The 56,779-nt window shown below is 71.5% G+C and carries 52 protein-coding genes (2 of these 52 cut by a window edge); 10 read left to right on the forward strand and 42 right to left on the reverse strand.

Annotated elements, in window-relative coordinates:
• From nuoN to HF995_RS03495, 16 genes are all read right to left on the reverse strand, one after another.
• Window positions 1-753 carry the 5' portion of an NADH-quinone oxidoreductase subunit NuoN gene (gene nuoN, locus HF995_RS03420; RefSeq protein ID WP_168446372.1) on the reverse strand. It extends 1,035 nt beyond the left edge of the window, so only the first 753 of its 1,788 coding nucleotides appear in the window; it begins with the start codon at window positions 751-753; its stop codon lies off the left edge, out of view.
• On the reverse strand, window positions 750-2,288 hold the full coding sequence (locus HF995_RS03425) for an NADH-quinone oxidoreductase subunit M (RefSeq protein ID WP_168446373.1): 1,539 nt from the start codon (window positions 2,286-2,288) through the stop codon (window positions 750-752). Before HF995_RS03425 ends, nuoN begins: the two co-directional genes overlap by 4 nt.
• A 17-nt stretch (window positions 2,289-2,305) precedes the next feature.
• On the reverse strand, window positions 2,306-4,282 hold the full coding sequence (gene nuoL / locus HF995_RS03430) for an NADH-quinone oxidoreductase subunit L (protein ID WP_168446374.1): 1,977 nt from the start codon (window positions 4,280-4,282) through the stop codon (window positions 2,306-2,308).
• A 7-nt stretch (window positions 4,283-4,289) separates the two neighbouring features.
• Window positions 4,290-4,589: an NADH-quinone oxidoreductase subunit NuoK gene (nuoK, locus tag HF995_RS03435; RefSeq protein WP_168446375.1), complete on the reverse strand. Its 300-nt coding sequence runs from the start codon at window positions 4,587-4,589 to the stop codon at window positions 4,290-4,292.
• Window positions 4,589-5,413: an NADH-quinone oxidoreductase subunit J gene (locus HF995_RS03440; RefSeq protein WP_168446376.1), complete on the reverse strand. Its 825-nt coding sequence runs from the start codon at window positions 5,411-5,413 to the stop codon at window positions 4,589-4,591. Before HF995_RS03440 ends, nuoK begins: the two co-directional genes overlap by 1 nt.
• Complete coding sequence (gene nuoI, locus HF995_RS03445) at window positions 5,410-6,060, reverse strand: NADH-quinone oxidoreductase subunit NuoI (RefSeq protein WP_350308714.1); 651 nt, start codon at window positions 6,058-6,060, stop codon at window positions 5,410-5,412. The genes HF995_RS03440 and nuoI overlap by 4 nt, the downstream gene beginning before the upstream one ends.
• A complete protein-coding gene (nuoH, locus tag HF995_RS03450; protein ID WP_168446377.1) occupies window positions 6,053-7,438 on the reverse strand; it encodes an NADH-quinone oxidoreductase subunit NuoH in 1,386 nt (461 codons plus the stop codon). Before nuoH ends, nuoI begins: the two co-directional genes overlap by 8 nt.
• Complete coding sequence (locus tag HF995_RS03455) at window positions 7,435-10,050, reverse strand: NADH-quinone oxidoreductase subunit G (RefSeq protein WP_168446378.1); 2,616 nt, start codon at window positions 10,048-10,050, stop codon at window positions 7,435-7,437. The genes nuoH and HF995_RS03455 overlap by 4 nt, the downstream gene beginning before the upstream one ends.
• Window positions 10,047-11,384 carry an NADH-quinone oxidoreductase subunit NuoF gene (nuoF, locus tag HF995_RS03460; protein ID WP_168446379.1) on the reverse strand — a complete coding sequence of 446 codons (1,338 nt, stop codon included), beginning with the start codon at window positions 11,382-11,384 and terminating at the stop codon, window positions 10,047-10,049. Before nuoF ends, HF995_RS03455 begins: the two co-directional genes overlap by 4 nt.
• Window positions 11,381-12,217, reverse strand: coding sequence for an NADH-quinone oxidoreductase subunit NuoE (gene nuoE / locus HF995_RS03465; protein WP_168446380.1), 837 nt, complete (start codon window positions 12,215-12,217; stop codon window positions 11,381-11,383). Before nuoE ends, nuoF begins: the two co-directional genes overlap by 4 nt.
• The gene (locus tag HF995_RS03470; protein WP_168446381.1) at window positions 12,214-13,578 is read right to left on the reverse strand and encodes an NADH-quinone oxidoreductase subunit D; all 1,365 of its coding nucleotides are present in this window, start codon (window positions 13,576-13,578) and stop codon (window positions 12,214-12,216) included. The genes nuoE and HF995_RS03470 overlap by 4 nt, the downstream gene beginning before the upstream one ends.
• The gene (locus HF995_RS03475; protein ID WP_168446382.1) at window positions 13,575-14,363 is read right to left on the reverse strand and encodes an NADH-quinone oxidoreductase subunit C; all 789 of its coding nucleotides are present in this window, start codon (window positions 14,361-14,363) and stop codon (window positions 13,575-13,577) included. The genes HF995_RS03470 and HF995_RS03475 overlap by 4 nt, the downstream gene beginning before the upstream one ends.
• Window positions 14,360-14,911 carry a NuoB/complex I 20 kDa subunit family protein gene (locus tag HF995_RS03480; RefSeq protein WP_168446383.1) on the reverse strand — a complete coding sequence of 184 codons (552 nt, stop codon included), beginning with the start codon at window positions 14,909-14,911 and terminating at the stop codon, window positions 14,360-14,362. The genes HF995_RS03475 and HF995_RS03480 overlap by 4 nt, the downstream gene beginning before the upstream one ends.
• 67 nt (window positions 14,912-14,978) lie before the next feature.
• Window positions 14,979-15,341: an NADH-quinone oxidoreductase subunit A gene (locus tag HF995_RS03485; RefSeq protein WP_168446384.1), complete on the reverse strand. Its 363-nt coding sequence runs from the start codon at window positions 15,339-15,341 to the stop codon at window positions 14,979-14,981.
• Window positions 15,342-15,384: 43 nt separating this feature from the next.
• On the reverse strand, window positions 15,385-16,680 hold the full coding sequence (locus HF995_RS03490) for a geranylgeranyl reductase family protein (protein ID WP_168446385.1): 1,296 nt from the start codon (window positions 16,678-16,680) through the stop codon (window positions 15,385-15,387).
• A gap of 191 nt (window positions 16,681-16,871) precedes the next feature.
• The gene (locus tag HF995_RS03495; protein WP_168446386.1) at window positions 16,872-17,564 is read right to left on the reverse strand and encodes a demethylmenaquinone methyltransferase; all 693 of its coding nucleotides are present in this window, start codon (window positions 17,562-17,564) and stop codon (window positions 16,872-16,874) included.
• A gap of 82 nt (window positions 17,565-17,646) precedes the next feature.
• On the opposite strand from HF995_RS03495, the gene HF995_RS03500 reads away from it, so the two are divergent.
• Complete coding sequence (locus HF995_RS03500) at window positions 17,647-18,945, forward strand: isochorismate synthase (RefSeq protein WP_168446387.1); 1,299 nt, start codon at window positions 17,647-17,649, stop codon at window positions 18,943-18,945.
• Between the two features lie 197 nt (window positions 18,946-19,142).
• Here HF995_RS03500 and HF995_RS03505 read toward each other — a convergent pair whose 3' ends face one another.
• The 5 genes from HF995_RS03505 to HF995_RS03525 all read right to left on the reverse strand — a co-directional run bounded on the left by HF995_RS03505 (window position 19,143) and on the right by HF995_RS03525 (window position 24,719).
• Window positions 19,143-20,804: a S1C family serine protease gene (locus HF995_RS03505; RefSeq protein WP_210727066.1), complete on the reverse strand. Its 1,662-nt coding sequence runs from the start codon at window positions 20,802-20,804 to the stop codon at window positions 19,143-19,145.
• An 80-nt stretch (window positions 20,805-20,884) separates the two neighbouring features.
• A complete protein-coding gene (gene menD / locus HF995_RS03510) occupies window positions 20,885-22,729 on the reverse strand; it encodes a 2-succinyl-5-enolpyruvyl-6-hydroxy-3-cyclohexene-1-carboxylic-acid synthase (protein WP_168446388.1) in 1,845 nt (614 codons plus the stop codon).
• Entirely contained in the window at window positions 22,726-23,694 is a 969-nt protein-coding gene (locus HF995_RS03515) for an o-succinylbenzoate synthase (protein ID WP_168446389.1), read from the reverse strand. The genes menD and HF995_RS03515 overlap by 4 nt, the downstream gene beginning before the upstream one ends.
• Before the next feature lie 60 nt (window positions 23,695-23,754).
• Window positions 23,755-24,354 carry a TetR/AcrR family transcriptional regulator gene (locus HF995_RS03520; RefSeq protein ID WP_168446390.1) on the reverse strand — a complete coding sequence of 200 codons (600 nt, stop codon included), beginning with the start codon at window positions 24,352-24,354 and terminating at the stop codon, window positions 23,755-23,757.
• 47 nt (window positions 24,355-24,401) lie between these two features.
• Entirely contained in the window at window positions 24,402-24,719 is a 318-nt protein-coding gene (locus HF995_RS03525) for a DMT family transporter (protein ID WP_168446391.1), read from the reverse strand.
• A gap of 121 nt (window positions 24,720-24,840) precedes the next feature.
• On the opposite strand from HF995_RS03525, the gene HF995_RS03530 reads away from it, so the two are divergent.
• Both HF995_RS03530 and HF995_RS03535 read left to right on the forward strand, forming a co-directional pair.
• Window positions 24,841-25,815: a 1,4-dihydroxy-2-naphthoyl-CoA synthase gene (locus tag HF995_RS03530; RefSeq protein WP_168446392.1), complete on the forward strand. Its 975-nt coding sequence runs from the start codon at window positions 24,841-24,843 to the stop codon at window positions 25,813-25,815.
• Window positions 25,816-25,890: 75 nt separating this feature from the next.
• Window positions 25,891-26,739, forward strand: coding sequence for an aldo/keto reductase (locus HF995_RS03535; protein ID WP_168446393.1), 849 nt, complete (start codon window positions 25,891-25,893; stop codon window positions 26,737-26,739).
• A 74-nt stretch (window positions 26,740-26,813) separates the two neighbouring features.
• Here HF995_RS03535 and HF995_RS03540 read toward each other — a convergent pair whose 3' ends face one another.
• Window positions 26,814-27,053, reverse strand: coding sequence for a hypothetical protein (locus tag HF995_RS03540; RefSeq protein ID WP_168446394.1), 240 nt, complete (start codon window positions 27,051-27,053; stop codon window positions 26,814-26,816).
• Between the two features lie 128 nt (window positions 27,054-27,181).
• Window positions 27,182-28,264 carry a DUF3048 domain-containing protein gene (locus HF995_RS03545; RefSeq protein WP_350308715.1) on the reverse strand — a complete coding sequence of 361 codons (1,083 nt, stop codon included), beginning with the start codon at window positions 28,262-28,264 and terminating at the stop codon, window positions 27,182-27,184.
• A gap of 91 nt (window positions 28,265-28,355) precedes the next feature.
• Between HF995_RS03545 and HF995_RS03550 the strand changes: the two genes are divergently transcribed.
• Window positions 28,356-29,630 (forward strand): AMP-binding protein, encoded by a 1,275-nt coding sequence (locus tag HF995_RS03550; protein WP_350308716.1) that lies wholly within the window; start codon window positions 28,356-28,358, stop codon window positions 29,628-29,630.
• 35 nt (window positions 29,631-29,665) lie between these two features.
• The gene (locus HF995_RS03555) at window positions 29,666-30,535 is read left to right on the forward strand and encodes a 1,4-dihydroxy-2-naphthoate polyprenyltransferase (RefSeq protein WP_168446395.1); all 870 of its coding nucleotides are present in this window, start codon (window positions 29,666-29,668) and stop codon (window positions 30,533-30,535) included.
• A 17-nt stretch (window positions 30,536-30,552) separates the two neighbouring features.
• Here HF995_RS03555 and HF995_RS03560 read toward each other — a convergent pair whose 3' ends face one another.
• Complete coding sequence (locus HF995_RS03560) at window positions 30,553-30,810, reverse strand: DUF4229 domain-containing protein (protein WP_168446396.1); 258 nt, start codon at window positions 30,808-30,810, stop codon at window positions 30,553-30,555.
• A 32-nt stretch (window positions 30,811-30,842) separates the two neighbouring features.
• On the opposite strand from HF995_RS03560, the gene HF995_RS03565 reads away from it, so the two are divergent.
• Window positions 30,843-31,298, forward strand: a complete 456-nt coding sequence (locus HF995_RS03565; protein WP_168446397.1) for a PLDc N-terminal domain-containing protein — start codon at window positions 30,843-30,845, stop codon at window positions 31,296-31,298.
• A gap of 98 nt (window positions 31,299-31,396) precedes the next feature.
• On the opposite strand, the gene ccsB is transcribed toward HF995_RS03565, so the two are convergent.
• The 5 genes from ccsB to HF995_RS03590 are packed head-to-tail and all read right to left on the reverse strand — an operon-like array spanning window position 31,397 to window position 36,257.
• Window positions 31,397-32,434: a c-type cytochrome biogenesis protein CcsB gene (gene ccsB, locus HF995_RS03570; RefSeq protein ID WP_168446398.1), complete on the reverse strand. Its 1,038-nt coding sequence runs from the start codon at window positions 32,432-32,434 to the stop codon at window positions 31,397-31,399.
• Window positions 32,431-34,134, reverse strand: coding sequence for a cytochrome c biogenesis protein ResB (gene resB / locus HF995_RS03575; RefSeq protein WP_168446399.1), 1,704 nt, complete (start codon window positions 34,132-34,134; stop codon window positions 32,431-32,433). The genes ccsB and resB overlap by 4 nt, the downstream gene beginning before the upstream one ends.
• The gene (locus tag HF995_RS03580; RefSeq protein WP_168446977.1) at window positions 34,131-34,967 is read right to left on the reverse strand and encodes a cytochrome c biogenesis CcdA family protein; all 837 of its coding nucleotides are present in this window, start codon (window positions 34,965-34,967) and stop codon (window positions 34,131-34,133) included. Before HF995_RS03580 ends, resB begins: the two co-directional genes overlap by 4 nt.
• Window positions 34,967-35,569 (reverse strand): TlpA family protein disulfide reductase, encoded by a 603-nt coding sequence (locus tag HF995_RS03585; RefSeq protein WP_350308718.1) that lies wholly within the window; start codon window positions 35,567-35,569, stop codon window positions 34,967-34,969. Before HF995_RS03585 ends, HF995_RS03580 begins: the two co-directional genes overlap by 1 nt.
• Window positions 35,570-35,576: 7 nt before the next feature.
• Window positions 35,577-36,257, reverse strand: coding sequence for a histidine phosphatase family protein (locus tag HF995_RS03590; RefSeq protein WP_168446400.1), 681 nt, complete (start codon window positions 36,255-36,257; stop codon window positions 35,577-35,579).
• Window positions 36,258-36,420: 163 nt separating this feature from the next.
• On the opposite strand from HF995_RS03590, the gene HF995_RS03595 reads away from it, so the two are divergent.
• The gene (locus HF995_RS03595) at window positions 36,421-36,966 is read left to right on the forward strand and encodes a YceI family protein (RefSeq protein WP_168446401.1); all 546 of its coding nucleotides are present in this window, start codon (window positions 36,421-36,423) and stop codon (window positions 36,964-36,966) included.
• A 62-nt stretch (window positions 36,967-37,028) separates the two neighbouring features.
• Here HF995_RS03595 and HF995_RS03600 read toward each other — a convergent pair whose 3' ends face one another.
• Together HF995_RS03600 and HF995_RS03605 are read right to left on the reverse strand one after the other, a co-directional pair.
• Window positions 37,029-37,655, reverse strand: a complete 627-nt coding sequence (locus tag HF995_RS03600) for a redox-sensing transcriptional repressor Rex (RefSeq protein ID WP_168446402.1) — start codon at window positions 37,653-37,655, stop codon at window positions 37,029-37,031.
• Window positions 37,652-37,939 carry a glutaredoxin family protein gene (locus HF995_RS03605; RefSeq protein WP_168446403.1) on the reverse strand — a complete coding sequence of 96 codons (288 nt, stop codon included), beginning with the start codon at window positions 37,937-37,939 and terminating at the stop codon, window positions 37,652-37,654. The genes HF995_RS03600 and HF995_RS03605 overlap by 4 nt, the downstream gene beginning before the upstream one ends.
• Window positions 37,940-37,977: 38 nt before the next feature.
• Between HF995_RS03605 and HF995_RS03610 the strand changes: the two genes are divergently transcribed.
• Complete coding sequence (locus tag HF995_RS03610) at window positions 37,978-38,874, forward strand: HAD family hydrolase (RefSeq protein ID WP_168446404.1); 897 nt, start codon at window positions 37,978-37,980, stop codon at window positions 38,872-38,874.
• Window positions 38,875-38,908: 34 nt separating this feature from the next.
• Here HF995_RS03610 and HF995_RS03615 read toward each other — a convergent pair whose 3' ends face one another.
• The 4 genes from HF995_RS03615 to HF995_RS03630 form a co-directional block, all read right to left on the reverse strand.
• Window positions 38,909-39,394: an SRPBCC family protein gene (locus HF995_RS03615; protein WP_168446405.1), complete on the reverse strand. Its 486-nt coding sequence runs from the start codon at window positions 39,392-39,394 to the stop codon at window positions 38,909-38,911.
• A 66-nt stretch (window positions 39,395-39,460) separates the two neighbouring features.
• Window positions 39,461-39,559, reverse strand: a complete 99-nt coding sequence (locus HF995_RS03620; RefSeq protein ID WP_003792170.1) for a 30S ribosomal protein bS22 — start codon at window positions 39,557-39,559, stop codon at window positions 39,461-39,463.
• A gap of 110 nt (window positions 39,560-39,669) precedes the next feature.
• A complete protein-coding gene (locus HF995_RS03625; RefSeq protein ID WP_168446406.1) occupies window positions 39,670-39,876 on the reverse strand; it encodes a helix-turn-helix domain-containing protein in 207 nt (68 codons plus the stop codon).
• A 140-nt stretch (window positions 39,877-40,016) separates the two neighbouring features.
• Complete coding sequence (locus HF995_RS03630; RefSeq protein WP_168446407.1) at window positions 40,017-41,201, reverse strand: acetoin utilization protein AcuC; 1,185 nt, start codon at window positions 41,199-41,201, stop codon at window positions 40,017-40,019.
• 115 nt (window positions 41,202-41,316) lie between these two features.
• Here HF995_RS03630 and HF995_RS03635 point away from each other — a divergent pair, with 115 nt between their 5' ends.
• Window positions 41,317-42,693 carry a TrkH family potassium uptake protein gene (locus HF995_RS03635; protein WP_168446408.1) on the forward strand — a complete coding sequence of 459 codons (1,377 nt, stop codon included), beginning with the start codon at window positions 41,317-41,319 and terminating at the stop codon, window positions 42,691-42,693.
• Entirely contained in the window at window positions 42,686-43,363 is a 678-nt protein-coding gene (locus HF995_RS03640; RefSeq protein WP_168446409.1) for a potassium channel family protein, read from the forward strand. Before HF995_RS03635 ends, HF995_RS03640 begins: the two co-directional genes overlap by 8 nt.
• 155 nt (window positions 43,364-43,518) lie before the next feature.
• Here the strand turns inward: HF995_RS03640 and HF995_RS03645 are convergent, their stop codons facing one another.
• From HF995_RS03645 to araA, 7 genes are all read right to left on the reverse strand, one after another.
• Window positions 43,519-46,929, reverse strand: coding sequence for an immunoglobulin-like domain-containing protein (locus HF995_RS03645; RefSeq protein WP_168446410.1), 3,411 nt, complete (start codon window positions 46,927-46,929; stop codon window positions 43,519-43,521).
• A 114-nt stretch (window positions 46,930-47,043) separates the two neighbouring features.
• Window positions 47,044-50,706: an OmpL47-type beta-barrel domain-containing protein gene (locus HF995_RS03650; protein WP_168446411.1), complete on the reverse strand. Its 3,663-nt coding sequence runs from the start codon at window positions 50,704-50,706 to the stop codon at window positions 47,044-47,046.
• 313 nt (window positions 50,707-51,019) lie between these two features.
• Window positions 51,020-52,078: an ABC transporter permease subunit gene (locus tag HF995_RS03655; RefSeq protein ID WP_168446412.1), complete on the reverse strand. Its 1,059-nt coding sequence runs from the start codon at window positions 52,076-52,078 to the stop codon at window positions 51,020-51,022.
• The gene (locus HF995_RS03660) at window positions 52,078-53,217 is read right to left on the reverse strand and encodes an ABC transporter permease (RefSeq protein WP_168446413.1); all 1,140 of its coding nucleotides are present in this window, start codon (window positions 53,215-53,217) and stop codon (window positions 52,078-52,080) included. Before HF995_RS03660 ends, HF995_RS03655 begins: the two co-directional genes overlap by 1 nt.
• Window positions 53,217-54,761 (reverse strand): sugar ABC transporter ATP-binding protein, encoded by a 1,545-nt coding sequence (locus HF995_RS03665; RefSeq protein ID WP_168446414.1) that lies wholly within the window; start codon window positions 54,759-54,761, stop codon window positions 53,217-53,219. The genes HF995_RS03660 and HF995_RS03665 overlap by 1 nt, the downstream gene beginning before the upstream one ends.
• A gap of 114 nt (window positions 54,762-54,875) precedes the next feature.
• Window positions 54,876-55,871, reverse strand: a complete 996-nt coding sequence (locus HF995_RS03670) for an ABC transporter substrate-binding protein (RefSeq protein WP_168446415.1) — start codon at window positions 55,869-55,871, stop codon at window positions 54,876-54,878.
• 200 nt (window positions 55,872-56,071) lie between these two features.
• Window positions 56,072-56,779 carry the 3' end of an L-arabinose isomerase gene (araA, locus tag HF995_RS03675; protein WP_168446416.1) on the reverse strand. 798 nt of this gene lie beyond the right edge of the window, so 708 of the gene's 1,506 nt are visible here — the last part of the coding sequence; its start codon lies beyond the right edge, outside the window — the gene reads right to left on this strand; its stop codon occupies window positions 56,072-56,074.

Consider the following 56,779-nt stretch of genomic DNA (forward strand, 5'->3'; position numbering starts at 1 on the left):
GACGAGCAGGCCCGTGAGCCTCGTGCCGTCGTCAGCGCCGGTCATCGACGCCTGCATCGTGTTGAGGCCCGCGCCGAGGATGTCGGTCAGGCGGAGCTTGCCCGCCCAGCCGTACACGAGGGCCGCACCCATGAGGAAGATCGCCGACGCGAACGAGCCGAGCAGGAAGTACTTGAGCGACGCCTCCTGGCTGAGCAGGCGGCGGTGCCGCGCCATGCCGACGAGGACGTACAGCGGCAGCGAGAGCACCTCGAGCCCGATGAACATCGTGATGAGGTCGCCTGCCGCGGGCAGGACCATCATGCCGCCGACGGCGAACAGGAACAGCGGGTAGATCTCGGTCTGCTCGAGGCCCTTGCGACGCGCGAGCTCCTCGTAGTCGCTCCCCGGGACCGCCGCGGCCGTCGGGGCGAAGGCCCCGCCGCCCGGCGTGCGGTCGGCGACGACGAGCAGCGCGAGCGCCGCGATCACCAGGATGATGACCTGCAGGATCAGCGAGAAGTACGTCAGGACGACAGAGCCGCCGAGCACGAGGAGCACCGGCGTATCGCTCGAGAGCCGCGACCACTGGGCACCCATCATGGCGGCAGCGGCGAGGAGCACCACGAGGCTCAGCGTGAGCTGGACGGGCCTGCGCAGGCGGGCCGGGAGGAGCGCCTCGAGGAGGACCCCGAGCACACCCCCGCCGAGCACCAGGATGTACGGGGCCAGAAGGAACCAGTCGACCGTCGGTTCGACGAAGACGGGGCTCATGAGGCGCTCCCCTCGGAGGCGTGCTGGGTGGACACGGTCACGTCAGCGGGCTGCTCGACGAGGTCGAGCGCCGGACGCGGGTAGAAGCCGAGCACGAGCATCAGGACGATGAGCGGGGCCACGACCCAGCGCTCGCGCCCGACGGCGTCGGGAAGCTCGGTCAGGCCGTCACGCGGCGGCCCGGTGAAGATGCGCTGATAGGTCAGCAGGATGTAGAGCGCCGCGAGGATGACGGCGGTCGCGGCGACGATCACCGCGGCGGGCGCCGCGCTGTACGAGCCGATGAGCACCATGATCTCGGAGACGAACGGCGACAGGCCCGGGAGCGAGAGCGCCGAGAGGCCGGCCACGAGGAACACGCCCGCGATCACGGGCACCACGCGCTGCAGGCCGCCGTAGTCGGAGATCCGCTGCGAGCGGCTCGGGTGCCGCGCGACGATCATGCCCGCGACGAGGAACAGCAGCCCCGTCGACAGACCGTGGTTGACCATGTAGAACGACGCGCCCGCGACCGAGGTCTGCGTCGTCGCGAAGATGCCGAGCACGATGAAACCGAAGTGCGACACCGACGTGTACGCGATCAGGCGCATAAGGTCGGTCTGGCCGAGCGCGAGGAGCGCGCCGTAGATGATCGACACGACCGCGAGGACGATGACGACCGGTGCGGCCCACGCGGACGCGGCCGGGAAGAGCGGGAGGCACAGGGTCAGCATCCCGAACGTGCCGACCTTGTCGAGCACGCCGACGAGGAGCGCCGACGTGCCGGCGGGAGCCTGCTGCGCGGCGTCCGGCAGCCACGTGTGGACGGGGAACATCGGGGCCTTGATCGCGAACGCGAGGAAGAACCCGACGAACATGAGGCGCTCCGCCGTCTGTGACAGCTCGAGGCCCGTGAGGTTCTCCACGAGGAAGCCCTCAGCACCACCGGGGCCGTGGATGTAGAGCGCGATGACCGCGACCAGCATCACGAGACCGCCCGCGAGCGAGAACAGCAGGAACTTCACCGCGGCGCCGCGGCGCTGAGCGCCGCCGAACGCACCGATCATGAAGTAGATCGGGATGAGCATCGCCTCGAACACGACGTAGAACAGGAAGACGTCGCGCGCCGCGAAGATGAGCGTCATGAACGCCGCCGTCACGAGCGTGAGCGCGAGGTAGTGCCGCAGCTTCTCGACGTCGTCGCCCTGCTCCCGCCATGCAGCGAGGATCACGAGCGGCACGAGCACGACGCCGAGGGCGACGAGCAGCAGCCCGACCCCGTCCACGCCGACCGCGTAGCTCGTGCCGATCTGCGGGATCCACGAGTGCTGCTCGTAGAGCTGGTGCGAGCCCGCCGCCGACGTGTCGAACGCGAGGAACGCGCCGACGAGGAGACCCACGTTCACCAGCGAGAAGCCGAGCGCGGTGGTCCGCACGTGCTGGCGCGCCCCGCGGGGCAGTGCCCACACGACGACGGCACCCACGACGGACACGAGCACGAGGGCCGTGAGCCAGGGGAAGGAGGCGGTGACGTTCTCGGTCACGAGGTTGTCCATTTCTCTCGTCGTCCCTCTCAGCCCTGCACGGCCAGGACGACGACGGCGATCACGAGGACCCCGGCGAGCATCTCGGCAGCGTAGGAGCGGACATATCCGTTCTGCAGGGCGCGCAGCGCCCGACCCAGCCCCGAGGAGCCGCGGCCCAGCCCTGTGAAGGTCGAGTCGACGAGCGTGCGGTCACCGTAGACGAGCGACCTTGTCAGGTACTGGCCGGGGCGCATCACGAGCGACTCGTTGACCGTGTCCTGGTAGAGGTCCTTGCGGGCCGCCCGCGTGAGCAGGGATCCGCGCGGAGCCTCGACCGGGACGGTCGCCGCCGCGTACTGGCGCCACGCGAGGAACGCACCGGCGAGCACGAGGACGAGGGTCGCGACCATGATCACGGGGACCGGGAGCACCGGCGCGTGGTGCTCGACGTGCCCGGTGACCGGCTCGAGCCAGCCGACGAAGGCGTTGCCGATCGTGAGCAGGCCACCCAGGGCCACGGAACCGACCGCGAGCAGGATCATCGGCGCGGTCATGAGCGCAGGCGACTCGTGCGGGTGCTGGTCCGGGCCCGTGCCCTCCTTCTCGCTCGTCCACCGCTTCTTGCCGTGGAACGTCATGAAGAACAGGCGCGACATGTAGAACGCCGTGATGCCCGCGCCGAGCAGGGCGACCGTGCCGAAGACCCACGGCTGCCAGCCGTCACCGACGAACGCCGACTCGATGATCTTGTCCTTCGACCAGAAGCCCGAGAAGGGCGGGACGCCGAGGATCGCGAGCCAGCCGAGACCGAACGTGATCCACGTGATCTTCATGTACGCGGACAGCCCGCCGAAGCGACGCATGTCGACCTGGTCGTTCATGCCGTGCATGACCGAGCCGGCACCGAGGAACATGCCGGCCTTGAAGAACCCGTGCGTCAGCAGGTGGAAGATCGCGAACGCGTAGCCGATCGGGCCGAGGCCCGCGGCGAGCATCATGTAGCCGATCTGCGACATGGTCGACGCGGCGAGCGTCTTCTTGATGTCGTCCTTCGCGCAACCGACGATCGCCCCGAACAGGAGCGTCACGGCACCGACGATCGCGACGACGAGCAGAGCCGTCGGCGCGAGGTTGAACACGGGCGCGGAGCGCACGATCAGGTAGACGCCGGCCGTGACCATGGTTGCGGCGTGGATGAGCGCGGAGACCGGCGTCGGGCCGGCCATCGCGTCGCCGAGCCAGGCCTGCAGCGGGAACTGCGCCGACTTGCCGCACGCGGCGAGGAGGAGCATCAGCCCGATCGCGGTGAGCTGTCCCTCGGACGCGCTCGGCGCGCCGTCGAACACCGTCACGAAGTCGACGCCACCGAACGTCGCGAACATGAGCATGAGCGCCACGATCATGCCGACGTCCGCCACGCGGTTCATGATGAACGCCTTCTTGGCGGCCGTCGCGTAGCTCGGGACGTGGTTCCAGAACCCGATGAGCAGGTACGACGCGAGACCCACGCCCTCCCAGCCGACGAACAGCAGGAGGTACGAGTCCGCGAGGACGAGCAGGAGCATCGCCGCGACGAACAGGTTCAGGTAGGCGAAGAACCGCCGCCGGTTCTCGTCGTGCTCCATGTACGCCACCGAGTACAGGTGGATCAGGGAGCCGACGAACGTCACGAGCAGGACGAACGTGAGCGACAGCGGGTCGATCCGCAGGCCTGCCGCGAGCGACAGGTCGGACGTCGAGATCCAGTCGAAGAGCTCGAGGTCGCGGACACGGTCCGCGGCCGGGTACCCGAGGAGGCTCACGAGGAGCGAGGCCCCCAGCACGAACGTCGCGACCGAGGCGAGCAGCCCGAGCCAGTGACCCCAGCGGTCGGAGCGACGGCCGAGCACGAGCAAGATGCCGGCGCTCAGCAGCGGGATCGCCACGAGCAACCAGGCGCTGGTCTGCACCGCGCCGCTGGCCGCCTGGGCGGAACCCTCGACGAACGCGGTGGACTGCGCCGGGAACGGGAGCAAGGTCAGCATCGTCGCCTCAGCCCTTCAGCAGGTTCACGTCGTCGACCGAGGACGACTTACGGGTGCGGAAGATCGCCACGATGATCGCGAGGCCGACGACGACCTCTGCGGCCGCGACGACCATCACGAAGAAGGCGACGACCTGGCCGGTGAGGTCCCCGTGCATGCGCGCGAACGTCACGAACGTCAGGTTGGCGGCGTTCAGCATGAGCTCGACGCCCATGAACGCGATGATCGCGCTGCGCCGCGTGAGCACGGTGATCGCGCCGATCGCGAAGAGCACCGCCGCGAGGTACAGGTAGTTGGTGAGCTCCATCAGGCGTCCCCGTCCCGCTCTGCGCCAGGCGTGGCGCTCTCGTTCTCGCCCTCGGCGCCCGCCGCGATCGCCGCGGGCAGGTCGCCCGACCCGATGAGCGTCGTGACCTGGGTCGAGAGCCCCTGCTCCTGGCCGCGGATGCGCAGGACGCGCGAGACCGACGCCTCGATCGGGTTCCCGTACGGGTCGAGCGCAGGGACGTCCATCGCGTTGTGCCGTGCGTACACGCCGGGAGCCGGCAGGTTGACCAGGTGCTGGCCCGCCGCGACGCGCGCGTCGGCGCGCTCGGCCTGACCGACCTTGCGGGTCAGGCGACGGCGGTGCGTGAGCACGAGCGCGGCGAGCGCGGCCGTGACGAGCAGCGCCGCGACGACCTCGATCGCGAACACGAAGTCGCTCATGAGGACGCGGGCGATCCCGACCGGGTTCGTCTCGCTGTTGGCCCCTTGGAGGCCCGCTGCGGGAGCGAACGTCGCGCGGGAGATCACGGAGATCAGCAGCGCGCCGAGCCCGATGCCGAGGAGGCCGCCGATCCAGCGCTGGCCGCGGATCGTCTCGACGGCCGACGTCGACGCGTCGACACCGACGAGCATGAGCACGAAGACGAAGAGCATCATGACCGCGCCCGTGTAGACGACGATCTGCACGATGCCCAGGAACTCCGCCTCGTTCGCGAGGTAGAGCACCGCGAGCCCGATCATCACGAAGATCATCGACAGGGCCGCGTACACCGCCTTGCGGGCGAACACGAGGCCGAGGGCCGCGATCACCATGAGGGGGCCGAGCACCCAGAAGAGCACTGCCTCCCCGGTCGACGTGGTCATCGTGCCCCTCCGTCCGTGGCGACGTCGGCCGGCTTCGCGGTCTCGAGCGTCGGCTCGTCGGGACGGTGCTCGCGGACCCACGCGACCTGCGCCGCGGTGGGCGCCGTGACCTCGCCCCGGTAGTAGTTCGTGTCCTCGGTGCCCTCGACCATCGGGTGCGGACCGTTCAGCATGCCCTCGCGCAGCGGGGCGAGCAGGTCCTCCTTCTCGAAGATCATCCCGGCGCGGGTCGGGCCTGCGAGCTCGTACTCGTTCGTCATCGTGAGCGCACGCGTCGGGCACGCCTCGATGCACAGACCGCAGAAGATGCAGCGCAGATAGTTGATCTGGTAGACGCGGCCGTATCGCTCGCCGGGCGACACGTGCGCGCCGTCGGGCAGGTCGGCGTTGTCGGCGCCCTCGACGTAGATAGCGTCCGCGGGGCACGCCCACGCGCACAGCTCGCAGCCGATGCACTTCTCGAGGCCGTCCGCATACCGGTTGAGCTGGTGGCGGCCGTGGAAGCGCGGCTTCGTAGGGACCTTCTCGAACGGGTACTGCTCGGTCACGGTGGGCCGGAACAGGTTCGAGAACGTCACGCCGAAGCCCGCGACCGGGGCGAGCAGCTCGCCCAGCGGACCCTTGGGCTTGGGGCTGAGGTCACTCACCGGGGTCTCCCTCCGTCGTCGTGCTGGTATCGGCAGCGGGCGCCGCCTCGATCACCGTCGTCGCAGCCGCCGTGGCGGCCGCAGCGCGGCGAGCGGCACGCGGTGACGGCGGCAGCTTCTGGCCCGGTAGCGGCGGGACCGGGTAGCCGGCGGCGAACGCGTCGAACGGCTCCGTCTCCTCGGCTGCTGCAGGCGCGGGCTTCTTCTCGGGGATGACGAACCCGAGCAGGAGCGCGACGACCGCGATGCCGAGGAAGAAGTAGATGAACGTGCGGTTGGAGATCGTCGAGAACTGCGAGAAGCCCTGGTAGATCGCGACGAGGGTCGTCCAGCCGAGCGCGACCGGGATGAGCACCTTCCAGCCGAGCTTCATGAACTGGTCGTAGCGGAAGCGCAGCAGCGTGCCGCGCACCCACACGAAGACGAACATGAAGATCCAGACCTTGATGATGAACCACAGGACGGGCCACCAGCCGGTGTTGAACATGCCGTCGTTGATCTCGGTGAGCGGCCACGGCGCCTGCCAACCGCCGAAGAACAGCGTCGTGGCGACCGCGGACACGTTGAGCATGTTGATGTACTCCGCGAGGAAGAACCACGCGAACTTCATCGACGAGTACTCGGTCATGTAGCCCGACACGAGCTCGCCCTCGGCCTCGGGGAGGTCGAACGGGAGTCGGTTCGTCTCACCGATCATCGAGATGATGTAGAGGACGAACGACGGCAGCAGCGGCAGCGCGTACCAGATGCGCTCCTGGTTGGTGACGATCTGCGACGTCGACATCGAGCCGGCGAGCAGGAACACCGACGCGAGCGAGAGACCCATCGCGAGCTCGTAGGAGATCACCTGGGCCGTCGAGCGGACACCACCGAGCAGCGGGTACGTCGAGCCCGACGACCAGCCACCGAGGACGATCCCGTACACGCCGATCGCAGCGACCGCGAGGATGTACAGCACGGCGACCGGGAAGTCGGTGAGCTGGGCGGGGGTCCAGAAGTCCGTGAACGGGATGCGCACCTCAGGCCCGAACGGGATGACCGCGTAGACCATGAGCGAGCAGAACACCGAGATCATCGGCGCGATGAGGTAGACGATCTTGTCCGCGGCGCGGACCGTGATGTCCTCCTTCATGAGGAGCTTCATCGCGTCGGCGAGCGCCTGGAACAGACCGAACGGGCCGTGCACGTTCGGTCCCGGGCGCACCTGCATGCGGCCGACGAGGCGCCGCTCGAACCACAGCGCCATGAGGACGCTGAGCAGCAGGAAGACGATGATCAGCACCGCCTTGACGAGGTACACCCAGGGGTTGTCGTTGCTGAAGTCCGCGGCGATCCCCGGGACAGCGGGGGTGGCCGTCGGCAGCAGGAGCGCGCTCATCGTGCCTCCACGTCGTCGTGCTGAGGTTCGTCCACGCCGGTCGCCGCGGGGACCGCGGCGATCGCGACGAGGCTGCCTGAGTCGGCGCCGAGCGCGTCGCGCACGGCGCTCGTGCCGGACCGGGTGGGCAACCAGACCACGTGGTCCGGCATGTCCGTCCGCACGACCGGCAGCTCGATCGCGCCGCGGTCGGTCGAGACGCGCACGAGCGCGCCCTCGGCGATGCCTGCGGCCTCCGCGGTCGCCGCGGACAGGCGTGCGACGGCGCGGCGCGCGGTGCCGGCGAGGTAGGGCTCGCCGTCCTGGCCGCGCCCCGAGTCGAGCTGCAGGCGCCACGTCGAGAGGACCGCGGTGCCGGGCGCAACCGCGGGCGGCTCGGCCGTCTCGACGGCCGGAGCCTCGACGCGGGTGCCGTCCCAGAGGCCGAGCGTGTCGATCTCCTTGCGGACCTGCTCGCCCGTCGCGAGCCCGAGGTCGACGCCCATCTCGCGGGCGAGCGAGTCGAGCACGCGGTGGTCGGGCATGAAGTGGGAGTCGAGCGCCTGGCGGAAGACGCGGACGCGGCCCTCCCAGTTCCAGAAGGCGCCCGCCTTCTCCTGCGGCGGAGCCACCGGCAGGACGACGTCCGCGAGATCGGTGACCTCGCTGCGACGGACCTCGAGGGACACGACGACGTCTGCTGCGGCGAGCGCGTCGCGCGCCGCCTGCGGGTCGGGCAGGTCAGCGAGCTCGACGCCACCGACGATCGCACCCCGCAGGGTGCCGTCGGCGAGCGCCGTGAGGATCTGCTCGGCGTTGCGGCCCGCCGTCTCCGGGAGCTGTGCGACGCCCCAGTGGGCGGCCATGTCGACGCGTGCCGCGGCGTCGGCCACCGGGCGGCCGCCCGGCAGGAGGCTCGGCAGGGTGCCGAGCTCGACACCCGCACGCTCGCCGATACGGCGCGGGACCCACGCGAGACGCGCTCCCGTCGCCGTGCTCAGCCGCAGTGCCGCGGACAACGCACCGGGGACACCTGCGAGGCGCTCGCCCACGAGGACGATCGCGCCCTCGGTGCGCACGGCCTGCGACGCGGCCACGATCGCTGCGTCCGCGTCCGACGGGACGCCGTCGGCGAGCGCTGCGAGGATCTCGCCCTCGGTGCCCGGCGCAGCCTTGACGAGGCTGCCGTCGAGACGCTCGATGCCGCGCGTCGCGAACGGCGCGACAGCGTGCACGGTCGTGCGACCCGCCTGCGTGCCCTTGCGCAGCCGCAGGAAGACGATGCCGCCCTCCTCCTCGGGCTCGAGCCCGACGAGCAGGACCGCGGGCGCCTTCTCGAGGTCGCCGAGCGTCACGTCGATGCCACGGCCGGCGACGGCGTGAGCGAGGAAGCCCTCCTCCTCGTCGGAGGCGGGACGGGCACGGTGGTCGACGTCGTTCGTGCCGAGGGCGACGCGCGCGAGCTTGCCGTACGCATACGCGTCCTCGATCGTCAGACGGCCACCGGGCAGCACGCCGACGCCGCCGGCGTCGCGTGCGGCGGCCAGCGCCTTGCCCGCGACCTCGAACGCCTCGACCCACGACGCGGGGCGCAGCTCGCCGCGCGAGCCGTCCGCGGCGCGGTCGCGCACGAGCGGGGTGGTCAGGCGGTCCGGAGCGGTCTGCCAGCGGAACGCGAAACGGTCCTTGTCGCTGATCCACTCCTCGTTGACGACCGGGTCGTCCGCCGCGAGGCGACGCATGACGGCGCCGCGGCGGTGGTCGATGCGGATGGCGGAGCCGTTCGCGTCGTGCTCGGCGACGGACTCGGTCGAGACCAGGTCGAACGGGCGCGAACGGAAGCGGTAGGCCGCGCTCGTGAGCGCGCCGACCGGGCAGATCTGCACCGTGTTGCCCGACCAGTACGACGCGAACGGGCGACCGGACTCGTCCTCGTGGGCAGCGCCGACCGTCGGGCCGCCGTCGGCCGTCTCGGTCGGCTCGAAGCCGAGGATGCGCTCGTCGAACGTGCCGATCTGCTGGCGCGCACCGCGCTTCTGCAGGTCGATGAACGCGTCACCCGCGATCTCGCGGGTGAAGCGCGTGCAGCGCTGGCACAGGATGCAGCGCTCCCGGTCGAGGAGGATCTGCGTCGAGATCTTGATCGGCTTGGGGAACGTGCGCTTGATGTCGATGAACCGGCTCGTCGGACGGCCGTTGCTCATCGCCTGGTTCTGCAGCGGGCACTCGCCGCCCTTGTCGCACGTCGGGCAGTCGAGCGGGTGGTTGATGAGCAGGAGCTCCATCACGCCGTGCTGCGCCTTGTCCGCGACGGGCGAGGAGTGCTGCGTCCCGACGACCATGCCGGGGGCGACCTCCATCGCGCACGACGGCTGCGGCTTCGGCATCGGGCGGACGTTGCCCTCACGGTCCGGCATCGCCACGTCGACGAGGCACTGGCGGCACGCGCCGACCGGCTTGAGCAGCGGGTGGTCGCAGAAGCGCGGGATCGCGATCCCGATCTCCTCCGCCGCGCGGATGATGAGCGTGCCCTTCGGCACGGACGTCTCGACGCCGTCGATCGTCAGGGTGACGAGGTTCGGGTCGACCGGCACGGCGTCGGCGCCTGCGGTCTTGTCCGTCGTGGTGGTCATGCGTGCACCGCCCCTGCTGCGGCGCCGGAACGGCGCGGGGTGTAGTCGAACAGCGCGGAGCGCTGCGGCGGGAACAGCTCGCTCGCGGGCGACGTCATGCCTGCCTCGAACTCCTCACGGAAGTACTGGATCGCGGAGGTGACGCACGACGTCGCGCCGTCACCGAGCGCGCAGAACGCGCGGCCGAGGATGTTGTCGCACAGGTCGAGCAGCGTCTCGATGTCGCCCTGCTGGCCCTTGCCGTCGACGAGCCGCTGCAGGATCTGCTTGAGCCAGTACGTGCCCTCGCGGCACGGCGTGCACTTGCCGCAGGACTCGTGCGCGTAGAAGTCGGTCCAGCGGGACACGGCCCGCACGACCGACGTCGTCTCGTCGAAGATCTGCAGGGCGCGCGTGCCGAGCATCGAGCCGGCCGCACCGACCGACTCGTAGTCGAGCGGGACGTCGAGGTGCTCGGCCGTGAAGATCGGTGTGGACGAGCCGCCCGGGGTCCAGAACTTCAGCTCGTGGCCCTTGCGGATGCCGCCCGCCATCTCGAGGAGCTCGCGCAGCGTGATGCCGAGCGGCGCCTCGTACTGGCCGGGCCGCTCGACGTGGCCCGAGAGCGAGAAGATGCCATGGCCGGTCGAACGCTCCGTGCCCATCGCCCGGAACCAGTCGGAGCCGCCCCGGACGATCGCGGGGACGGACGCCACGGACTCGACGTTGTTGACGACCGTCGGGCGGGCGTACAGGCCCGCCACGGCGGGGAACGGCGGCTTGAGGCGCGGTTGGCCGCGGCGGCCCTCGAGCGAGTCGAGGAGCGCGGTCTCCTCGCCGCAGATGTAGGCGCCCGCGCCCGCGTGCACGGTGACGTCGAGGTCGTAGCCGGTGCCGTGGATGTTCTTGCCGAGGTGGCCCGCGGCGTACGCGTCCGCGACCGCCTTGAGGAGACGGCGGTAGACGTGCACGACCTCGCCGCGCACGTAGATGAACGCGTGGTGGCAGCCGATCGCGTAGCTCGTGATCGCGACACCCTCGACGAGGACGTGCGGGTTCGCGAGCATCAGCGGGATGTCCTTGCACGTGCCCGGCTCGGACTCGTCGGCGTTGACGACGAGGTAGCGGGGGCCGCCGTCAGGAGCGGGCAGGAAGCCCCACTTCATGCCGGTCGGGAACCCTGCGCCGCCTCGGCCGCGCAGGCCGGAGTCCTTGACGAGCTGCACGAGCTCGGCGGGGTCCGTGGCCAGGGCCGTGCGGAGCGCCTCGTACCCGCCGGAGCGGGTGTACGAGTCGATCTGCCAGGGCTTCTCGTCGCCCCAGCTCGCCGTGAGGACGGGGGTGAGCGTGGTCATCGCTTCTCCTCGGGCTCGGACTCGGGACCATCGGGGGTGACGTCCGCCTCCGTGGTGGGCTTGCGCTCGGCGGACGACTGCTCGCCGCCGGTCTGCGGCGCGGACTGCGCTGCTGCGGCGTCCGGCGTCGTCGTGGCGTCCTCGGCGGTGGCGGCGCGCTCAGCCGCGTCGAAGGACGGTGCGGACCAGCCCTGCTCGCGCGCGACCTCGAGGCCGGCGAGGCTCGCAGGCCCCGCGGCCGGGCCCTCGTCGGCGTGCTCGTCGAGGAAGCCCGCGAGGGTGCGGGACACGTCCTTGAACGGCTGGACGACGTCGGGGCCGCGCGACGGCCGGACGTCCTCACCGGCGAGGATCGCGTCGACGACCGCGGCGGCCGACTCGGGCGTCTGGTTGTCGAAGAACTCCCAGTTGATCATCATCACGGGCGCGTAGTCGCACGCCGCGTTGCACTCGACGCGCTCGAGCGTGATCTTGCCGTCCGTCGTCGTCTCGTCGTGCCCCACACCGAGGCGCTCGCTCAGGCGCTCGAAGATCTCGTCGCCGCCCATGATCGCGCACAGGGTGTTGGTGCAGACGCCGACCGTGAACTCGCCGTTGGGCCGGCGCTTGTACTGCGTGTAGAACGTCGCGACCGCCGACACGGACGCCGTCGTCAGGCCGAGCGTCTCGGCGCAGAACTCGATGCCGTGCCGCGACACGTAGCCGTCCTGGGACTGCACGAGGTGCAGCAGCGGCAGGAGCGCCGAGCGCGCCTGCGGGTAGCGGGCGACGATCTGCGCCGCGTCCTCGTCGAGGCGCGTGCGCACGTCGGGTGCGTATCCGGTCTGGGTCATCGGTCCACTCCTCCGAGCACCGGGTCGATCGAGGCGACGGCGACGACGACGTCGGCGAGCTGGCCGCCCTCGCACATCATCGAGACGGCCTGCAGGTTGTTGAAGGACGGGTCGCGGAAGTGTGCGCGGTAGGGGCGCGTCCCGCCGTCGGACACGAGGTGGACGCCGAGCTCGCCGCGCGGCGCCTCGACGGACTGCCACACCTGGCCGGCCGGGACCCGGAAGCCCTCCGTGACGATCTTGAAGTGGTGGATCAGGGACTCCATCGAGGTGCCCATGATCTCCTTGATGTGGTCGAGGGAGTTGCCCTGGCCGTCCCCGAGGACCGCGAGCTGGCCGGGCCAGGCGATCTTCTTGTCGGCGACCATGACCGGGCCGGGCCCGAGGTTCTCGAGGCGCACGAGCGCCTGCTCGACGATCTTGAGCGACTCGTAGCACTCCTGGAAGCGCAGCGCGACGCGGTCGTACGCGTCGGCGCCGGTGCTCGTCGGCACGTCGAAGTCGTACGTCTCGTAGCCGCAGTACGGCTTCGCCTTGCGCACGTCGTACGGCAGGCCGGTCGAGCGGAGCACGGGGCCGGTCATGCCGAGGCCCATGCACGCCGCGAGGTTGAGGTGCCCGACGCCCACGAGGCGGCCCTTGAAGATGGGGTTCGCCATCATGAGGTCGCTCAGCTGGCCGAGGTACTTCGCGACCGTCTTGTTCGCCGCGCGGATCTCGGGGATCACGCCCGGCGGGAGGTCGAGCGGGACACCACCGGGACGCACGAACCCGTGGTTCATGCGCAGGCCCGTGATCGCCTCGAAGATCCGCAGGATCTCCTCGCGCGCGGTGAAGGCGGTCGTCATGATCGTCGTCGCGCCCATCTCGTTGCCACCGGTGCCGAGGCAGATGAGGTGGGACGAGATGCGGTTGAGCTCCATGAGGAGCACGCGGATGACGCTCGCACGCTCGGGGATGTCGTCGGTGATGCCGAGGAGCTTCTCGACGCCGAGGCAGAACGCGACCTCCTGGAAGAACGGCGCGAGGTAGTCCATGCGCGTGCAGTAGGTCACGCCCTGGGTCCAGGTGCGGAACTCCATGTTCTTCTCGATGCCCGTGTGCAGGTAGCCGATCCCCGCGCGGGCCTCGGTGACGGTCTCACCGTCGATCTCGAGCATGAGGCGCAGCACGCCGTGCGTCGACGGGTGCTGAGGCCCCATGTTGACGACGATGCGCTCCTCGCCGAGCCGGAGCGCCTCCTCGGCGATGTCGGACCAGTCGCCGTCGCCGTACGCCTCGAAGGTGGGGATGTCGCCGTCGGTCCCGGGCGCACCTGCGTCGCGGGTCGCGTGCGGTGCCGCAGAGGGTGCGGTGCTCATGAGTAGGACCTCCTCGTGTCCGGCGACGGGATGGTGGCGCCCTTGTACTCGACCTCGATGCCGCCGAGCGGGTAGTCCTTGCGCTGCGGGTGACCGGGCCAGTCGTCGGGCATCTCGATGCGGGCGAGCGACGGGTGGCCGTCGAAGATGATCCCGAAGAAGTCCCACGTCTCGCGCTCGTGCCAGTCGTTCGTCGGGTAGACCGAGACGGTCGAGGGGATGTGCGGGTCGGCGTCGGGCGCCGCGACCTCGACGCGCAGGGAGCGCGAGTGCGTCACCGACGTCAGGTGGTAGACGGCGCGCAGCTCGCGGCCCGTCGCCTCCGGGTAGTGCACGCCCGAGACGCCGAGGCTGAGCTCGAAGCGCAGGTCCTGGTCGTCGCGGAGCGCCTGGAACACGGTCACGAGCTGTTCGCGGTTGATCTCGAGCGTGAGCTCATCGCGGTCGACGACGACGGCGGCGAGCGCCTTCGCCGCGAGACCCGGCTCCTTCTCCTCGAGGACCTCGACGAGCACGTCGACGACCTCGTCGAACCAGCCGCCGTAGGGGCGGGCGCTCGACCCCGGCATCGCGACCGGGCGGACGAGGCCGCCGAAGCCCGACGTGTCGCCGGAGCCGTGGATCCCGAACAGGCCGCGACGCTCCTCGACCACGTCGGCGCCGCGCAGGGTGCCCGGCTGGAGCGGGACCTTCACGTCGCCGCCCGGGGTCACGTCCCCGGGCGTCGTCTCGGAGCGCGTCACGTCGGCGCTCATCCCGTCGTCGGAACGCGTCACGTCGCTCATCGCAGCAGGCCCTTCATCTGGTGCGTGGGGGTCGCCTCGAGCGCGGCGGCCTCGACCGCCTTGACGATGTCGCGGCGGTGCTTCAGCAGCGGCTCGCCCTGGATCTGCTTGTGCAGCTCGAGGATCGCGTTGATCAGCATCTCCGGCCGCGGGGGGCAGCCGGGGAGGTAGATGTCGACCGGGACGACGTGGTCGACGCCCTGGACGATCGCGTAGTTGTTGAACATGCCTCCCGACGACGCGCACACGCCCATCGACAGGACCCACTTGGGCTCGGGCATCTGGTCGTAGACCTGACGCACGACCGGGGCCATCTTCTGGGAGACGCGGCCGGCGACGATCATGAGGTCGGCCTGGCGCGGCGAGGCGCGAAACACCTCCATGCCGAACCGCGACAGGTCGAAGCGCGAGGTGCCGGCAGCCATCATCTCGATCGCGCAGCAGGCGAGGCCGAACGTCACCGGCCACAGCGACGCCTTGCGCGACCAGCCGGCGAACTCCTCGACGGTCGTCAGCAGGAACCCTGAGGGCGCTGTCTCCTTGCTCATCGTTCTCTCCTCACACGTCCACGTGCGCCGTCCAGGCGGCCTGTCCTGCGTCGTCCTGCCACGTCCGTCAGTCCCACTCGAACCCGCCCCGGCGCCACTCGTAGACGAAGGGCACGGTGATCATCACGAGGAACGCGAGGACCGCCACGAGCCCGAACACCGCGAGCGTCGAGAAGTCGACGGCCCACGGGTAGAGGAAGACGACCTCGATGTCGAAGATGATGAACGTCATCGCGACCAGGTAGTACTTGATCGGGAACCGGCCGCCGCCGACCGCGTGCGGGGTCGGCTCGATGCCGCACTCGTACGCGTCGAGCTTCGCGCGGTTGTAGCGCTTGGGGCCGATGAGCGCCGACGCGGCGACACCGCCGATGGTCAGCACGAGAGCGATCCCCATGAGGAAGAGCAGGGGAACGTACGGGTTGGTCATCGCGTGCCTCCGTAGGGAGCGGACGTCGTTGTCGGGGTGGCGGTCATGCTGCCGGGACGATCTTCGTGAGGCCGGAGATGACCCGGTCGACGAGGTCTCCTCCGCGCGGCTCGTAGCAGTCGGAGAGGAGTTTGACCGTGAACTTCATGAGCAGCGGCCGCGGCAGCCCGTACCGGGTGCACAGGCGCATGACCTGCGGGTGCTCGATGAGCTTCACGAAGTACTTGCCGAGCGTGTAGTAACCGCCGAGGTCCTGACGCATGATCTCGGGATACCGGCGCAGGGCGGCCTCGCGCGACGACGCCGTCGTGCGGGCGCGGGACTGGGCGATCGTGTCGGCGGCGACGCGCGCGGCCTGCATCGCGTACGCGATGCCCTCGCCGTTGAACGGGGACACCATGCCGCCGGCGTCGCCGACGAGCATGAGGCCACGGTCGTAGATCGGCTTGCGGTTGAAGGCCATCGGGAGGGCAGCGCCGCGGACCTTGCCGCGCTGGTTCTCCTCCGTGAAGCCCCACTCCTCGGGGACGTTGCGCATCCACGTGGCGAAGAGCTGCTTGTAGTCGATCTTGGTCGCTGCGGCGCTCGAGGACACCGAGCCGAGACCGACGTTTACGGTGCCGTCGCCGAGCGCGAAGATCCAGCCGTAGCCGGGCAGCAGCGCGGACTCGTTCGGCTTGCCCTCCCACAGCTCGAGGTGCGACTCCATCCAGGCGTCGTCGTGGCGCGGCGACTCGAAGTACGTGCGGACGGCGACGCCCATGGGGCGGTCGTTGCGCTTCTCGATGCCGAGCGCGGTCGCGAGGCGGGCGGAGACACCGTCGGCAGCGACGACGACGGGCGCGCGGAACGTCTGCTCCTCGCCTGCGCGGCGCCCCTGCTCGTCGACCGGGCGGGCGGTGACGCCGACGACACGGCCCGTGCGCTCGTCGAGCACAGGACCGGTGACGTTCATGCCCTCGAGGATCTTGGCGCCCGTGCTGCGGGCGTGCTCGGCGAGGAGCTGGTCGAAGGACATGCGGGCACGTGCCATGCCGTAGGACGGGTAGGACGCGAGCTCGGGCCACGGGAGCTCGAGGCGGTGGCCGCCGCCGATGACGCGCAGGCCCTGGTTGCGGATCCATCCGTCCTGCTCACGGATGGGCACGCCCATCGTGACGAGCTCGGAGACGGCACGCGGCGTCAGGCCGTCGCCGCAGATCTTGTCGCGAGGGAAGCGTGCCTTCTCGAGGACGATGACGGAGAGCCCGGCCTGGGCGCAATAGTGGGCGGCGGTGGCCCCAGCGGGACCCGCACCGACGACGATCACGTCCGCGTCGTCGTCACGCCTGTTCACCATGCCTGCGCACCCTCGTCTTCGTGGGACCTAGAACCTTGTGAATGCTCTCACAAGGCGCCTGCTTCACTGTATCCCGGCCCCAAGGCCATGTCTGCCAAGGTAAACCTCAGCGCGTCAGCAAACGCTGGGACCAAGGACCCGCGACACACGGCTAGTACCGGGTATAACCCTCCTGCCCCAGCCTGCCCCGCTCACGGTCGGAACGCACGGTGCAGCGCGGCGATCCCCCCCGTGAGATTCCGGTAGGACACGGAGCGCCAGCCGGCCTCCTGCATGAGCTCCGCCAGGCCGCGCTGGTCGGGCCACTCACGGATCGACTCCGCGAGGTACTCGTACGAGCCGCCGTCCTTCGTCACGGCCGCCGCGATCTTCGGCAGCGCCCGCATCAGATACTCCTCGTAGACCGTCCGGAACGGCTTCCACGTCGGCGACGAGAACTCGCACACCACGATCCGGCCCCCCGGGCGCACGACCCGGAGCATCTCGCGCAGCGCACCGACCGTGTCGACGACGTTGCGCAGCCCGAACGAGATCGTCACCGCGTCAAAGCTCTCGTCTGCGAACGGCAGCCTTGTCGCATCGCCAGCCGTGAACGAGAGGTCCGGCCGACGCTTCTTGCCGACCTGCAGCATCCCGAACGAGAAGTCGCACGGGACGACGCGCACCCCCTCGTCGGCGAACGGCTCGCTCGACGTGCCGGTCCCCGCCGCGAGGTCCAGGACGCGCTCGCCCGGGAACGCCCCCACGGCCTCGGTCGTGGCACGCCGCCAGGCGCGGTCCTGCCCGAGCGACAGGATGTCGTTCGTCAGGTCGTAACGACGGGCGATCCCGTCGAACATCGAGGCGACCTCGTGTGGCTTCTTCTCCAGGCTTGCGCGCGACATGCTCCCACCCTAGGCGTTCGTGACGGCGACCACGTCGCGCCCGGCACTGCGGCGGCCTCGCGCCGCATAGGCTGGACGGACCATGATCCAGGCACCACAGCGTCTCGTCGCGCGGACCACCCCGCTCGCCCTGCCGGACGCCACCTCCGACCCCGCCGCGCTCCTCGACCTCCTGCCGCGGCACGCACCCCTGAGCTGGGTCCGGCGCGGCGACGGGCTCGTCGGCTGGGGCGAGGCCGCCCGCATCGAGGTCGACGGCGCCGCACAGCTCGACGTCGCGCACGCCGCATGGGCGGAGCTGCTGGGCCGCACGGAGATCGACGACGCCGTCCGCATGCCCGGGACGGGCCCGGTCGCGTTCGGTTCGTTCGCGTTCGACCCCGCCTCCCCGGCGGGCGGCGCGCTCGTCGTCCCTGCCATCGTCGTCGGTCGCCGCGGCGACGCCGCCTGGGTCACCACGATCACTCCCGACGACGAGGTCCCCGCAGCGCCACCGCGCCGCGCCGACCTGCTCGCGGGCGCCGCGGAACCGGTCACCGGGCCTGGCACCGTCACGCTCTCCGACGGCTCGCTCACGCGCGAGGCGTGGTGCGACGTCGTCGCCCGGGCGGTCAAGGAGATCCACGCCGGGACCGTCGACAAGGTCGTCCTCGCGCGCGACGTCCATGCCCGCACCACCGCTCCCGTCGACCCGCGCTGGCTGCTCGGACGCCTCGCGGACGAGTACTCGACGTGCTGGACGTTCTCCGTCGACGGCCTCGTCGGCGCGACGCCCGAGCTGCTCGTCCGCTCCGAGCGCGGCCTCGTCATCTCCCGCGTCCTCGCGGGCACCGTGCGGCGCACGGGGCACGACGCCGACGACCTCGCCCGCGCCGCACAGCTCTCCCACTCGTCGAAGGACCTCGAGGAGCACGAGTACGCGGTCACGTCGGTCGCACGCTCCCTCGAACCGTTCTGCGCGTCGACGAACGTGCCCGAGACCCCGTTCGTCCTGCACCTGCCCAACGTTCTCCACCTCGCGACCGACGTCACGGGCGTCCTCGCCGACGGCGTCTCGTCCCTGACGCTCGCGGGCGCCCTGCACCCGACCGCCGCCGTGTGCGGCACCCCGACCGACGACGCGCGCGATCTCATCCGTCACATCGAGCAGCTCGACCGCGCCCGCTACGCGGGACCGGTCGGCTGGGTCGGCGCCGACGGCGACGGCGAGTGGGGCATCGCGCTGCGCTCCGCAGAGATCGCGCCCACGCAGGACGACGCCGGGTCGCACGAGCTGCGCCTGTTCGCCGGCTGCGGGATCGTCGCTGCGTCCGTCCCCGCTGACGAGCTCGCGGAGACCGAGGCCAAGCTCGAGCCGATGCGTTACGCGCTCGGCGGCTGACGCGTCCCACGCCCCGCAGCACCACCTGGCCCCGGACAGCACGAAGGGCCGGGAGCACCCGGAGGTGTACCGGCCCTTCGTCGAGGCGCCGAAGCGCCTCCCAGGCGAGCGCGCGGCCAGGGGTAACCGCTGCTCGGCCTACCTCGTTCGCGTCGACAGGGAACGACACGAACGAGGAGATCTTCTCGTAGTGCGGCCTAACGCTCGTTGCCGTAGAAGTATTCCCAGAGCTGCTCGGGGGTCATCCCCTCGGGCGGCGTCTGCTGACCCTCTCGACCAGGCGTGCTCGGCTGCTGATCGTTCGACGTCTGCTCCGCCGGACGGGCCGCGAGCGTCACCGTCACGTCCATCGACGTGCCGCCGCGCACGATCGTCAGCGTCGCCTCGTCGCCCTCGACACGCTCGCGCACCGCGGCGGTGAGGAACTCGTAGCCCGTGACGGCCTCGCCGTCGATCGCGACGACGACGTCGTCCTTCTGGATGCCCGCCTTCGCCGCCGCGGAGCCGTCCGTGACCTCGACGACGAGCGCGCCACGGCGCGTCACGCCGTCGGCCGTCGCCGTCGCGTCGGAGAGGGTCACGCCCAGGAAGGCGTGCTCCGCGACGCCGTTCGCGATGAGCTGGTCACCGACGGACTTCGCCAGGTTCGACGGGATCGCGAAGCCGAGGCCGATCGATCCCGACTGCGACGCACCCGACGAGAGCGTCGCGATCGACGACGTGATGCCGATGACGCGGCCCTGCGCGTCGAACAGCGGGCCGCCCGAGTTGCCGGGGTTGACGGCAGCGTCGATCTGGAGCGCGTTCGTCACGACGGGCGACTCGGTGTTCCCTTCGCCTGCCGTCGTCACGGGCCGCGCGACGGCGGACACGATGCCCGTCGTCACGGTGTTCGCAAGGCCGAGCGGGTTGCCGACGGCCATGACGGCGTTGCCCACCACGACCCCGTCAGAGTCGGCGAACGTCGCGGCGGCCAGGTCGCTGGGCGGGTCGACGATCTTGACGACCGCGAGGTCCGTCGACGAGTCGAGGCCGACGATGGTGGCGTCGTAGAGCCTGCCGTCCGAGAGCGTGACGGTGACCTTGTCGTCGCGTGCACCGGCGACCACGTGGTTGTTCGTGAGGATGTGCCCGCTCGTGTCGTAGATGACGCCCGAGCCCTGCCCCTCGCCCGACGCCGTGGTGACGTCGATCGCCACGACCGTGGGCGCGACCGCGGCCGCGACCGACTCCCACGCGGCAGGCGTGACCGAGTCGACGGAGACGGGGCTCGTCTGGCCGAGCCGTCCGACCCCCGAGCTCTGGCTCGTCCCGGTCGCGTTGTCGTCGAGGAGCGACGTCGTCAGGGCGGCGGTGCCGCCTCCGACGAGGAGCGCGGTCACGGCGGCGGTCGACACGACCGCGGGCCACAGGCGCTTCTTGCGGGCCTGCTGCTGCGGGGCGAACGCGGAGCCGGGCGCCGTCGGGCCGCCAGGCGTGGTCGGGCCGCCGGGCGCGCCGGCGCCGGGGCGCCCACCGCCGTAGGGCTGCTGGACCTGCGGGTAGCCCTGGCCCGTGCCGGGAGCGTGGGCCGACGGCGCGTGGGGTGCGGACTGCGCGTAGGGCGCGGACGTCGTGTACGGGCCGGGCGCGGGGGCCGGCGCCTGCTGGCCCGCTGCCGCGCCGCTCGGGGACGCGAACGCCGCGGTGGCTGACGGCGGCGCGGGCACAGGGCCGGGGCCGGGGCCGGCAGGCTTCGGCGCCGCGGGGAGCGGTGCCGTGGCGGGGGCCGACGCGTCAGGGCGCTCGCCAGGGGTGCGGCCCTGCTGAGGGCCGGGCTGGGGCGCTGCGGGGACGGGCTCGGTGATGTTGTCGTTCATGGTGACCTCCTCGGGTAGACCCATCTCAACAGAGGTGCCTGGAGCGTTCCTCGAACCTTCCTGAAAGTCTGCTGTGACTATCAGCGGGTTGCGAGCGCAGCCCTCACCGCCCCAGCTACCGCCGCCGCTGCGTCCCGTCGCCCGGCCCGGTCGACGACGACCTCGAGCACGCTCGTACCCTCCGGGGGCGCCGCGAGCGCCGCGCGCACCTCCCCCGGCGTCGTCGCACGCACGTGCCGCACACCGTAGGCGGCGCACAGCGCGCCCAGGTCGACCGAGTGCGGGGTCGAGAACACGCGCTCGAACACCTCGGCCCGACGCGCCGACACCCGCGCGAGCTCACCGTGCTCGAGCCCCGCGAAGATCGAGCCGCCACCATCGTTGACGACGACGACCTGAAGCTCCGGGCGAGGCTCACCGGGCGCGCCGAGGAGCCCTCCGACGTCGTGCAGGAACGTCACGTCACCGAGGACCGCACGCACGGGACGGCGCTGGCCCACGGACGCGCGTGCGAGCGCGACGCCCGTGGCGGTCGCGACGAGACCGTCGATCCCCGCGAGGCCCCGGTTCGCGACGACCGCCGGCGGCTCGGCCCACCGGTGCACGAGATCGAGGTCCCGCACAGGGTTCGACGAGCCGACGACGAGGACGTCGTCGGGCGTGAGCACGTCCGCGAGGAGACGCACGGCCTGAGGGGCCGACACGAGCGCTGCGGTGTCCGGCCCGTCGAGCGACGCGACGTCGTCGACCGCGGCCGCGGCAGCACGACCAGCGCGCGTCCAGAGGTCCAGCCACGCGTCGTCCCGTCGCCCTGGCTCGAGCCAGGCCGCGGGGACCGCGGGCAGCACGACCGACGCGTTGCGCGCCGCGTCGGGCCACGGGCCGCCGTCGGTCGCCACGACGACCACCTCGACACCGTCGCGCGCGAGCAGCCGCTGCACCGGACGGGCGAGGGTCGCACGGCCGACCACGACGACGTGCTCCACCTCGTCGACGAGGCCGCCGTGCGCGAGCACCTGCGTCGGCACGTGCACCAGGGCGGGCCCGCCGGCCGCGCCCGAGACGGGCTCGGCGAGCAGCGGCCAGCCGCGCGCCTCCGCGAGAGCACGCGCGACCCGCCCTGCGCCGTCGCCAGCGACGACGACCGTGCGCCCCGCGGGCAGCGCGACGTCGAGCGCCGGGTCGACGTCGCACCGCGTCGCAGGACGCACGTCAGGGACGGTCGGCGCCGGGCGCGCGAGCGCCGGCGAGGCGGCGAGCGTGTCCGTGTCGGCCGGCTCGGGCAGCTCGCCCAGGTCCGCTGCCGGCGCGAGCGGGTCCCGGTAGGCGACGTTGAGGTGCGCGGGCCCCGGGCGGCCGGACCGGCCGCCGCGGGCGGCATCGACAGCGCGCGCGGCCGCGTGCACGACGTCGCGCTCCTCCCCCGGACGGCCGTCCGGCGCGGGCACGTCGACCGTCAGGCGCGCCGCGCCCTCGAGGATCGCCCGCTGGTCCGTCGTCTGGTTCGCGCCCGTACCGCGCAGCTCGTGCGGCCTGTCGGCCGTCACGAGGAGGAGCGGGACGCCCGCATGGTCAGCCTCGAGGACCGCAGGGTGGAGGTTCGCGACCGCGGTGCCGGACGTCGTCACGACCGCGACGGGCGCGGGCGCGACGCGCGGCTCGCGCGGGTCCACAGGCGCGTCGAGGGCCCGTCCCCGCGCGATCCCGAGCGCGAGGAACGCCGCGTCACGCTCGTCGATCCGCACGTGCAGCGTCAGCTCGCCGCGTGCGCTCGCGTCCGCGACCGCGTACGCGAGCGGCGCCGAGCGCGAGCCGGGGGCGAGGACGACGTCGCGCACCCCGAGGCGCACGAGAGCAGCGACGAGCGCGCGGGCCGACACGAGCGCCGGGGGCACGGCGGACGCCTCGCTCGCGGCCCCGCTCACCAGGCCGCCCGCTCGTCGGCGGGTGCGTCGAGGACGTCGGCGAGCCGGTCGAGCCGTGCCCGCCAGCGCTGTACGACGTCGTCGGGCGCCTGCGTGCGCTCGAGCGCCGCGGGGCTCACGACCGGGCGCCGCACCGCGATGCTGCCGTCCACCGGCAGGAGCGGTCGCACGACCGTGTCGTCCGTGAGGAGGTGCGCCGTCGCGAGGCCGCACGCGTACGGCAGCTCCGGGAGGGCGGCCGCGAGCGCGATCCCCTGCGCGAGGCCGACCGACGACTCGAGCGCGGAGGACACGACGACCGGCAGACCGATGTCGGCAGCGAGGTCGAGGCACGCCCGCACGCCGCCGAGCGGCTGCACCTTGAGCACGACGACGTCTGCCGCGTCCTGGCGCTTCACCTCGTAGGGGTCCTCGGCGCGCCGGATCGACTCGTCGGCAGCGACCGGGACCGAGGTGCGGCGGCGCACCGCCGCGAGGTCCGCGACGGTCGGGGACGGCTGCTCGACGTACTCGAGGCCGCCCGCCGCGCGGTCGAGCACTCCGAGGCGTGCGACCGCGGTGTCGACGTCCCAGCCGCCGTTCGCGTCGATGCGGATGCGCCCGCCCGGACCGAGCGCGTCACGCACGGCCTCGAGGCGCTCGATCTCGTCGTCGACGCTCTGGCCGGGCTCGGCGACCTTGACCTTCGCCGTCGTGCAGCCGCCGGACGCGAGGACGATCGCCCGGGCCTGCTCGCCGTCGACCGCGGGGACGGTGACGTTGACCGGGATGCGGTCGCGGACGTGCGGCGGGTTGGGCACGGTCGCGGCCTCGCGGGCCGCACGCAGCCAGGCCGCCGACTCGACGTCGTCGTAGTCCCAGAACGGGGACACCTCCGCCCACCCGGCCCGGCCGCGGATGAGGACGCCGTCGCGCGCGTCGATGCGGCGGAAGCGCGTGCGCAGGGGGATCGAGTAGACGTGCACGTGCCCAGCGTAGAGGCCCCCGCGAGGCGTCGCCCCGCCTCCTTGTGCGGAGGTAGGCGGCTAGCGCGCGAGGAGGCGCACCAGCAGCGCCGCGACGTACGGGCGCACGGGACGCCCTTCCGAGAGGGCGGCGACGGCCCCGCCGTCGACGGCCGCGAGGACGAGCGCGGGCGGCTGGTCGACGCCGAGGGTGCGGAGCATGTCGGCGATCGCGGCGTCGAAGCGGTGCCGGCCGGACGCGTAGCTGCGCGCGAGCGCGGGCGTGCGGCCTGCGCTGACGAGGTGCTCGTAGTGGTGGCGGACGACGGCGTCGTCCCCCTCGGGCAGGAGCGCGCGCGTGATGAGCTCGGCGCGACGCAGGCCCGTGGTCGCGGCCGCGACCGCGTCGGCGTCGTCGAGGACCTCGCGGATGTTCGTCGCCCAGGACTCGGCGAGGACGGAGCCGCCCACCTCGAGGATCTCCTCGAGGGACGAGAAGTAGTACGTCGTCGACGCGAGCGGCAGGCCGGCGCGCGCGGCGAGGCTCCGGTGCGTGAGCGCGGCAGGACCTTCCTCGCGGATGATCGCCGCCGCCGCAGCGACGAGCGCCTCGTGGCGCGCCTCACCCCGGGCGCGGCGGCGCGGGGCGTCCGCGGTGTCGGTCGGCGTCGTTGTCGGCACGGGGCGTCCTCAGGGCTCGGGCGGGCGTCGTGGCTGCGTCGTCGGGGCTACGACTCGGAGAGGTTCAGCCCGACGATACCGGCCACGATGAGCACGAGGGAGACGATCTTGAGGACGCTCATCGGCTCGTCGAACAGGGCGACCGCGACGATCGCGGTGAGCGAGGCGCCGACACCGGTCCAGACGGCGTACGCGACGCCGACGGGAAGGGTGCGCAGGGCGATGGCGAGGCCGCCCATGCTCAGCGCGAGCAGGACGACGAAGGTGACGCTCGGCCAGAGGCGGGAGAAGCCCTCGGAGGCCTTCAGGCTCAGCGCCCAGCCGGCCTCGAGCATGCCGGAGATGATCAGGATGACCCATGCCATGGTGATGGTCCTCGGGATCGGGTAGCGGGCCTTCCCGCCTAGTTAGTGGTACGAGCGTACCACTTCGTCGGTGCGTCCCGGCGTGTCCCACCGCCGGCACTCCGACCGATAGCCTGGCCGCATGGTCACGCCCCTCCCCGCCCAGGTCTCCGAGACGTTCGACCCCACTCGCTGGCGCACGATCGTCGGCTTCGAGGGCCTCACCGACATCACGTACCACCGCGGCGTCGAGCGGACCTTCGGCGACGACGGCGCGGTCACGGACGAGCGCGACCTGCCCGTCGTGCGCGTCGCGTTCGACCGGCCCGAGGTCCGCAACGCCTTCCGCCCGCACTCCGTCGACGAGCTCTACCGCGTCCTCGACCACGCGCGCATGTGCTCCGACGTCGCCGCCGTGATCCTCACCGGCAACGGCCCCTCCCCCAAGGACGGCGGCTGGGCCTTCTGCTCCGGCGGCGACCAGCGCATCCGCGGCCGCGACGGCTACCGCTACGTCACGGACAACGACGCCGTCACCGCCGACGCGATCGACCCCGCCCAGGCGGGGCGCCTGCACATCCTCGAGGTGCAGCGCCTCATGCGGACGATGCCCAAGCCCGTCATCGCCGTCGTCAACGGATGGGCCGCGGGCGGCGGGCACTCGCTGCACGTCGTCGCCGACCTGAGCATCGCAAGCCGCGAGCACGCGCGCTTCAAGCAGACCGACGCGAACGTCGGCTCGTTCGATGCCGGCTACGGGTCCGCGCTCTTCGCGCGGCAGGTCGGTCAGAAGCGCGCCCGCGAGGTGTTCTTCCTCGCCCGCGAGTACTCCGCGCAGGACGCGTACGAGTGGGGCGCGGTCAACGAGGTCGCCGACCATGCGGACGTCGAGAACCTCGCGCTCGAGTACGCGCGCCTCATCGCGACCAAGTCGCCCCAGGCGATCCGCATGCTCAAGTTCGCCTTCAACCTCGCCGACGACGGCCTGGCCGGGCAGCAGGTGTTCGCCGGCGAGGCCACGCGCCTCGCCTACATGACCGACGAGGCCGTCGAGGGACGCGACGCGTTCCTCGAGCGCCGGGACCCCGACTGGTCAGGGTTCCCGTACTACTTCTGATCCGAGCCTCGAAACCGGGTCGATCGTGGTTCGTATCGATTCGACCCGCGCCCGCAGCAGGCGCATCATGGGGAGATGACGACTCCCCAGATCCCCACGATCACCCTCAACGACGGCGTCGAGATCCCCCAGCTCGGGCTCGGCGTCTTCCAGGTCCCCGAGGAGGACACGCAGCGCATCGTCGAGGATGCGCTCGCCGCCGGCTACCGCCACATCGACACGGCGGCCGGCTACTACAACGAGGAGGGCGTCGGCGCCGCGCTGCGCGCGACCGACCTCCCCCGCGACGAGATCTTCGTGACCACCAAGCTCCGCAACGGCGACCAGGGCTACGACAAGACCCTCGCCGCGTTCGAGGCGAGCCGCGCCGCCCTCGACCTCGAGTACGTCGACCTGTTCCTCATCCACTGGCCCGTCCCCTCGCTCGACCTCTACGTCGAGACGTGGCGCGCCTTCGAGAAGCTCCAGGCTGACGGCCTCGTCCGCTCGATCGGCGTGTCCAACTTCCTGCCCGAGCACCTCGACCGCCTCGTCGCCGAGACGCAGATCGTTCCCTCGGTCAACCAGATCGAGGTGCACCCCACGTTCCAGCAGGCCGACCTCCAGGCCGCCACCCGCGACCACGGCATCGCCGTGCAGGCCTACTCACCGCTCGGGCGCGGCGCCGACCTCGAGGCTCCCGCCGTCGTCGACGCCGCTCAGCGTCTCGGCGTCTCCCCCGCGCAGGTCGTGCTCCGCTGGCACCTGCAGGCCGGCCGCATCGTCATCCCCAAGTCCGTGACGGCCGAGCGCATCCGCTCCAACATCGACGTCCTCGGCTTCGAGCTCGCGGCCGCCGACGTCGCCGCGATCGACGCGCTCGAGGCTGGCAACCGCCTCGGCGCCGACCCGGCAACCGCGGATTTCACGCAGTACCGCGACTGACCAGGAGCCCGGGCCGCGCGAGCGGCAGCCCAGACAGCGACCTCCCCGTCACACCCGTGACGCGGGAGGTCGCGTCATGCTCCGAGGATCGCGCCAGCGAGGGAGACGATCTCGCGCAGCCCGACCGCGAGCGCGGTCGCGAGCGCGGTGAGCATCGCGACCGCGAACGCGGTCGGCGCGGTCGACGTCTTCCAGCCGTCCGCGTCGTCGTCGACATCCGCGGGAGGGAACGACGGCGGGACGTCGCGGGTGCTGCGCTCGTCGCGCGAGCGGGAGAAGGTCGGGATGCCGGGGTGCGGGTGCGTGGTAGCCATGGCTCTACCCTCGTTCGCCGGGCCACCCCACCGCGTCGGCCCCCAGGCTCGAGAAGCGACGACGCCGTACCCCGGGCGGGGTACGGCGTCGTCATACCGCAGGCGTACGGCGCGTGCGCGCCTCCGCGTCAGCTCAGCTTGTAGGAGCCCGTGCCCTTCGGCATCAGCTCGACCCAGGTGTTGCCCGGAGCAAGGTTGATCGGCTGACCGTCCTTCTCGAGCGTCAGAGGCGTCTTCTTGTCCTTCTTGACCCACTCCACCTCGAGAGTCTTGCCGCCGGTCGCCACGAGCGCCTTGCCGCGACCCTCGAGGACGTTGTCGGGGACCATCGTGCCGCCCTGCGCGTTGAGGCCGGAGTCGATCTGCTTGACCTCGATCACGACGACGTTGACAGCCTGGAGCTGGTCGCCCTTGGCGTTCATCGCCTTGGCGCTGCCCTCCGAGCGCTTCCACGCGTCCTTCGACCACTGCCACGACGGCTTGGCCGCGGCGGACATGTTGAGGGAGATCGTCTTCGTGTCCGTCCCGGTCGCCGCAGCGCTGGCCGTGGCAGCGTCGGCCGCGTACGTGAACTGCTGCGCGGGAGCGGCCGAGTGCTCGGCGTCCGCTGCCTTGATGATCGTCTTGAGGTTCGCGTAGACGTTGTGCGGGGCACGGCGAGCGCTCGAGCGGGACAGGCCCGCAGCACCAGCGTCGTGCGAGATCGCCTGGACGTCCGACTTCGCGATGCGCTGGACCATCTTCTTCTGCGCGCCCGAGAAGACGAACAGCGGGTTGGCCGGCGTCACGACGCGCAGGTCCACAGGACGCGCCGAACGGACCGGCCCGACCTCCTTCGGGAAGCTCGAGTTGAACACCGCGATGAACCGCGACACCTCGTACTCGACGATCGTCTCCCAGACGATGTCGGCGTCCTCGAGGCCGCTCTGCGGACGCGCCGCAGCGGTGTTCTCGACCTTGACCGCGATCGCAGGACGCGCCGGGACCTCCTCGACCGCGACACCCGTGAGCGGCCAGACGATCGGCACGACAGGCTCGGGAGCGGCGTTCTTGTCGGCGTCGACGTCCGGGTCGACCGTCACGGTCGGCGTGGGGACCGGGTCCTCCGAGCCCGAGCAGGCCGTGAGGCCGAGGGCCAGGGCTGCGACGGTGACGAACGCCAGCGAGCCACGCACGCTGGCGCGCGCGGCGGAGTGAGCGGTGAGTTGCACGGTCTTGATCTCCCGGGAGGTTCGATGCCCGACCGCCACAGGCCGGGTTCTGCTGCGCCCACCAGCCTACGACCCCGTCTACCGTGAGGGGGTGAACCGACCGTTGATCCACGTCCCCTCCGCCCGTGCTCTGCGCACGTCCTCCACGACCGGGGCGGTCGCCGCCGCGCCGCACGACGACGTCGCCGAGCTCGTGCGGCTGCTCCGCGGCGCCCTCGACGGCTCCGGGCCAGCGGTCCTCGCGGAAGCTGCGGAGCCCGGGACCGAGCAGCTCCCGGACGTCCCGGACGACGTCGCCGTCGTCGTCGGCACGTCCGGCTCGACCGGCCGCCCGCGCCGCGTCATGCTCACGGCCGACGCCCTGCGCGCGTCAGCCGAGGCGACCGCCGAGCGGCTCGGCGGTCACGGCCGCTGGCTGCTCGCCCTCCCGACGACGCACGTCGCGGGCCTGCAGGTCGTGCTGCGCGCGGTCGTCGCAGGTTCGGACGTGACCACGGTCGCACCAGGTCCGTTCCGTCCCGACACGTTCGTCGAGGCGGTGCGCCGCATGGACGACGCCGCCCCGATCGGGGGGCAGGCCCTGCTGCGCCTCACGTCGCTCGTCCCCACCCAGCTGCACCGGCTGCTCGACGACAGCACGCCCGAGGGCGATGCGGCGGTCGCGGCGCTCCGCTCATTCGACGCGGTCCTCGTCGGAGGGGCGGCGCTGCACCCCGACCTCAGGGCGCGCGCCGAGGCCGCCGGCGTGCGCGTCGTCATGACGTACGGCATGTCGGAGACGTGCGGCGGCTGCGTGTACGACGGCGTGCCGTTGCGCGGGGTGCGCGTGCGCACCGACCCGACGGGTCGCGTCCTGCTGTCGGGCCGCGTGCTCGCGCGCGGCTACCTCGGCGAGGACGATGCCGACGGACCGTTCATCGACATCCACGGCGGCCGCTGGCTGCGCACGGAGGACCTGGGCGAGCTCGAGCTGTCCGAGGACACGATGCAGATCACGCTCACGGTCCTGGGCCGCGCCGACGACGTCGTCGTGACCGGCGGCAAGAAGGTCTCCACCGGCGCGGTCGAGGCCGCGCTGACCGGCTGGGGCGGCCTCGGTGAGGTCGCCGTCGTCGGGACGCCCGACGACCAGTGGGGGCAGGCGGTCGTCGCGATCGCGACCGCGCCCGGCGAGGCACCGACGCTCGACGACGTGCGCGCCCACGTCCGCGAGGTTCTCGGCACCGCGGCGGCGCCGCGCACGCTGCGCGTCGTCGACGCGCTCCCGCTGCGCGGCCCCGGCAAGCCCGACCGCGCCGAGCTCGCACGCCTCGCCGCCGAGGCGTGGGCCGCAGCCGCAGGGCCCGACGCCCCCGTGAGGAACTAGGCTCGTACGGTCGTCCCGCCGACCTGAGGAGAACGATGGCCACCCCCCGCCAGTGGATCGCCGGTGCCCGCCCGCGCACGCTGCCCGCCGCTGCCGCGCCGGTCTTCGTCGGCACGGGTGCCGCCGCCCAGCTCGACTCGTTCCACGCGGGTGCCGCCGCGCTCGCGCTCCTCGTCGCGCTCGCGATGCAGGTCGGCGTCAACTACGCGAACGACTACTCCGACGGGATCCGTGGCACGGACGCTGACCGGGTCGGGCCGATGCGGCTGACAGGGTCGCTCGCGGCGCGCCCCTCCCAGGTGCGGGCGGCAGCGTTCGCCTCGCTCGGCGTCGGCGCGCTCGCGGGGCTCGGCCTCGTGGCGCTGTCCGGACAGTGGTGGCTGCTCGCGGTGGGCGCCGCAGCGATCGTCGCCGCGTGGTTCTACACGGGCGGCAAGCGTCCGTACGGGTACATGGGACTCGGCGAGGTGTTCGTCTTCGTGTTCTTCGGCCTCGTCGCCGTGCTCGGCACGACCTACACGCAGGCCGGACGCATCTCGTGGGCCTCAGTCCTCGGCGCTGTCGCGATCGGCCTCATCGCGTGCGCGATCCTCATGGTCAACAACATCCGCGACATCCCGACCGACCACGTCGCGGGCAAGCGGACGCTGGCCGTCCGCCTCGGCGACCACCGGGCGCGCCGCGCCTACTGCGCGATGATCTGGGGCGCGATGCTCCTCGGCGTGCTGTGCGCGCTGACGACGCCGTGGGCGCTGTCGGTCGTGCTCCTCGCGTTCCCTGCGACGCTCCTCACGCTGCCCGTGCTCGCAGGCGCTCGCGGGCGGCTCCTCGTACCGGTGCTCGGCGGGACGGGCCTGTTCGAGCTCGCGTTCGGGATGCTCCTCGGGTTCTCGCTCGCCCTCTGAGAGGGGCGGCGCCTGCCTCAGCCCTCGGCCTCGGCGTCCTCGTCGGCCTCGTCGCGCGACGGCTTGCCTGCTGCCGCGCGGCGGGCCTCCGCGCGCTCGGCGAGGTAGATCGCAGCGAGGTCTCTCGGGCCGCGCAGCAGCACCGGAGAGGCGAGCAGCGCGATGACGACCGCCACCAGCAGGAGCAGCCAGCCGCGGAATCCCGCGACGGAGAGCAGGCCGACGCACGCCGCGAGGAGCAGGAGCCGGTAGAGGGAGTACAGGACGACGGGCATGCCTCCCAGCCTAGGCGTCTACCCTGGGAGGCATGCCCCGAGTACTTCTGACGCTCGCCGTGATCGCCCTCACCGTGTACGCGGCGACGGACGCGTGGAACGCGGAGGACGAGGACCGTCGCGGTCTTCCGCGCGGCCTGTGGCTCATCCTGATCCTCCTGCTCCCCGGCTTCGGCGCGATCGCGTGGTTCGCCCTGTCGAGCCAGACGCGGCGCGCGCGGGCCGGGGCGTCAGGTCCGCGACGCCAGCCCGGCGCGCGCCCGACGGCCGCCCCGGGCGCTGCGCCGCGGGCCGGCGGTCCCGTCGCGCCGGACGACGACCCCGAGTTCTTGTGGCGGCTCGAGCAGGAGCGGCGTCGTGCGGCGCGCGAACGTCGGCACGAGCACGGCCACGGACGTGGCGACCGGCACGGGCGCCCGTCCCACGAGACCGGCGGGGACGCGTCGGCGGCCGACGACGAAGACCCCGCAAGCCCGCAGGGCTCCTGAGGCACCGCCGGGGAGGCTCCTGACGCACGGCCCGACGACGACGAAGCGCCCGGCTGGACCGTGAGGTCCCGCCGGGCGCTTCGTCGTCTGGCCGCCGCTCAGATCTGCGAGTAGCTGTGCCTCCCGTTGAACAGGATGTTGACGCCGGTGAAGTTGAAGAGCACGCACGCGAAGCCGACGACGACGAACCATGCGGCGCGCCGCCCTGACCAGCCGCGCGTCGTGCGCGCGTGCAGGTAGGCCGCGTAGACCACCCAGATGACAAAGCTCCAGACCTCCTTGGGGTCCCAGCCCCAGTAGCGGCCCCACGCGTCCTCGGCCCAGACGGAGCCGCCGATGATCGTGAAGGTCCACATCACGAAGCCGACGGCGTTGATGCGGAAGCTCAGCACCTCGAGCTGCGCAGGCCGGGGCACCGAGTCGAGCCAGTGCCACGACGCGAGCACCCCGGAGCCGTTCGCGCGCGAGTCCTGCAGGAGCTGCAGGACCGAGGTGGCGAACGCGACCCCGAAGACGCCGGTCGCGAGGATCGCGATGCCCACGTGGATGACGAGCCAGTAGGACTGCAGCGCCGGCTGCACGCCCGCTGCCGCGACGTGGAAGGCGTTGAGCGCGACCATGAGCGCCGAGACCGACAGGATCGTCACGAAGATGCCGAGGAAGCGCACCTCGAGGCGCTGCTGGATCACGAGGAAGACGAGGACCGTGCAGAAGGCGCCGACGAGCGTGAACTCGTACATGTTCGCCCACGGCGCGCGGCCGGCCGCGACGCCACGGGTGACGATCCCGGCGAGGTTGAACAGGAAGCCGAGCCACAGCGTCGACATCGCGATGCCGAGCGGCTTCGAGCTGCGCCACGCGCCCCACGGTGTGCCCTTGCCGCGACCAGCGTTCGCGGACGCGCTCGTGCCGACCGTCGAGTCCGGTCGCGCGGACCACCCGGGGGTCGTGATCGACGTCGGCGTGATCGCGGTGGACGCGACGCTCGTCGCAGTGGCGAGCGCCGGCTGCGGGGCTGCTTCCTCGACGGGGGCGCCCGCGCGGCGCGCCATGTCGATCGCGAACGCCACCATGGCGATCGTGTACGCGGTCGCTGCACCCCACACGAGGATGTCGCTGATCTCACCGATGGTCATCGGTCGGCTCCTTCGGAGTCGTTCGTCGTAGCCCCGGGGGGCGGGATCGCGGCCGACGCCGCGTCAAGCATCGCGTCGACCTCGCCAGGGAGCCCGGCATCGTCGGTACGCGCGAGGCCTGCTGCGCTCACCACTGTACGTGCCTCGCCGTCGACCATCTCGGTCCAGGTGCGCAACCACACTCGCCTGCGCGGCGTGAAGAGAGACAGCATGAGACCGGCGAGGGAGGCGACGGCGAACGTCGCGATCCAGGTGAGCGCCGGGTCGTGCCGCAGGTCGAGAGCGACGAAGCGAGGGACGCCCGTCGCGGTCTGGGTCGGGTCGTCGGGCAGGCCGCCCCGGAAGGTGAGGCGACCGAGCCCCTCGGGCAGGTCGACGCTCTGGCCCGGCGAGAGCAGGATCGTGGCCGGCTCGTCGCCGTCGTCCACCTGGATCATCGCGTCGGTGTCGAGCTCGTAGACGTTCTGCGGGATCCCGGAGTCGAGGCCCAGGTCGCCACGCCACACGGTGAGCACGAGCACGGGGTTGCGCAGGTCGGGGTGGATCGAGCGAAGGCCGCCCTCGGTCATCTGCGCGGTCGGCAGGAGGTAGCCGACGAGGCCGATCTGGTCGCCCGACGTGACGTCGGGCACCTTGATGACCCCGCGCGACGTGTAGACGGCGTCCTCCGGGATGAACGGGACGGGCCCCGAGAACGCGACGTTGCCGTCGGCGTCGACGACCTCGACGTCAGGTGCGAAGCCGTTGCCCTGGAGGTAGACCTTGGCGCCGCCGATCTCGAGCGGGTGGTTGACCTTGATCGTCTCGGGGCGAGGCGCCTGCTCGTCGTCGCGGACGGTGACGTGCGCCGTGAAGTCCTTCGCGGCGAGGCTCGCGTCCTCGGTGAACTCTGCGTCGAAGTCGTCGAGCGTGATCGAGAACGGGTGCAGCGACTCCGGGTCGAACGCCGTGCCGGAGAAGAACGTGTCGTAGGCGCTGACCGAGTTGGCGAAGCCGCGGCCCTGCACGACGATCGCCTGCCCGCGGTACTCGAGCGCCTGGCCCACACCGACCGAGACGAGCAGCCCGAGCAGCGCGAGGTGGAAGAGCAGGTTGCCCGTCTCGCGCAGGTAGCCGCGCTCGGCAGAGACGGTGTGCGCGACGCTGTCGGGCGCGCCCGCAGGGGCGGGCTCGGTGCTCTGCTCGACGCGGAACCGCGGGAGCCAACGGGGGCCGCGCAGGTGCGCCGCCGCGGCGTCGGCCACGTCGGCGGGCGACGCGGCGACGACCCGCTCGGCGCGTGCCGGGAAGCGCTCGAAGCGGCGCGGCGTGCGCGGCGGCTTCGCGCGCAGGGCACGCCAGTGGGCGCGCACGCGCGGCGTGATGCACCCGACGAGGGAGACGAACAGGAGGATGTAGATCGCGGAGAACCACACCGACGCGTAGACGTCGAACATGCCCATCCGGTCGAGCCACGGGCCTGCGGTCGCGTGGTCCGCGAGGTACTGCTCGACTGCTGCGGGGTTCTGCGGGCGCTGCGGCAGCGCAGAGCCCGGGACGGCTGCGACCGCGAGCAGCATGAGCAGGAGGAGCGCGACGCGCATGCTCGTGAGCTGGCGCCACGTCCAGCGGATCCAGCCGACGACGCCGAGCGCCGGGAGGGGCGCGGAGCCGTTCTCGACGAACGCGTCCTCGATGCCCTCGGGGCGGTACCCGCTCACAGCGCCGTCTCGAATCCGCCGACGAGCCCAGCGAGCGACTGCGTGAGGGAGCCCCACAGCCCGGTGACGAGCGCGATGCCGACGAGGACGAGGAGGCCGCCTCCGACGCGCATCACGGCGAGACGGTGGCGGCGCAGGAACGCGGTGAGCCGCACAGACGACTCGAGGCCGAGCGCGACGGCGAGGAACGGCAGGCCGAGCCCGAGGCAGTAGGCGACCGCGAGGACGGCGCCGCGGCCTGCGGTGCCCTGGTCGAGGGCGAGCGCGTTGATCGCGACGAGCGTCGGCCCCATGCAGGGCGTCCAGCCGAGGCCGAAGACGAAACCGAGGAGCGGCGCTCCCCACAGCCCTGCGCGGGGGGCGAGGTGGAAGCGGCGGTCGGTCTGCAGCGGTGCGAGGAGACCGACGAACGCGAGCCCCATGAGGATCACGACGACGCCGAGGACGCGGGTGAGCGTCTCTTGGTGCTGCCGCAGGAGCCCGCCGACGGAGCCGAAGAGGATGCCGTACGCGACGAAGACGACCGTGAAGCCGGCGACGAAGAGCCCGACGCCGGCGAGGACGCGGCCGCGGCCGGAGGTGCGCTCCTCGGTCTGCGCGGGGGCGGTCTGGTCGTCGGTCTGCGCGGTGCCGGTCGGTGCGGCGGCTGCCGCCCCGCGCACGCGCCGCGCGTCGGCGGCACCAGCCATGCCGCCCAGGTACCCGAGGTAGCCGGGCACGAGCGGCAGGACGCACGGCGACGCGAAGGACAGCAGCCCCGCGAGGACGGCGATGGGGAGCGCGAGGAGGAGGGAGCCGCTGAAGACCGTCGTCCCGGCGTCCGCGAGGACGATCACGTCTCGGCCAGGACGTCGTCGATGATCGCGGCGATCGTCGTCGCGTCGAGCAGCCCGAGGACGCGTGCGGCGACGCGACCCTGCCGGTCGAGCACGACCGTCGTCGGGGTCGCGGCGACGGGGACCACGCCCTCGAGGGCCGACGTCGCGGCGCCCGACCGGTCGTCGACCGACGGGAACGGGATCTCGTAGGTGCGCTCGAAGGCCTGCGCCGCCCCAGCGTCGTCGGTGCGGTTGATGCCCAGGACGTGCACCCCCTGCTCGGCTCGCGACGTCGCGAGCTCGGCGAGGACGGGCGCCTCGACACGGCAGGGCGGGCACGCAGCGAACCACGTGTTGAGGACGACGACGTCGCCGCGCCACGCGGAGACGTCGACCGCCTCGCCCGTGTAGTCGGTCCCCGTGAGCTCGAGCGCGGGGCCGCGCTCGGCGGCGGCCCACGTGCGCACCGAGCCGTCGCCCGACTGGTAGCCCTGGTCGGCGATCTGGGTCGGCCCGTCGTCCGGTGCGGAGGAGCAGCCGGCGAGCAGCACGAGAGCCGCGACGGCGGCGGCGACCGCGCGTCGTGCGGCTCGGGCGGGGTGGGGGCGGGCGTTCACGGCCGGCTCAGGCTCCTGCGACCTTGGACGCGCCCGGCAGCAGGTCGGCGACGGGCTCGGAGTAGTCGAGGCCGACGAAGCGGTCGCCGTCGAAGCGCAGGGAGGTCACCGACGCGAGCGAGCACTCGCGCTTGCGCGGGTCGTGGAAGTACGGGCGGCCCTCGTACGAGGAGCGCGTGATCCACACGGGGAGCTGGTGGGAGACGAGGACGACCTCGTGACCTTCCGCGAGCCTGCGGGCGTCCTCGATCGCGGCGCGCATGCGGGCGACCTGCTGCTTGTAGGGCTCGCCCCACGAGGGGCGCCACGGGTTGATGAGGCGGGGCCAGTGCCGCGGGTGGCGCAGCGAGCCGTCGCCGACGCCGAACGTCTTGCCCTCGAAGTAGTTGCCCGCCTCGATGAGCCGCTCGTCGGTGCCGAGCTCGAGCCCGAACGCGGCTGCGATCGGGGTCGCGGTCTCCTGGGCGCGCTGGAGGGGCGACGCGATGACGTGCGTGATGTCGCGCCGTACCGGGGTGGTCCCTGCCGGGGTCGACTCGCTCGTCTCGCCGGCGAAGTGCTTGGCCACGCGGGCGGCCATCTCGTAGCCGCGCTCGGAGAGGTGGTACCCGGGCAGGCGCCCGTAGAGGATCCCCTCGGGGTTGTGGACTTCGCCGTGGCGCATCAGGTGGACCGTGGTCTGAGGCATGGGCCTAGTGTCGCAAACTTCCCGCTCGCGCCGGGTGTGGTGCTCGTCTCTGCACCGTGTGGTGGTGACCACTTGCGTTCCGGGCGGATGTGGTTGAAGATTAACTTGAAGCGGCAATCAATGCAGCCGCATGGACCTAGTCGCACACCCCAGGAGACACACCATGACCGCTCTGCCCACCGGCCTCGCCCCCGCCACCTACACCATCGACGGCTCGCACACCCAGGCCGGCTTCACCGTCCGCCACGCGGGCATCTCCAAGGTGCGCGGCACCGTCCCCGTCACCGAGGGCACCATCGTCATCGGCGAGGACGTCGAGACCTCCTCCGTCACCGCCGTGCTCGACGCGACCGCCCTGAGCACCGGCGACACGAACCGCGACGCCCACCTCCAGAGCGCCGACTTCTTCTCCACCGACGTCAACCCGACCTGGTCCTTCACCTCGACCTCCGTCAAGGCTGACGGCAGCGACTTCATCGTCACGGGCGACCTCACCATCGCCGGCGTCACGAAGCCCGTCGAGCTCGCGCTCGAGTACACCGGCTCCGCCGTCGACGCGTTCGGCGCCTCCCGCGCCGGGTTCGAGGCGTCCGTCACCATCTCCCGCAAGGAGTGGGGCATCACCTGGAACGCGGCCCTCGAGGCCGGTGGCGTGCTCGTGAGCGACAAGGTCGCCATCCTCATCGAGGTCTCCGCCGTCAAGGCCTGATCCTCGGCACAGGCACGAAGGCCCGGCGTCCCCCTGTCGCCGGGCCTTCGTCATGCCCGCCCTCAGACGGGCGGCAGGTAGTACGACAGGATCTGCAGCTCGGCCGCGACGTCCACGCTCCGCAGCGCGACGCCGTCAGGCACCGAGAGCGCCCGCGGCGCGAAGCTCAGCACCGACCGCACGCCGCTCGCCGCGACCGCGTCGAGCGCGTCCTGCGCGGCCCCGCCCGGCACCGTCAGCACCGCGAGCGACACGTCCCGCTCCACCACGAGCCGGGGCAGCTCCGCGAGGTCCGCGACCTCGACCCCGGCGACGGTCGTGCCGACCACCGCCGGGTCGACGTCGACGAGCGCGACCACCTCGAAGCCACGCGGCACCAGCCCGGCATAGCTCGCGACCGCCCGGCCCAGGTTGCCGACACCGACCACCACGACGCCGCGACGCCGCCCCACGCCCAGCGCGCCACGCACGTGCGCGCGCAGCTCTGCGACGTCGTACCCCACACCACGCTTGCCGTACGACCCCAGGTGCGACAGGTCCCGACGCAGCTGCGCAGGCTCGACCCCCGCCGCCGCCGCCAGCTCGACCGACGACGCCGTCACGACACCACGCCGCACGAGTTCGTCGAGGACCCGGGCGTACACGGGGAGCCGCGTCAGCGTCGGCGGCGGCACCGCCGTCGACGTCATCGCGCCACCCCTGACGGCCGAGCGAGCGCACGGCGCAGACGCCGCTCGTCGACCCGCCAGAACGCCTGCTGCACCCCGTCCACCAGGACGACCGGCACGTAGTCGGAGAACGTCGCGACGAGCTCCGCGTCACCATCGACGTCCACCTCGACCCACCGCTCCCCCGCCTCGGCGCACACGGCCGACACGACCTCCCGGGCGTCGTCGCACAGGTGGCAGGACGCACGAACGAGCAGCTGGACCCGCGGCGCTGCGCCGGCGGACGAGGTGGTCACCGGTTCCATACGGCAACAGTACGGACTGTCTCGCTAGAGTGGACGACATGTCGACCGCCCGCGAGCCCTCCGCAGACGAGTCGGTCGAGCCGGTTCCCGAGCAGTCGGCCGAGGCCGCCGCCGACGCGGCCCTCGACCTGGCCAGCCCCGTCGAGAGCACGACCGTCGACCCGACACGCATCGCCGCGTTCTTCGACGTCGACAACACGATCATCCGCGGCGCGAGCGCCTTCCACCTCGCGATCGGCCTGTACCGCCGTGACTTCTTCAAGATCCGCGACCTCGTCTTCGCAGCGCTGCAGCAGTGGCGCTTCATCGCGCTCGGCGAGAGCAAGGAGCAGATCAGCTCCGTGCGCGACCGCGCTCTCGGCATCATCAAGGGGCACACGGTCGCCGAGGTCACCGCGATCGGCGAGGAGGTGTGGGACCAGGTCCTGTCGCTGCGCATCTTCCCCGGCACGCGCAAGATCCTCGACGCGCACCTCGCGGCGGGCCACCAGGTATGGCTCATCACCGCGACGCCCATCGAGATCGGCGAGCTCATCGCCCGACACCTCGGCGCGACCGGGGCGCTCGCGACGATCGCGGAGCACAAGGACGGCGTCTACACGGGGCGTCTCGTCGGCGAGATGATGCACGGCGAGAGCAAGGAGGCCGGGGCGCGCGAGCTCGCGGACCGGCTCGGCCTCGACCTCGCCCACTGCTACGCGTACGGCGACTCGGCGAACGACATCCCGATCCTCAGCTCGGTGGGCCACCCGTGCGCGATCAACCCGGAGCCGCGGCTGCGGCGCCACGCGAAGGACGTCGGCTGGCCCGTGCGGGAGTTCCGCGGCAAGCGCCGCCTCGCGAAGAGGGGCGTCAAGACGGCCAGCGCGGCAGGCGCCGCCTGGGCGATCTCGCTCGTGCTGCGCTCCGCCCGCCGCGCGATCTCGCGCCGCTGACCAGTGGCACCAGACCCGGGGCCCGCGCTCAGGCTCACACCAGGCGTGCCAGGCGGGCGAGCGCAAGGTCGCACATCGCCGTCAAGACGATGTCCTGGACGGCGTCGGCCAGCCGCCCCGCCACCGAACCTGCCAGCGGCGCGAACGTCACGTCCTCGGCCCACACCACGAGCGTGCTCCGCGGCCCGCACGGCCGAACGGCGACGTGCGCGCGACCCGCGAGCAGCGGTCCAGTCTTCTCGAGCTCGGCCCACCGCGCCCCCCGCTGCGTCTCACGCACCGCCAGCACGCTCATCCGGTCGACCACGAACCGCGCAGACACCGCGACGACGCGGTCCCCTGCGCGCACCGTCCGGTCCGGAGCCGCGATCTTCGTGAGCGGGATCAGCCGCTCGTGCTCGCGCAGGTTGCCCACGAGCGCCCAGACGTCGTCGACCCCCGCCTCGACCACCCGGCGGCGGACGACCCGCGGCACTGCGGGGCGGTCAGCATCCTCGGCCGAGTGCCCTCCGCCAGTCACCAGGCGCAGCAAGAGCCCCCGTCCCGAGGGAACGAGGGCTCTACGCATGAGGGCGCCGCGGCGTCCTTACTTCTTGTTGCGACGCTGGTGGCGCGTCTTGCGAAGCAGCTTACGGTGCTTCTTCTTCGCCATACGCTTGCGACGCTTCTTGATAACGGAGCCCACGGGTCCTCGCAATGTCGATCGGTAGCTTGCACGGCACACCGGGAGGCACCGCGCTCGGAAAGTCCGTCCGCCAGTCTAACCCCTGCCGCACCCTGCCCGCGACACAGGTGTCAGGAGGACTTCAGGTCCCGCAGGTCCTGAGCCCCACCGAGGTACTGCTGCAGCGCCTCGACGGGCACGCGGAACGACTTGCCGACCCGGACCGCCGGGATCTCGCCCGAGTGGACGAGGCGATAGACGGTCATGCGGGACACACGCATCTCGTCGGCCACCTCGGCGACGGTGAGGAAGCGAGGCCTCGCGGCGGCGTCAGACATGCAAGCGCTCCTCGTGTCGAACCTGGTCAGGTGGGTCTGCGGACGCACAGCCTGGGCCGCGCGTGCAGCACACTCTAGGCCCTGCGCGACTCACGAGGGAAGATGCTTCACCCTCCCAGGAAGGACACCCCACCTGCCCGTCAGTACGCCTCGGGGTGCAGCCCGAGCAGCGGGAAGACCGCGGACCGCGTCGCCATGACGGCGCGGTCGACACCGTCGGCCGGGTCGTACCGGCCGGACCAGGACGGGTCCGCGTGCTGCTCGTCCCCGTCCTCGTCGATGACCGCGGGCGGCTCGGCGCCGACCTCCCGGCGCACGCGCTCACGCCACTCCTCGGGGAGCGGGGTGTGCGCAGGCACGGGCACGTGCGCGGCCTCGGCGAGGAGGCTCGCCCACACGCGCGGCACGACGTCGACGACCGCGTAGCCCCCGCCTCCCAGCGCGACCCACCGGCCGTCGCACAGCTGGTGCGCGAGGGCGTGCATGCGCCGCACGGCGGCGCGCAGCGCAGCCGTGCTGACGCGCAGCGACGAGAGGGGGTCGTGCGCGTGGGCGTCGCAGCCGTGCTGCGTCACGAGGACCTGCGGCCGGAAGTCCATGAGGACCTCGGGCACGACGCCGTCGATCGCGCGCAGCCAGCCCGCGGGTCCCGTGCGCGCCGGGAGCGCGACGTTGACCGCGCTCCCGGGCGCGCGCGGGCCGCCGGTCTCGGTCGGGTAGCCCGTGTGCGGGAAGAGCGTCGCAGGGCTCTCGTGGACCGACACGGTCAGCACCCGCGGGTCGTCCCAGAACACCTTCTGCACGCCGTCCCCGTGGTGCGCGTCGAGGTCCACGTACGCGACGCGCTCCACGCCGTCGTCGAGGAGCGCGCGGATCGCGACAGCGGCGTCGTTGTAGACGCAGAACCCCGACGCCGCGTCCGGCATCGCATGGTGCATGCCGCCCGCGACGCTCACCCCGTGCAGGGCGTCGCCGCGCCAGACGGCGCGGGCCGCCGCGCACGTGCCCGCGACGATGCGCGCGGCGGCGTCGTGCATGCCTGCGAACAGCGGGTCGTCCTGCGTGCCCAGCCCGCGGTGCAGGTCGCGCACGCCGCCCGACGCCGCGTGGACCGCCGCGACGTACTCAGGGGTGTGGACCGTCCCGAGGAGGGGGTCCGGGGCGATGCCGGCGTCCGCGACCACGACCCCGTCCGCGTCGAGCACCCCGAGGGCGCGCGCGAGCTCGATCGTCAGGTGCAGGCGCAAGGGCGCCATCGGGTGCCCCGGACCGAAGTCGTAGCCGAGCAGGTCCGCAGCCCACGCCACGTGCACCGTCACCGCCATGACCGTCACGCTAGCGCGCGGCGTGCTCGACGGCGCGGCACGTCCAAGTCACCCACCGCGCAGCCGCGGAGGTGGCACCATAGGCCAGTACGCCGCACGGAGAGGGAGGTGACCGATGGCGCCGAAGCTGTCGGCACCGCTGTGGGCCGGACGGGAGCTCGTCGACCGTATCGCCCGCCGCTCCCCTGCCCGCCTCGCGCTCATCACGTTCGCCGGCGTGATCGCCGTGTTCACGGCCCTCCTCAACCTTCCCGCCGCGACCTCGAGCGGCGTACGCGCCCCGTTCGTCGACGCGTTCTTCACCGCGACGTCCGCGGTGTGCGTGACCGGTCTCGTGACCGTCCCCACCGGCACCTACTGGTCGGTGTTCGGCCAGGCCGTCATCCTCGCCGGGATCCAGGTGGGCGGTCTCGGCGTCATGACCCTCGCGTCGATCCTTGGTGCGGCGGTCTCCCGGCGCATCGGCCTCACGCAACGGCTCCTGACCGCGTCGGAGACGAAGACGACACGGCTCGGCGAGGTCGGCTCGCTCATCCGCGTCGTCGTCATCACGTCGCTCACCCTCGAGTCGGTCATCGCGGCCCTCCTCCTGCCGCGCTTCCTCGCGCTCCACGAGACGTTCCGCGAGGCGCTCTGGCACTCCGTGTTCTACGCCGTGTCCGCGTTCAACAACGCCGGGTTCATCCCCACCGCTGAGGGGCTCGTCCCCCACGCGGGCGACTGGCTGCTGCTCCTGCCGATCATCCTGGGCGTGTTCATCGGTTCCCTCGGCTTCCCCGTGATCCTCAACATCGCGCGCGTCGGCCGTCGCGCGAGCCGGTGGAACCTGCACACGAAGCTCACGCTCACCGTGTCGGGCGCGCTCGTCGCGCTCGGCGCGGTCCTGTTCGCAGCGTTCGAGTGGCGCAACGACGAGACGATCGGCCCCCTCGGGTGGCCGGCCAAGCTGCTCACCTCCCTGTTCGCGGGCGTCATGCCACGCTCGGGCGGGTTCTCGGTCGTCGACACGGGCTCGATGAAGGAGTCGAGCTGGCTCATCACGGACGCGCTCATGTTCGTCGGCGGCGGCTCGGCGTCGACCGCAGGCGGCATCAAGGTCACGACGCTCGCCGTGCTCATGCTCGCGATCATCGCGGAGGCCCGCGGTGACCGCGACATCGAGGCGTACGGCCGGCGCATCCCGCGCGACACCCTGCGACTGTCGATCGCGGTCGCGTTCATCGGCGCGACGGCCGTCCTGATCTCGACGCTCGTGCTCCTCGAGATCACCGGCTGGTCCCTCGACGTGCTGCTGTTCGAGACGATCTCCGCCTTCGCGACGTGCGGCTTGTCGACAGGTGTCACCCATCTGCTCCCCGAAGAGGGCAAGTACGTCCTCATCGTGTTGATGTTCGTGGGCCGCACCGGCACCATGACTCTTGCTGCAGCCCTCGCCCTGCGCGACCGCCGTCGCGTCATCCGGCTGCCCGAGGAGAGGCCCATCATTGGCTGACAGGAACACACCGGCGAGCACCCAGGACGCGGGTGTCCTCGTCATCGGTCTCGGGCGCTTCGGCGCCTCTATCGCGACGACCCTCGACCGTCTGGGGCAGGACGTCCTCGCGGTCGAGCGCTCGGCCGCGCAGGTCCAGCACTGGACGGGGCGGCTGCCGCTCGTCGAGGCCGACGCGACCAACCCCGAGGCGCTCGAGCAGCTCGGCGCACGGGACTTCCCGGTCGCGGTCGTGGGCGTGGGCTCGTCGCTCGAGGCGTCCGTCCTCATCACGGGCAACCTCGTCGACATCGGCACGCCGCAGATCTGGGCGAAGGCCGTCTCCGCGGAGCACGGCCGCATCCTCCAGCGGATCGGTGCGCACCACATCGTGTTCCCGGAGGCCGACGCAGGCAACCGCGTCGCGCACCTCGTCTCGGGCAAGCTCATGGACTACATCGAGGTCGAGGACGGCTTCACGATCGTCAAGATGCGCCCGCCGAAGGAGACGCAGGGCTTCACGATCGAGCAGTCGAAGGTGCGCGCACGCTACGGCGTGACCGTGATCGGTGTGAAGCCGCCGGGGCAGGACTTCATCTACGCGACGCCCCAGACCCGCATCTCGGCGAACGACATGCTCGTCGTCTCCGGGCACGCCGAGCTGCTCGAGCGGTTCGCGGCGCGCCCCTGAGGGCGCGAGCGAGGGCCAGGTCTGGCCTTCGCCTCAGCCAGACCTGACCCTCCCGGGGCCGCCGGTTCTCCACTCCGTCGACCCCGGTGCGGCGGGGTGGCACCCATGCGGCCACCCCGCCGCACCGGCGACCTCCGAGGAGGCCGCCGGTGCTTCTAGCGGCGGACGGTGAGGGTGGTGGTCTTCGCGGCCTTGTTCGCCGACGACGAGCCACCGAACGTGACCGTCACCTTGTAGGTGCCCTTGCCCAGCCGCGGCAGCTTCACCGACGCCTTGCCGTTCGCACCCACCGACACCGAACGCGTCACCACCGTGCGGTTCTTGCCCTTGACCTTCGAGGTGACCTTCACGCCCACCGTCCCGGCCCGCGAACCCACGCTCGTCACGCTCACCGCGAGCGTCGCCTTCGACCGCGCCGACACCTTCTTCGGCGCCACCTTCACCGACACCTTCGAGCTCGCCTTGACGACCTCGAGCACCACCACGTCCGACGACCCCGCAAACCTCGCGTCACCGCCGTACGAGACCGTCAACGACCGACGACCCACCGCGACGTCCTTGACCAGACGCACCGTGGCACCACCCTGCTTCAACGTCGCCGACCCGACCACACGCGCCCCATCGAGCACACGCACCTGACCCGACGGAACCCCGCCAGCACCAGAGACCCGCACCCGCACGCTCGCAGCCTTGCCGAACGACACCCGCTCCGGAGCAACCACCGCCACCGTCGCCGACGGCGCCAGCACCACACCCGCACGAGGCACCACCACCGAACCCACCGGCTCGACGTTCCCCGCACGATCCACACCACGGAACTCCACCGTGACCTCACCCGAACCCACCACCACCGGACCCGAGTACGTAGCCCACGCGGTCGGGGTCGAGCCGGTGACGAGGCGGTACTCGATCCGGGCGACGCCCGAGCCGCCGTCGGCGCTGCGCAGCGTGACCGTGCGCGCCACCGCGTCGACGGTCGCGCTCGTCACGGGCGGGGTCGTGTCAGCCGGCGCCGGCACGACGAGCGTCCCGGACGTCGAGCTGGCCCCGACCACGTCGTAACCGAGGTACGCGGCGACGACGTCGACCGACCCGGCACGCAGGGTGTCGGGGAGCGTGACGCGCGCCTTGCCGTCGACGAGGCGGACCGTCGTCGACCAGGTGTCGCCGACCGAGAGGCGCACGGAGCCCACGACCTGCCCCTTGTCGCTCGCGACGACCGTGACGTCGGCGCGAGACGCGGTGCCTGCCGGGGCCGGGGTGAGCGTGAGCTGCGTCGTCGACGTGACCGCTGTGGCGGGGTTGCCACGGACGGCGTCGAGCTCAGCCTTCGTCACAGGCGCGACCGTGCCGTGCCGCGGGCTCGTGGGGAGCGTGTACGGCGACGGGATGACCCAGGTCGGGTCGTCGAGGCTCGCCGAGTGCATCGGGATGAAGCCGCGGCCGCCGTACTCGTCGACGAACAGGTAGTAGCCGCCGCCGTTGACATCGCCCTCGTTGGCCTTGAAGATCGTCGGCCCCTCGAGCGCGCGGGTGCTGGCCTTCTGCCCGATGCAGTCGGTCACGTGCTCCCACTCGGACAGCGGAGCGGTGAGCGTGCGCGAACGCTCCTGGATGATGTCCGTGCAGCCGCTCGCCGAGCCCTCGTCCTTCGTGAACCGGTGGTACCAGCCGTCCTCCTTGAGGACGGTCGAGTCGATGAGCGACTTGCCCGAGTCCTGCCAGACCTTCGCCTCGCTGAACGTCACGAAGTCACGCGTCGTCGCATACATCATGCGGTTGTACTGGCTGCCCGTGTGGTCCGGGTCGTCAGCGGCGAACAGCTTGGACGCCCAGAACACGACGTACGCGCCGAGCTCGTCGTCCCAGTACGCCTCGGGTGCCCACGTGTTGCCGGCGTTGTCCGGGGACACCTTGACGTGGCGCTGCTCGGACCAGGTCTGCAAGTCGGTCGACTCCCAGACCTCGATGTACTGGCTGCCGTGTCGCTGCGCGACGTCCCAGTCGCCGTTGCGGCCGATCGAGAGGTCGGTCGCGATGAGGTACCAGCGGTCGCCCTGCGGTGAGCGGATGAGGAACGGGTCGCGCAGGCCCTTCGTGCCCTGGGTGGACTCGAGGACGGGGGTGCCGGCGTTGAGCTCGTCCCACCGGAGGGCGTCGTTGCCGCGGCTCGCTGCGAGGTAGATCTTCTCGCCGGCGATCGAGTTGCCGGTGAAGTAGGAGAACACGTAGCCCTCGGTCGGCACCGCACGCGGCGCAGCCTTGACGGTGAGCCGGCGGGTGGACGTCGCGGTCGCGGCGCCGTTCACGACGTGCGCCGTGACGGTGACGACGACGTCGTCCTCGCCGTAGGCGGGGCGTGTCACCTCTCCCGTGGCGGTGACGACGTCGGGAGCGGAGCTGGTCCACGTGATGGCCGAGCCGAGCGGGCCGGTCGTCGGGAGCGTGATGTGACCGCGGACGTCGTCCGGGGAGACGAGCTCGACGTGCTCGGCGTCCCAGGCGGCCTTCTCGGCCGGGGTGACGTCGGGCAGGACCGTCGCGGCGAAGGTGCGTGCCGTGGACGCGGTTCCCTTCGTGAGGGTCGCGGTCAGCACGACGTCGGCCGGGTCGCCGCCGGCGGCGGGACGCGTGACGCGGCCTGTCGCCGAGATGACGTCAGGCTTGTCCGAGGACCACGTGACGGCGACGCCGCCGGCGAGCGCGGGGAGCGTCAGGTCCCCGCTGACGGCGGTCAGGTCGCCGAGGTCGAGGCTCGCAGCCGCGTCCGCGAGGACGTCGTCGATCACACGGTCGGCAAGGTCGGCGACGTCGCCCGCAGGGAGCGCGTGGTCGTAGACACGGAAGTCGCGCAGCACTCCCTTGAAGGAACCGTCGGCTGCGTAGGCCGAGCGGCCGAGGACGTTGCGGGTCGTGACGCCGCCGCCGATCGAGCCGGGGGTCACGGAGACACCCTCGGTACGCCTCACCTCGACGCCGTCCTCGTAGAGGATGCCGGTCGTCCCGGTCTGCGTGTAGGCGATGTGCTTCCACACGCCCTGCGTGAGGTTGCGACCCGCGGACGTCACGTTGCCGCCCTCGCCGCCCCAGGCGCCCTGGCTGAGCGCGACGCGGTACGGGAACGCGGTCGTGAAGAGGTACCCGTTGCCACTCTGCGGGCTCCCGACGGCGAGGTTGCCGAAGTTGTAGATGAAGTGGTTCCCCTGGAGCGCTGGGTCGACCCAGACGTCGGTCGCGACCGTGATCGAGTCGAGCCCGGCGAGGATGTTGTCCGGCATCCTGATGGCGTTGCCGCTGCTCGCGGAGCCGCCGGAGAACGTGAAGCCGTCGCCGTCGTTCCAGGTCGTGGGGCCGTCGACGGTCCCGTCGTTGTCGTTGCCGGACGAGTCGACGGCGACGGTGCCGGCGGTCTCGTCGAGCTTGTACCAGGCGACCATGCCCGCGGGTGCGGGGTCGGCGGCCTGCGCGGGCGCTGCCGCGAGGCCGGTGAACGTGAGGGCGGCGATCGCCGACCAGGCGATCGCCCGGCCGGTCCGGGATGCCGGCCGGGTGGTTGGTGCAGTCATGTCACTCCTTCGTGAGGGGGTGGGGTGGGCCCTGGAGGACGGGCCCACCCCCGGGGACGGCGCGCGGCGCCCGTGGGGGTGGGCGTCGCGCGCCGGGTCCTTCGGGGACCAGGCCTAGCGGCGGACGGTGAGGGTGGTGGTCTTCGCGGCCTTGTTCGCCGACGACGAGCCACCGAACGTGACCGTCACCTTGTAGGTGCCCTTGCCCAGCCGCGGCAGCTTCACCGACGCCTTGCCGTTCGCACCCACCGACACCGAACGCGTCACCACCGTGCGGTTCTTGCCCTTGACCTTCGAGGTGACCTTCACGCCCACCGTCCCGGCCCGCGAACCCACGCTCGTCACGCTCACCGCGAGCGTCGCCTTCGACCGCGCCGTCACCTTCTTCGGCGCCACCTTCACCGACACCTTCGAGCTCGCCTTGACGACCTCGAGCACCACCACGTCCGACGAACCCGCAAACCTCGCGTCACCGCCGTACGAGACCGTCAACGACCGACGACCCACCGCGACGTCCTTGACCAGACGCACCGTGGCGCCACCCTGCTTCAACGTCGCCGACCCGACCACACGCGCCCCATCGAGCACACGCACCTGACCCGACGGAACCCCGCCAGCACCAGAGACCCGCACCCGCACGCTCGCAGCCTTGCCGAACGACACCCGCTCCGGAGCAACCACCGCCACCGTCGCCGACGGCGCCAGCACCACACCCGCACGAGGCACCACCACCGAACCCACCGGCTCGACGTTCCCCGCACGATCCACACCACGGAACTCCACCGTGACCTCACCCGAACCCACCACCACCGGACCCGAGTACGTAGCCCACGCGGCGGAGCCGGTGCGCGTCTCGATGCGGGCAACGCCCGACGTCGCGTCGTCGGCCCGGACCGTGACGGTCCGGTTCTTCGCGTCGACGGTCGCGCTCGTCACGGGCGCGGTCGTGTCGACGTCGACGCCGACCACCGCGACGGACGAGACGTTGTCGGTCGTGTCGGTCGCACGGGCACGGACCTCGTGCCGTCCGTCCGTCGTGAGCGTGACCGACGCGGTACCGCCCGCGGTGCGCTGCCAGGCGCCGCCGTCGACAGAGACCTCCACTGAGGCCACGCCCGAGTCGTCGCTGCCCGTGGCGGTGACGGTCACAGGGCGCGAGGTCCACCAGCCGGCGCTGCCGGTCGGGGTGGCGGGAGCGATCGTGAGCGCGACCGTCGGGTCGACGGCGTCGCGCACGACGACCGTCACGGACGCCTCGACGGGCGAGCCCGCGACCGGCGCCGCACGCAGGATGAACGTGCCGCGCTCGGCGTACTGCGCCGGGTCGATCGTCGGCCAGGTCACGGGCACGGCCCGGGTCGAGCCGTCACGGTAGGTGACGATCGCCGTCGCCGGGAGCGTCGGGGCGACGCCTTCGCGCGTCGTGACGGTCTGCGCCGCGATCGAGTCGACGAGCAGGTCCGGCTGGTAGGCAGCGAGCAGGTTCTCGTACTCCGTCTGCGTGATCGGCAGGACGGTGCCGTGCCGAGGGCTCAGCGGCAGGTCCGCCTGCTCGGCGACGCTCGTCCACGTGCCAGACTCGAGATCGGTCGACGCGAACGGCACGTAGCCGCGACCGCCGTGATAGCTCGGCTGGTCCTGGAACAGGTACCAGGTGTCCTGGCCGCCGGTGTTCACGTCGCCGTCGTTGGCCTTGAAGATGGTCGGACCCTCACCGTTGGTGAACGCGCCGCCCCAGCCGTTCGGCTGACCGACGCCGACGGCCTCCTTGATGAGCTGCCAGCCCGGGCTGCTCGACGTCGTCGGCAGGGAGCCCTCGATGCGTGCGTGCAGGTCGGTCGACTTCTCCTGGCGGACCGTCATGGACGCCTCGTCCTTGGTGAAGCGGTAGTAGACGTCGTCGTGCTCGACGACGGTCGAGTCGATCGTGCCCTTGCCGCTGCCGCGCTTGACGTCGATCCACGTCTGCGGCTCGGTGAACGTGACGAAGTCGCGCGTGCTGACGACCATCATCCGGTTGTAGCTCGTGCTCGCCGACCGCCCCGTGGTGCTCGTGGTCTCGTAGAGGTTGGACGCCCAGTAGACGAGGTAGCTGCCCGTCGACTCGTCCCAGTGCGCCTCAGGCGCCCACGTGTTGCCCGCGTAGTCGGACGACACCTTGACGTGCCGCTGGTCCGACCAGCTCACGAGGTCGGTCGACTCCCAGATCTCGAGGTAGAGGCTCCCGGTCTCCTGCGCGGTCCCGAAGTTGCCGCCCGCAGCGATCTGCAGGTCGGTCGCCAGGAGGTAGAAACGGTCTCCCTCGGGGGACCTGATGATGAACGGGTCGCGCAGGCCCTTCTCGCCGTACTCGGAGGTGAGGACGGCGCGACCGTCGTTCAGCTCGTCCCAGTGCAGCGCGTCGTTGCCCTTGCTCGCGCCGAAGAAGATCTTCTCGCCACCGGCCTGCTCGCCCGTGAAGTACGGGAAGAAGTAGGCGGCGGGCTCCTCGGCGACGGGTGCCGGCGCGACGCGCGCGGTGAGCTGGCGCGTGCCGGTCGCGACGCCCGCAGCGGCGCTCACGGTGAGGGTGACCTCGACGGGGTCGCCTCCTGCAGCGGGCCGCGTCACCTCGCCGGTCGGCGTGATGACGGCGGGCTTGTCTGAGGTCCACACCAGGTCGACGACGCCGACCCTGGCGGGGAGGAGGACGTTGCCTCGGACATCGCTGAGGTGGGGGATGTCGAGCCCGTCGAGCACGTCGTCGACCACCTGCTGCAGGGATTGGACGTTCACGACGAAGTCTCGCGTGACCGCTGCGCCGCCGAGGCTGACGGTCGCGGTGAGCGTGACCTCGACCGTGTCGGCTGTCGGGACGACGTGACCCGACGTCGAGACGACGTCCGGGTCGCTCGACGACCACGTGATCTGCGAGCCGCCCGCGCCGCGCGTCGGCAGCGTGAGGTCGCTCCCGACGTCGGTGAGGTCGCCGAGGTCGATCGCCTGGGCGTCGGCGGCGCGCACGGCGTCCGCGTCGAGCAGACCGTCGTACACCTTGAAGTCGCGGATCTTGCCCTTGAACGAGTTGTCCGGGTAGGCCGAGCGGCCCAGGACGTTGCGCGTCGTCGTCCCGTCGGGCTCGCCGAGGTCCTTCGGGGACACGGTCAGGCCGGACGTCGAGGCGACGAGCTGGCCGTCCTCGTAGAGGCGGGCGGCGCCGGGCTCCGCGACGGAGCCGCCGTCGACGACGTACGTGAGGTGCTTCCACACGCCGGTCGCGATGCCGCCGGGCCGGGAGACGGACTGCTCGGTGTGGTAGCCGTCGGACGCGATCGTGGCGCGCAGGCGTGAGCTGGAGTCCTTGCCCGTGACGAAGAGGTAGCCGGTACCGTTCGGGTAGGTCGCCGGGTTGCCGAAGTTGAAGATGAAGTAGTTGCCGGACAACGACGCGTCGACCCAGACGTCGAAGTCGATCGTCACGTCGTCGACCCCGGCGAGCAGGTTGTCGGGCAGCGTGATCGCGTTGCCGCTGTTGTTGCCGCCTCCCGAGAAGGTGAAGCCGTCCCCGCCGTTCCACGTCGCCGCTCCGGCGACCGTCCCGTCGCGCCCGTTGCCCGACGCGTCGGCGGCCACGCCGCCCGACGTCTCGTCGAGCTTGTACCAGGCGAGGAGGTCGGGCTCGTCCCCGGCAGCCTGCGCGGGAACCGTGGCAAGACCCGTGAGGGCGACGGCGGCCGCCGTCGTCCACGCGGTCCCGAGCGCTAGCCACCGGCGGTGCGCTGTCCTTCGTTCTCTCATGTCACTCCTTCGTGAGGGGCGAGGTAGGCCGTCAGCTCCTCGTCCTTGAGCAGCTGCCGGACCCGTCTCCGGGCGCGCGGGAGCGCACGGTCAGGTCCGACCGATCGGCGAATCCCCGTCCCTCCCCGCTGGGGAGCCGCTCCGGTCGGACGGGCGAGCGGCGGTCCCGGCGCAAGGCCGGGTTGGGCTACGACGGGCACGGGAGCCAAGCTCTCGTGCCCGTCGAGCCGGTGCGCGGGGTGGAGTCCCGCGGGCGACTGTCAAGGGTGGGCGGGTGGACTGTTCGGGGACGCGAGCGCGTCCGGGGACACGCCTATCTCTGGCGTCGCGTGACGATCACGCGCTGCAGGATGACGAAGCCGAGGAGGACGACGCCGATGAACACCTTCGTCCACCAGGAGTCGAGGCCTTCACGTGCGATGAGCACCTGGATGAGGCCGTAGACGAGCACGCCGACCCCGGTGCCGAGGACGTAGCCGCCACCGCCCGCGAGGAGCGTGCCGCCGATGACGACCGCGGCGATCGCGTCGAGCTCCATGCCGATGCCCGTGAGGTTGAAGCCGGACTTCGTGTAGAACGCGAACAGGATCCCGGCGATGCCGGCGCACGTCCCGGAGATCACGTACACCCAGAGCTTGGTGCGTCCTGCCTTGAGGCCCATGAGCTGGATCGCGTTGCCGTCGTCGCCCATGCCGACGCCGTAGACCGTGCGTCCGAAGCGCGTGTAGTGCAGCACGTAGAACGCGAAAGCGAGCACGGCGAGCGCGACGATCATCGACAGGTTGATCTTCCAGATGTCGCGTCCCTCGCCGAACTTGATCGACCACGACGCGAGGGAGGCGAAGCCCTCGTCCTTGATCGCGACGGACTGGACGCTCACGACGTTGCACAGGCCGCGTGCGAGGAACATCGCGGCCAGCGACGCGATGAACGGTTGGATGTTGAAGTACTGGACCAGCACACCGATGAGCAGGCCGAACGTCGAGCCGATGAGCACGCCGATCACGAGTACGACCGGGAGGGGGACACCCATCGGCAGGAGGGTCGCGATGACGAGGCCGACGAGGGCGACGACGGCGCCGACCGACAGATCGATCCCGCCGGTGAGGATGACGAACGTCATGCCGATCGCGAGGACGAGCAGGTAGGCGTTGTCCTGCAGGAGGTTGGAGAACAGCTTCATCGAGATGAAGCTGCGCTCCCCGCCGTACCGCGCCTGCCCGATGCCGAGCATGATCACGAACGTGAGGATCGTGCCGGCGATCGGCAGGAACTCCGGGGCCAGGAACCGGCCGAGCCTGCGGCGGACCATGGGCTTCTTCTCCGAGGGGCTGGGGGTGGACGTGCGCGGGGCGGGGGCGGTCGTCGTCATCACCGGGCCTCCTCCTTGGTCGGGGCCGGTACCGCGACGGCGGCCGCCACCAGCGACCTGCGGCGTCTCGGCGCGAGGTACTCGCGGAGCTTCGGCGACTGGGCGACGCAGACGAGGATGATGACGAGCGCCTTGAACAGGGGCGTGATCTGCGACGGGATGTGGAAGATGATGACCGCGCGCTCGATCGTCGAGAGGATGAGCGCGCCGACGACCGTGCCGGAGAGGTAGAACTTGCCACCCGAGAGCGCCGTCCCTCCGAGGACGACGCACATGATGGCGTCCATCTCCTTCATGAGGCCGATGTTGTTGGCGTCGGCCGCCATGGTCGGGGCGCCGTACACGATCCCGGCGAGGCCGGCGAGGACGCCCGCGAGGATGTAGACGAACCACGTGATGTTCCGGGACTGGACCCCCGCGAGGCGGCTGGCCTCGCGGTTGATGCCGATCGACTCGAGGAGCATGCCGAGAGCCGTGCGCCGGACGAGCACCGCGACGCCGACGAGGGCGAGCAGCGCGATCACGACGGGGGTCGGGACGCCGAGGACGAAGCCTGACCCGAGGTACTTGAACGGTGGGCTCGTCACGGTCGTGATCTGCCCCTTGGTGATGAGCATCGCGACGCCGCGACCGGCGACCATGAGGATCATCGTCGCGATGAAGGGTTGGATCCCGAGGACGGAGACCATGAAGCCGTTGAACGTCCCTGCGACGAGTGCGACGAGGATGCCGAGCCCGACCGCGACGACCACCGTGCCGACGCTCCCGGCGCCAGGGTTGCCGTCGAGGTAGGAGAGCGAGACGGCGAGCGAGATGGCCATGACCGCGCCGACCGAGAGGTCGATGCCGCCGGTCGCGATGACGAGTGCCATGCCGAGGGCGAGCAGGAGCGGCGTCGCCGCGTAGCGCGAGATGTCGACGAGCTGGCCGAACAGGTGCCCGTCGCGGATCTCGACGTCGAGGAAGACCGGGTTCTTGATGCCGCACGCGATCACGAGGAGGACGAGCGCGACGACCGGCCAGAAGAGCTGGTGGTGGACGATGCGGCTGACCACGGAGACCGGCGCGGTGCGGTAGGAGCCCGAGGGGGCGGCGGGTCCGGTCGGGTCGGCGGTGAGGGTCACGGTCGGGCCGCTCATCACGCCACCTCCTTCTTGGCGATGGCCTCGAGGATCGTGTCCTGGTCGACGTCGGGGCTGTTGGTGATCGAGTCGACGAACCTGCGGTCGCGCAGCACGTCGATGCGGTGGCTAACGCGGAGCACCTCCTCGAACTCCGAGGAGATGAAGACGACGGACATGCCGTCGGCGGCGAGCTCGGCGACGAGCTTCTGGATGTCCGCCTTGGCGCCGACGTCGATGCCGCGCGTGGGTTCGTCGAGGATGAGGATGGTGGGCGCGGTGGCGAGCCACCGCGCGAGGAGCACCTTCTGCTGGTTGCCGCCCGAGAGGTTCTTGACGAGCATGTTGGGGTTGGCGGGGTGGATGTTGAGGGCCTTGACGTACTTGTCGACGAGCTCGTCGAGCTCGCGCTTGGGCACCTGCTTCCACACGCCGCGGACGGTCTGGACGGCGAGGGCGATGTTCTCGCGGACGGTGAGGTCCCCGATGATGCCCTCCTTCTTGCGGTCCTCGGACGAGAACGCGATGCCGTGCTTGAGGGCCTGGAGCGGGTCGCTCAGCTTGACGTGCTTGCCGTCGAGCTGGAGCTCGCCCTCGCCGGGCTTGTCGGCGCCGCACAGCAGGCGCACGGCCTCGGTGCGACCGGAGCCGAGCAGCCCGGCCAGCCCGACGATCTCACCGGGGAAGACGTCGAGGTCGTACGGCTCGATCGAGCCGTCACGCCCGAGGCCGACGGCGTGCAGGGCGGGCGTGCCGTGCTCCTGCTTGGCGTCGAACGCCGCCTGGGCGCCTCGTTCGATCGCGTCGAGGGCTGCTCCTTCGCGGCCGATCATCTTGCCGATGAGTTCGCGGCGCGGCAGGTCGGCGACGAGGTGCTCGCCGACGAGCCTGCCGTTGCGCAGGACTGTGAGCCGGTCGGAGATCTCGTAGATCTGGTCGAGGAAGTGGGAGACGAAGAGGATGGCGACGCCTGCGTCGCGCAGCTCGCGGATGACCGCGAAGAGCTCGTCGACCTCGGCCTTCTGCAGGCTCGAGGTGGGCTCGTCGAGGATGAGGACCTTAGCGTCGACGACGGTCGCGCGGGCGATCGCGCAGAGCTGCTGCACGGCGATCGAGTGTGCCGAGAGCAGCGACGACGTGTCGATGTCGAGGTGGAGGCGCTCGAGGTACTCGGCGGCCTGCCGGCGCATCTTGCGCCAGCTGATGAAGGGGCCGGTGCGGGGCTCGTGGCCGAGCATGACGTTCTCGGCGACGGACAGGTTCGAGCACAGGTTGACCTCTTGGTACACCGTGCTGATGCCTGCCGCCTGGGCCTGGTCGGGCCCGCTGAAGCTGTGCTCGACGCCGTCCACGAGGATCGTGCCGCTCGTCGTCTGGTAGACGCCGGTGAGGGCCTTGATGAGGGTGGACTTCCCTGCGCCGTTCTCGCCCATGAGGGCGTGCACCTCACCGGGGAAGAGGCGGAAGTCGACGCCGTCGAGGGCCTTCACGCCGGGGAACTCGATGGTGATCCCGGTCATCTGGACGATCGGAGCTGCGGTGCTCCCCGCCGTCTCGGTCATTGCTGCCTTCTTCCTGGTCACGCTGGCTCGGCGCGCCGTCGCGCCCTGGCGTCCCTGCGTCCTCGCGGTGGCCACCCCCGCCCGGCCCTCCTCGGCCGGGCGGGGGTGCGCCGGTCAGAACGTGCGGGAGTCGACGAACTCCTGGGTGATCGTCTGGTCGAAGGCCTCGTCGACGACGATGGTGCTCTTCTCGACCTGCTCGCCGGCGGCGACCTTCTTGATCAGCTCGGCGAGCTGGTCACCGAAGGCGGGGTTGCACTCGACGACGTAGTTGAACTTCTTGTCGACGAGGGCCTGCAGACCGTCCTTGACGCCGTCCACGGTGACGATCTTGATGTCGACGCCGGGCTTCTTGCCGGTCGCCTCGATCGCCTCGATGGCGCCGAGGCCCATGTCGTCGTTGTGCGCGAAGATCAGGTCCATGTCGGGGTACGCGGCGAGCGCGGCCTCGGTCGCGGCCTTGCCCTCGGCGCGGGTGAAGTTGCCCGACGCCTCGCCGATGACGTTGTCACCGACGATCGAGCGGAAGCCTTCCTGGCGGTTGGTCTGCGCGCCGGAGCCCATCGTGCCCTGGAGCTCGAAGATCTTGGCGTCGGGGTGGTTGGCCTTGACCCACTCGCCGGCGGTCACGCCTTCCTTGGTGAAGTCGGCGCCGATCCAGGTGACGAACGGGTCTGCGACGGTCGTGTCGACGGTGCGGTCGACGAGGACGACGGGGATCTCGGCGTCCTTGATGTCCTGGAGCACCTCGTCCCAGCCGGTCTCGATGACGGGCGAGAACGCGATGACGTCGACGCCCTGGTCGATGAAGTCGCGGAGAGCCTTGATCTGGTTCTCCTGCTTCTGCTGGGCGTCGACGAACGTGAGGTCGAAGCCGTTCTCCTTGGTCAGGTTGAACTTCACGGACTCGGTGTTGGCGGTGCGCCAGCCCGACTCGGCGCCGAGCTGCGAGAACCCGACCTTGATCAGGTCGCTGCCCCCGCCGGCCTGGGGCGTCCCGCCACCGGTCGTGGCCGGGTCGTCAGAGCCGCCGCCGCAGGCGGCGAGGGTGAGCATCGAGATCGTGGCCGCCGCGGCGACCATGGTCCGCGTGAACGTGTTGCGTCGCATATCTCCTCCTTGAGACACCGGTCCCCCTCAGGTTCCGGTACGAGCGCGAGGTCGGCGTCGACCTCGTCACAGTGATGATGTTAGCGCTAACAAACGCTGGTGCCCAGAAGATCTTGGGTCACCGTTGTGTCACGATTTGCCAGCCTCGCAGACCGCCCAGGAATCCCCCCGGTGCGACCTGCGCCGAACGTGTCAGCACGTCACAAGCCCTGTGCCAGACGGTAGTAGACCTGGTTCCACCGGACCTGGTCTGCAAAACCCCGACGCGTCGTCGTCTCGTCGATGACGAGCAGCTCCGTCCGGGCGATCTGAGCGAAGACCTCGAAGGCCCCCACACCTGCTGCGGTCGACAGCACCGTGTGGTGCGCGCCGCCCGCCGTGAGCCACGCCTCCGCCGACGTCGTGAAGTCGGGTCGCGGCTCCCACACGGCTCGCGCGACCGGCAGGTTCGGCAGCGGCGGGTGCTCGACCAGGTCGACCACGTTCGCCGTCAGCCGGAACCGGTCCCGCATGTCCGCGAGCGACACGACGACACCCACGCCCGGGTCGGTGTCGAACACCATCCGGACCGGGTCCTCCTTGCCACCGATCCCGAGCGGGTGGATCTCCACCCGCGGGGTCGACGTCGTCAGCGACGGGCAGATCTCCAGCATGTGCGCGCCGAGGATCCGCTCCGCGCCGGGGGTCAGGTCGTACGTGTAGTCCTCCATGAGGGAGGCGCCACCCGGCAGGCCCGCGCCCATGACCTTCGCGGCCCGCACGAGCACCGCCGTCTTCCAGTCACCCTCAGCACCGAAGCCGTACCCCTTCGACATGAGCCGCTGCACCGCGATGCCCGGGAGCTGGCGCAGCGCGCCAAGGTCCTCGAAGTTCGTCGTGAACGCCTTCGCCCCGAGCTCCGAGAGGAA

Source organism: Sanguibacter hominis ATCC BAA-789, from assembly GCF_012396185.1.
In the GTDB taxonomy this organism is placed as follows: domain Bacteria; phylum Actinomycetota; class Actinomycetes; order Actinomycetales; family Cellulomonadaceae; genus Flavimobilis; species Flavimobilis hominis.

Bases quoted from the DNA above. Each gene is read 5' to 3' on its own strand.
- nuoF (WP_168446379.1), bottom strand. From the start codon at position 11,384: ATGACCACGCTCACCCCCGTCCTCACGGCGAGCTGGGGCGACGAGAAG.
- HF995_RS03590 (WP_168446400.1), bottom strand. From the start codon at position 36,257: ATGCCTCAGACCACGGTCCACCTGATGCGCCACGGCGAAGTCCACAAC.
- HF995_RS03655 (WP_168446412.1), bottom strand. From the start codon at position 52,078: ATGACGACGACCGCCCCCGCCCCGCGCACGTCCACCCCCAGCCCCTCG.
- HF995_RS03560 (WP_168446396.1), bottom strand. From the start codon at position 30,810: ATGCCCGTCGTCCTGTACTCCCTCTACCGGCTCCTGCTCCTCGCGGCG.
- HF995_RS03670 (WP_168446415.1), bottom strand. From the start codon at position 55,871: ATGCGACGCAACACGTTCACGCGGACCATGGTCGCCGCGGCGGCCACG.
- HF995_RS03605 (WP_168446403.1), bottom strand. From the start codon at position 37,939: ATGGAACCGGTGACCACCTCGTCCGCCGGCGCAGCGCCGCGGGTCCAG.
- HF995_RS03495 (WP_168446386.1), bottom strand. From the start codon at position 17,564: ATGTCGCGCGCAAGCCTGGAGAAGAAGCCACACGAGGTCGCCTCGATG.
- nuoH (WP_168446377.1), bottom strand. From the start codon at position 7,438: ATGAGCGCGCTCCTGCTGCCGACGGCCACCCCCGCTGTCCCGGGGATC.
- HF995_RS03555 (WP_168446395.1), top strand. From the start codon at position 29,666: ATGGCCACCCCCCGCCAGTGGATCGCCGGTGCCCGCCCGCGCACGCTG.
- HF995_RS03600 (WP_168446402.1), bottom strand. From the start codon at position 37,655: ATGACGTCGACGGCGGTGCCGCCGCCGACGCTGACGCGGCTCCCCGTG.
- HF995_RS03625 (WP_168446406.1), bottom strand. From the start codon at position 39,876: ATGTCTGACGCCGCCGCGAGGCCTCGCTTCCTCACCGTCGCCGAGGTG.
- HF995_RS03500 (WP_168446387.1), top strand. From the start codon at position 17,647: ATGATCCAGGCACCACAGCGTCTCGTCGCGCGGACCACCCCGCTCGCC.
- HF995_RS03490 (WP_168446385.1), bottom strand. From the start codon at position 16,680: ATGGTGAACAGGCGTGACGACGACGCGGACGTGATCGTCGTCGGTGCG.
- HF995_RS03645 (WP_168446410.1), bottom strand. From the start codon at position 46,929: ATGACTGCACCAACCACCCGGCCGGCATCCCGGACCGGCCGGGCGATC.
- nuoK (WP_168446375.1), bottom strand. From the start codon at position 4,589: ATGGAGCTCACCAACTACCTGTACCTCGCGGCGGTGCTCTTCGCGATC.
- HF995_RS03610 (WP_168446404.1), top strand. From the start codon at position 37,978: ATGTCGACCGCCCGCGAGCCCTCCGCAGACGAGTCGGTCGAGCCGGTT.
- HF995_RS03660 (WP_168446413.1), bottom strand. From the start codon at position 53,217: ATGAGCGGCCCGACCGTGACCCTCACCGCCGACCCGACCGGACCCGCC.
- nuoE (WP_168446380.1), bottom strand. From the start codon at position 12,217: ATGACCCAGACCGGATACGCACCCGACGTGCGCACGCGCCTCGACGAG.
- HF995_RS03630 (WP_168446407.1), bottom strand. From the start codon at position 41,201: ATGGCGGTGACGGTGCACGTGGCGTGGGCTGCGGACCTGCTCGGCTAC.
- ccsB (WP_168446398.1), bottom strand. From the start codon at position 32,434: ATGACCATCGGTGAGATCAGCGACATCCTCGTGTGGGGTGCAGCGACC.
- HF995_RS03635 (WP_168446408.1), top strand. From the start codon at position 41,317: ATGGCGCCGAAGCTGTCGGCACCGCTGTGGGCCGGACGGGAGCTCGTC.
- HF995_RS03565 (WP_168446397.1), top strand. From the start codon at position 30,843: ATGCCCCGAGTACTTCTGACGCTCGCCGTGATCGCCCTCACCGTGTAC.
- HF995_RS03485 (WP_168446384.1), bottom strand. From the start codon at position 15,341: ATGACCAACCCGTACGTTCCCCTGCTCTTCCTCATGGGGATCGCTCTC.
- HF995_RS03650 (WP_168446411.1), bottom strand. From the start codon at position 50,706: ATGAGAGAACGAAGGACAGCGCACCGCCGGTGGCTAGCGCTCGGGACC.
- HF995_RS03665 (WP_168446414.1), bottom strand. From the start codon at position 54,761: ATGACCGAGACGGCGGGGAGCACCGCAGCTCCGATCGTCCAGATGACC.
- HF995_RS03470 (WP_168446381.1), bottom strand. From the start codon at position 13,578: ATGAGCACCGCACCCTCTGCGGCACCGCACGCGACCCGCGACGCAGGT.
- HF995_RS03440 (WP_168446376.1), bottom strand. From the start codon at position 5,413: ATGACCACGTCGACCGGGGAGGCAGTGCTCTTCTGGGTGCTCGGCCCC.
- HF995_RS03540 (WP_168446394.1), bottom strand. From the start codon at position 27,053: ATGGCTACCACGCACCCGCACCCCGGCATCCCGACCTTCTCCCGCTCG.
- HF995_RS03455 (WP_168446378.1), bottom strand. From the start codon at position 10,050: ATGACCACCACGACGGACAAGACCGCAGGCGCCGACGCCGTGCCGGTC.
- HF995_RS03530 (WP_168446392.1), top strand. From the start codon at position 24,841: ATGGTCACGCCCCTCCCCGCCCAGGTCTCCGAGACGTTCGACCCCACT.
- HF995_RS03480 (WP_168446383.1), bottom strand. From the start codon at position 14,911: ATGAGCAAGGAGACAGCGCCCTCAGGGTTCCTGCTGACGACCGTCGAG.
- HF995_RS03505 (WP_210727066.1), bottom strand. From the start codon at position 20,804: ATGAACGACAACATCACCGAGCCCGTCCCCGCAGCGCCCCAGCCCGGC.
- HF995_RS03595 (WP_168446401.1), top strand. From the start codon at position 36,421: ATGACCGCTCTGCCCACCGGCCTCGCCCCCGCCACCTACACCATCGAC.
- nuoL (WP_168446374.1), bottom strand. From the start codon at position 4,282: ATGCTGACCTTGCTCCCGTTCCCGGCGCAGTCCACCGCGTTCGTCGAG.
- HF995_RS03525 (WP_168446391.1), bottom strand. From the start codon at position 24,719: ATGGCATGGGTCATCCTGATCATCTCCGGCATGCTCGAGGCCGGCTGG.
- HF995_RS03535 (WP_168446393.1), top strand. From the start codon at position 25,891: ATGACGACTCCCCAGATCCCCACGATCACCCTCAACGACGGCGTCGAG.
- HF995_RS03425 (WP_168446373.1), bottom strand. From the start codon at position 2,288: ATGGACAACCTCGTGACCGAGAACGTCACCGCCTCCTTCCCCTGGCTC.
- HF995_RS03475 (WP_168446382.1), bottom strand. From the start codon at position 14,363: ATGAGCGACGTGACGCGTTCCGACGACGGGATGAGCGCCGACGTGACG.